This is a genomic window from Nonomuraea sp. NPDC049028 (assembly GCF_043197735.1).
Lineage (GTDB): Bacteria > Actinomycetota > Actinomycetes > Streptosporangiales > Streptosporangiaceae > Nonomuraea.
In genome coordinates this window covers 283,807-340,948 of record NZ_JBICTR010000010.1, presented here as the reverse complement: position 1 = coordinate 340,948, position 57,142 = coordinate 283,807, and the positions used below count along the sequence as shown (strand labels likewise).

Genomic DNA, 57,142 nt, shown 5'->3' with positions numbered 1-57,142 from the left:
CCGCATAGTGCTGCGTCGGGCGGTTGTCCCAGAAGGCCAGTGTGCCCGGACGCCAGCGAAGCCTGAGCTGATACTCCGGCGACCGTATGTGGTCGATCAGCATAGGCAGCAGCGCCTCGTTCTCCCGGTCGGACAGCCCCACCAGCCGGGTCGTGGACGCCCGGTTGACGAACAGCGCCTTGCGGCCGGTCTCGGGGTGTACCCGTACCACGGGGCGTTCGAGCGGCGGCCACTTCGCCTGGACCTCCGCCAGGTCGAACGGATGCCCCTTGGAGATGGCCTTCTTCATCGACATCGTGATGTCGTGCACCGCCGTGAGCTCGTCGCAGAGCCGCTGCAGCGGCGGGGACAGCGTCTCATAGGCCAGGTACGTGTTGGCCCAGCACGTGTCGCCGCCCACGCTCGGCAGCTGGACGCAGCGCAGCAGCGACCCCATCGGCGGCGTCGGCTCGAAGGTGTTGTCGCTGTGCCATTCGTCGCCACCCTCCCCCTTGGGGTCGGTCTGGTCGAGTACGTGGATCGGGCTGGCGCTGTCCTTCTTGAAGGCCGGATGGTTGAGCGTGCCGAAGTTCAGGGCGAACTGCAGGTGCTGCTCGTCGTCGATTTCCGCGTCCCGGAAGAACAGCACGAGGTACTTGAGCCAACCGGCCCGCAGGGTCTCCACCTGTTCCTGGGACAGCGGCTTGCGCAGGTCCACGCCTGTCACCTCGGCGCCGATGTGCTTGGTCACGGGATGGAATTCGATCATGACGCCTCCGGAAGCGAGTCTGCCGCCTTCATTTCCGAACGTAAGCCCCAAGCAATTGCTTGGTCAAGCGCACTATTACGGACCGGCGCGGCCGATGCGTCGCGGGCACTCAACTTTCTTCGGCACAATGTTCGACATGGCCCGACGTACGACTGCACCCCCACCCGAGGACTTCGAGGAGCGGATCGTCGACATCGACGTCTCCTCGGAAATGCGCGCAAGCTATCTCGAGTACGCCTACTCGGTGATCTATCAGCGCGCGCTGCCCGACGCGCGCGACGGTCTCAAGCCCGTGCAGCGGCGCATCCTCTATTCGATGAGCGAGATGGGCCTGCGTCCCGAACGCGGCCACGTCAAGTGCTCGCGGGTGGTCGGCGACGTGATGGGCAAGCTCCACCCGCACGGCGACGGCGCGATCTACGACGCCCTCGTCCGGCTGGCGCAGCCGTTCTCGATGCGCCTGCCCCTGGCCGACGGCCACGGCAACTTCGGCTCCCCCGACGACTCGCCGGCCGCCATGCGTTACACCGAGGCCAGGCTGGCCCCGGCGGCCATGCTGATGGTCGAGTCGCTCGACGAGGACACCGTCGACTTCAAGCCCAACTACGACGGGCAGGAGACCGAGCCCACGGTCATGCCGTCGGCGTTCCCCAACCTGCTGGTCAACGGCACGACCGGCATCGCGGTCGGCATGGCCACCAACATGGCGCCGCACAACCTCGCCGAGATCGTGGCCGCCGCCCGTCACCTGATCAAGAAGCCCGACGCGGGGCTCGACGAGCTCATGCGCTTCGTGCCCGGCCCCGACCTGCCCACGGGCGCCTCGATCATCGGTTTGCAGGGCATCCGCGACGCCTACGAGAGCGGCCGCGGCACCTTCCGCATGCGGGCCAAGTGCAGGGTCGACCAGATCACGCCGCGCCGCAAGGGCCTCGTCGTCACCGAGCTGCCCTACAACGTCGGCCCCGAGCGCGTCGTCGCCAAGATCAAAGAGCTGGTCACCAGCAAGAAGCTGCAGGGCATCGCCGACCTCAAGGACCTCACCGACCGGCACAAGGGCCTGCACCTGGTCATCGAGATCAAGAACGGCTTCATCCCCGAGGCCGTGCTGGAGGAGCTCTACCGGCTGACGCCGATGGAGGAGACCTTCGGCATCAACAACGTGGCGCTAGTCGACGGCGAGCCGCGCACGCTGGGCCTGCGTGAGCTGCTGCGCGTCTACGTGGAGCACCGGCTCGAGGTCGTGCGCCGCCGCTCGGAGTTCCGCCGCCGCAAGCGCGAGGAGCGCCTGCACCTGGTCGACGGCCTCATCATCGCGCTGCTCAACATCGACGAGGTCATCCAGGTCATCCGCACCTCCGACGACTCGGCGCAGGCGCGCGCCCGGTTGATGGAGGTCTTCGACCTGAGCGACATCCAGGCCGCCTACATCCTCGACACACCTCTGCGCCGCCTGACCCGCTTCGACAAGCTGGAGCTCGACCGCGAGAAGCAGACGCTCTCCGACGAGATCGCCGAGCTGACCGGGATCCTGTCCTCGGACGCCCGCCTGCGCCAGGTGGTCTCGGGCGAGCTGGCCGACGTGGCCAAGAAATACGGCACGCCGCGCCGTACGGTCCTGCTGGAGGCGTCGGGCGTGACCCGCACGGCGGCGGTGGACCTGCAGGTGGCCGACGACCCGTGCCTGGCGATGCTCTCCTCCACCGGGCTGCTGGCCCGCACCTCCGACGCCTCGCCGCTGTCGGGCGGCGACGAGCGATCCGCGCACGACGTGCTGGTCTCCGTGGTCCGCACCTCCGCCAGAGGCGAGGTCGGCGTGGTGACGTCGGCGGGCCGGTTGATCCGCGTCGCGGTGGTCGATCTGCCCACGCTGCCGCCCTCCGCCAACCCGCCGTCGCTGTCGGGCGGCCATCCCGTCTCCGAGTTCGTCGCGCTCGAACCGGACGAGACGGTCGTCGGGCTCGGTTCGCTCGACCCCGACGGTCCCGGCCTGGCGGTGGGCACCGCGCAGGGCGTGGTCAAGCGGGTGGTCCCCGACTATCCCGCCAACCGCGACGACTTCGAGGTGATCACCCTCAAGGAGGGCGACACCGTGGTGGGCGCCGTGGAGCTCGAATCCGAGGAGCACGACCTGGTGTTCGTCTCCTCCGACGCGCAACTGCTACGTTTCCCGGCCTCGCAGGTACGCCCGCAGGGACGTCCGGCGGGCGGCATGGCGGGCATCCGGCTCGACGACGCGGCCCGGGTCATCTGGTTCGGCGTGGTCGATCCGTCGCGTCCGTCCCAGGTGGTGACGGTGGCGGGCTCGTCCACCGCCCTGCCGGGGACCCAGGTCGGGGGCGGCAAGGTGTCGGACTACGCGGAGTTCCCCGCCAAGGGGCGGGCCACCGGCGGAGTACGGGCCCAGCGCTTCCTCAAGGGCGAAGACGTGCTGCTGCTGGCCTGGGCGGGGCCCGCGCCGGCCAAGGCGGTGTCCTCGGTGGGCAAGCCGGTGCCGCTGCCGGACGAGATCGGGCGCCGCGACGGCTCGGGCGTCCGCCTCACCAACACCATCGGGGCCGTCGGCGGCGCCCTGGCGGCGGGCCCGGCCGACGACTCGGCCGAACCCGCTCAGCCGGAAGACGACTAACGTGCGGGCCGCCCGGCCTAGGACAGCCGGGCGGCATCACACAGGTTGACGGGGGTTGTTATAAATCGCTCCCGTGACACGATCCCCTCTAGGAGAGAGCGCTCTCTCTGCTCTTGGGAGGATCCATGTTCCGATTAAGGACCCCGCTGTGGGCGGCGGTGGCCCTGGTGGCCGCGCTGGTCACCGCACCCCCGGCTCAGGCCGCCGCGGAGCCGCTGACCGTCACCGACTTCGAGGCCACGACCCTGCCCGCGGGCGTCTCCGCCTGGGGCAACGACGCCGCCTCGACCCCGGCCCTGACCGTCGAGCCCGACGCGACCCGGCCCGGCGCCCCCGCGACCAACCGGGTGCTCAAAGCGGTCTACAACGTGAGCCAGTGGGGCGGCTGGTCCCACGACCTGACGACCGCCCAGGACTGGTCCGCCTACGAAGGGTTCTCCTTCTGGGTCAAGGGCACCGGATCCGGGCAGAAGGTGTTCTTCGAGATCAAGGACGGCGGCGGCGGAGCGGGCAGCTCTGAGCTGTTCGAGTCGTCCTTTACCGATGACACGGCCGGATGGCGGCAGGTGCAGGTGCCGTTCTCCGGCTTCACCCGCCGCGGCGACTACCAGCCGGGCGGCGCCCCCACCGACGGACAGCTCGACCTGGTCGCCATGTGGGGCTACTCGATGCGGCTCCCGGCCGCCTCCGGCACGCTGCTCTGGGACGATGTGCAGGTCTACGGCACGGCCCCGCCCCGGCCCGTACGCCTGGCCACGGACAAGCCGGTCTATCCGGTGAACGAGAAGGGCACGGCCGAGGTACGCGTCTCGGTCACCACCGCCACCGGCGGCCCGCTCCCCGCCGACCTGGCCGTCGGCTACCGCACCGGCACCGGCACGGCCACCCCCGGCCAGGACTACACGCCGCTCGAGGGCACGCTGACCTTCCCCGCGGGCACCGCCTCGGGCTCGGCCAAGGCGTTCACGGTCAAGACGCTGGCCGACGGCGCGGCCGAGGTCGCCGAGACCATCCCGATCGAGCTGTCCGGCACGGGCACCCGGCCCCCGGCCGAGGCTCCGGCCATCGTGATCAACGCGCACGGCCTGCCGTACCTCGACGCTCGTAAGCCCGTCAAGCAGCGGGTCGCCGACCTGCTCGGCCGGATGAGCACCGAGGAGAAGGTCGGCCAGATGACGCAGGCCGAACGCGGCGCGCTCGGCTCGCAGAACGACATCGCCACCTACCTGCTCGGCTCGCTGCTGTCGGGCGGCGGCTCCACCCCGGCGACCAACACGCCGAAGGCGTGGGCCGACATGATCGACGGCTTCCAGCTGCGCGCCCAGCAGACGCGGCTGCAGATCCCGCTGATCTACGGCGTCGACGCGGTTCACGGGCATAACAACGTGGTCGGTGCGACGATCTTCCCGCACAACGTCGGCCTCGGCGCCACGCGCGACGCCGACCTGGTCGAGCAGGCGGGCAAGGTCACGGCGAAGGAGGTCAAGGCCACGGGCATTCCGTGGGACTTCGCGCCGTGCCTGTGCGTATCACGGGACGACCGGTGGGGACGCGCCTACGAGTCGTTCGGCGAGGACCCGGCACTGGTCTCGCGGCTGACCACGATCATCGACGGTCTTCAGGACAACGGGGTGCTGGCCACGGCCAAGCACTACGTCGGCGACGGCGGCACCACGTACGGCTCCTCGACCGGCGACTACAAGATCGACCAGGGCGTCACCCAGCTCACCAGGGAACAGCTGGCGGCCATCCACCTGGCGCCCTTCGCCGAAGCGGTCAAGCGGGGCGTGGGCAGCGTCATGCCGTCGTTCTCCAGCGTCGACTTCGGCCAGGGGCCGCTCAAGATGCACGCGCACAAGGAGCTGATCACCGACGTGCTCAAGGGCCGGCTCGGCTTCAAGGGCTTCGTGATCAGCGACTGGCAGGCCATCGACCAGATCCCCGGCGACTACCCGAGCGACGTGCGCACCTCGATCAACGCCGGGCTCGACATGATCATGGTGCCGTACGCGTATCCGCTGTTCACGAGCACGCTCAAGGCCGAGATCGCGGCCGGAGGGGTGCCCATGGCGCGGATCGACGACGCGGTCTCCAGGATCCTGACGCAGAAGTTCCGGCTCGGCCTGTTCGAGCACCCGTACGCCGACCGTTCCGGCATCGGCGACGTCGGCTCGGCCGCCCACCGCGCGGTGGCCCGCACGGCCGCCGCGAAGTCGCAGGTGCTGCTGAAGAACGAGGACCGGCTGCTGCCGCTGCGCCGCGACGCCAAGGTGTACGTCGCCGGATCCAACGCCGACGACCTCGGCAACCAGAGCGGCGGCTGGACGATCACCTGGCAGGGCTCGTCCGGGCCCATCACGCAGGGCACCACGATCCTGTCAGCGATCCGCGGCCGGGCGGCCTCCGTCACCTACTCGGCCGACGCCTCCGCGCCGCTGACCGGGCATGACGTGGGTGTCGTGGTTGTGGGAGAGAAACCGTACGCCGAGGGCCAGGGCGACGTGGGCGTCAACGGGCACACGCTCGACCTGTCGGCCGCCGACCGGGCCGCGATCGACCGGGTGTGCGGGGCGATGAAGTGCGCCGTGCTGGTCGTCTCCGGCCGCCCGCTGCTGCTGGGCGACCTGTCCAAGGTCAAGGCGCTGGTGGCGTCGTGGCTGCCGGGCACCGAGGGCGCCGGCGTGGCCGACCCACTGTTCGGGGCCGTGCCGTACACGGGGCGGCTGCCCTTCACCTGGTTCCGTACGGCGGAGCAGGTGCCGATCAACGTGGGCGACGCGACCTACGACCCGCTTTACCCGTACGGCTGGGGGCTGCGCACCGACCGGGCCCGCGACCGGCTCAAGGCGGCCTACGACCGGCTCTCCGGCGGTGACGGAGCCTCCAGGGCGGCTTCGGCGGCGCTGCTGGTGGCGCTGCTGGGCAACAACTGGCACGCCGACGGCTCCGTGCGGCAGACCCGCGTCGTGCTGGGGGCGATCGGCACGGCGGCGGCGCTGCTCGACCGTTCGAAGACGGACGCGTACCCGCAGGACGACGCCGTCGTCTCGGTGGCCAGGGACATCGCCCAGGCCACCGGCAGACGGCCCGACCTGCAGGCGTCGGCCGACCATGAGCTGGCGGCCGGCAACGTACACAAGGCGGTGGAACTGCTGACACAGGCGGCCCGCTGACATAAGGCGGTGGGCTGCTGACGCAAGGACCGGCTTCTGGCGCCAGCACGCCAGAAGCCGGTCCACTCGTCTGTCAGACGTCCCTGCAGAGGCAGAACGTGTGGCCTGCCGGGTCGAGGAAGACGCGGAAGGAGTCGTCATCGCTCGGCTGGTGCTCGTGCTTGGTGGCGCCGATCTCCAGCACCTGGGCCTCGGCCTTGTCCATGTCGCTGACCGTCACGTCGATGTGCATCTGCTGGGGATGCTCCGCACTGGGCCAGACCGGCGGCCGGTAGTCGTCGACGGCCTGGAAGGCCACCCGCGCGGGCGGGCCTCCATTGGTGACGACGGCCCACTCCTCGTCGGACCCCTCCAGGATGGGCCAGCCGAGCAACCGCGAATAGAACTGGGCCAGCTCCATCGGATGGGCACAATCGAGGACCGTGGTCCGGAACTCCGCGATGCCGTTCATTACTTACCTCCGAGACTCTCATACCGATGACCACCGACGGTTTCGTCGGGGCCAACAGCGACAATGGATGCCATGGCTGCCAACTCGTTCATGGTCCCACTCGGTTCTCCAGCGCCCGATTTCCATCTGACCGCGATCCACGGCGGCAGCGTCTCGCTCGCGGATCTCAAGGATTCGCCCGCCATCCTCGTGGCGTTCCTGTCGAACCACTGCCCCTACGTACGGCACATCGAGCGCGGCCTCAGCACCCTGGCCACCGACTACGGCCCCAGGCTGTCGATGGTCGCCATCTGCAGCAACGACAGCGTGAACTACCCCGATGACGACCCGACACACCTGGCCGAGCAGGCGGCGCGGGCGGGCTTCCCGTTCCCCTATCTGCTCGACGAGACGCAGGAGACGGCCAAGGCGTATCGGGCGGCGTGCACGCCTGACTTCTTCCTGTACGACGCGTCGTTCCGGCTGGCGTACCGCGGCGAGTTCGACGATGCCCGGCCCGGCAATTCCGTACCGGTGACGGGGGCCTCGTTGCGCGCGGCGATCGACGCCCTGTTGGCGGGCGACCCGGTGAGCGAGGAGCAGAACCCGTCACTCGGCTGCGGCATCAAGTGGAAGCCAGGCAACGCGCCCGCCTGACCACTGCCAGATGTCAGGCGCGGGTGGCGGTGGAAGCCAGGTGAGCACGCCCGCCTGACCCCTGCCGGACGTCGGCGGAAGTGGTGATGGGACGTCAGGCGGAGGTCGCGATGGCGGCCGGCAGGGCGAGCAGGAGTTCGTGGGGCTCGCCCTGCCAGCCCCGGATCAGCCGGAAGCCGGCCTCTCCGGGGTCGAAGTCGTCACAACCCAGCGGCCCGAAGCAGCCTGCCTGGTCGAGCAGCACGATGAGCGGGTCGTCGTCGGGCAGGCCGCCCGCGTAGGCGGCCGCGTCGAGGAGCGCCAGCGCGCACCTCGCGTTGAGGCCGTCGTCTCGGGTCTCCACACGGTCGAGGCGGCGCCAGGCATGGGTACGCAGGTACGCGGCGAGCGATTCGGACCTACTCACGACAACCTTCTTCGATCACACATGGGGCTGTTCATACGTTGGGCTACGACATCATCACGCAAAGTGAGTGTCGCGCGTGGGACCTTGGGCAACTTCCGCCGTGTCGCCACCCCGGGAACCGCTACGAAACGGACGTGAGGAATCATCTGTCACATGAGCCAGTTCGATGACCTGATTTCCGCCAATGCGAAATATGCTGCTAAATTCCGGAATTCCGAACTGACCGGCCGGGCCGCTCGCGGACTCGGCGTCGTGACCTGCATGGACTCCCGCATCGACCCCCTTGGCCTGTTGGGCCTGAAGGCGGGCGACGCCAAGATCCTGCGAAACGCGGGCGCGCGCGTGACGGACGACGTCCTGCGCACCCTCGTCCTGGCCGTCTACCTGCTCGGCGTAGAACGCGTCCTGGTGATGCCCCACACCGACTGCGGCATGTCCAAGGTCACCGACACCGATGTGTACGAGCTCACCCAGCGGCACGGGGTCGACACCCGCAGTCTGGAGTTCCACACCGTCCCCGACCAGGACGCGGCCCTGCGCCATGACCTGACGCGGATCCGCTCCTCGCCCTTCCTGCCGCCGGGCCTGCCGGTGGGCGGCGCGATCTATGACGTGCACACGGGCAAACTGCTGCCGGTCGACCTGGTATGACTCTCCGCCTAACCCGATAACTCTACGTTTTGTGAGAAATATCGCACCAAAGCGATCCCCCACTTTGCCGTGCTGTTACCTGTGATATCCCTGTGACCCGTCGGCGATCTTGTCGCCGCGACAGAAACGGGGATGTCATGTCAACGATCAATCCGGCACCGCCTAACGATCGGTGATCGTCGCCGGGGGTCAGTCCCCCGCTCGACGCCCTGAAGTCAGCGCATTCGCGCGCTACTCCACACCCATCGATCGTTAGGACATTGATTTTGCGCAAGTCTCTCAACCGTTCCATGGGCCGCCTGGCCCTCGGGCTCAGCGCCGTGACCGTGCTCACCGCCGCCACGGCCATCCCGGCTTCGGCCGCTCTGGCCGCCACCGGCCAGAGCGCGGAGGACGTCGCGTCGGCCCAGGCCGCCGCCGACGGCAAGCCCGTACCCGTGCCGAGCCTGTCGGACGAGTCCAGCACCACCGTCGCCAACCCCGACGGCAGCTTCACCGCGACCATCACCTCGGGCCCGTCCCAGGTGCAGCAGAACGGCCAGTGGGTGCCCATCGACACCTCACTCGTCGCCGACGGCGCGGTACTGAAGCCGCGTGCCTCACGTGCCCAGGTCGAGGTCTCCAACGGCGGCGAGGGCACGCTGGCGAAGATGACCGACGACAACGGCCGCGTGTTCTCGCTCAAGTGGCCAACCGCGCTGCCCAAGCCGGTCGTCAAGGCGAACGTCGCCACCTTCACCGACGCGGCGGGCCCGGGGGCCGACCTCGTCGTCACTGTCCTGCCGACGGGATTCCGTCACGACGTCGTTCTGCGCGAGAAGCCCTCCGGTCCGCTGGAGCTCCGCATTCCCGTACAGACCGAAGGCGTCGATCTGTCCGAGTCGGCCGACGGCCGCCTTCTCCTCACCAGTACGGCCGGCGACAAGGTGATCGCCGCCGGGCCGCAGCCGGTCATGTGGGACTCGAAGGGTCACGGCAAGCCCCGCGGCGACTCGCTCTCGAAGATCGACACCACGGTCGAGACGCAGAACGGCACCAAGGTCCTCGTGCTCAAGCCGGACGCCAAGTTCCTGGCGGACCCGGCGCGCGTCTACCCGGTGACCGTCGATCCGGTGATCACGCTGCCGAGCGTGACGGACACCGACGTCGCCACCTCCTGGGCCTCGCACCCCGGTGACCCGATGATCATCGCGGGCACGATGCCCTGGGAGAACGGCCAGGGCGGCGACGTCATGCGCAGCCTGGTCAAGTTCGACACCCACAAGCTGACCGGCAAGCGGGTCATCTTCGCCAACATGGCGATGTGGAACCTGGAGACGAACGCCTGCGGCCTCCGCGTAGGTTCCGGCCTCACCGCCCAGCGGATCACCAGCTCGTGGGACGAAACCGACCTGAACTGGGACAACAAGCCCACCACCACCACAGAGGGCCAGGCGACGAACCGCGCGGGCCGCGGCCGCACCTGGACCGCACCGTGCGCCGGGGGCGCCGGCTACCTGTCGTGGCCGGTGACCACCATGGCCAAGGCGTGGGCCTCGGGCGCCGCCAACTACGGCGTACAGCTGAAGGGCGCCGACGAGACGGAGGCCACCAACTGGCGCGCCTTCGCCGCGTCGGAGAACAAGGACGAGGGCGTCAAGCCCCCGACCCTGACGGTCATCTACTGGCGCTGACCATCACCTGAAACCCCGAAGGGGGCCGGGCTCCCCCCGGCCCCCTTCGGCATGTCCGAACGAACTCGGCGCGTGGGGACACGCTCGGCCTCCGGACGGGCTCAGCGTGCCTGGAGGAGTCGAGGGCGGGGGTGTCAGCTCGTCGGGCCGGAGCGCATCTGCTCGACCTCGTCCTGGAACACGGCCTGCGTCTTGTTCATGAAGTCGGTGATCACCTCAAGCTGCTCATCGCTGTAATCACTCAACGAAGCCCGCCACGCCTTGATCAGCGGTGTGAACACCGGCGCCACATCCACCGCCGCCCGCTCCAGCACGAGCGTCACCACGACCTTCCGCCGATCGGCGTCATCCCGCTCCCGCCGCACATATCCCACTGCTTCGAGCCGATCGATGACCCCGGTGACGGACGCGGTGGTGATCCCGGCCCGCCGCGCCAGTTCGCTGGCCGTCAGGGCTCCTTCACTCAACAGGTTGAGGCAGTGGAGATCGGTGGTGTTGATGCCGATGCGCCCCGCAGCCGCCTGACTCATCGAGACCGAAAGCACGTTGGTCTTGCGCAGCGCTTCGAGCAACGCGGTCACCAAGGTCGCACGTCTTGACATCGCCCACCAAATTCTCTAGCTTTTCAAATATCTAGGAAAACTAGAGATAAGCATCTCTAGCAACTAGCCAATCGGAAGGATATCCCGATGAAGGACGTCGTCATGCGCCTGTACGACGAGGTACTCAACCAGGGCAGGTTGGAGGTAGCCGACGAGATCATCGCCAGCACCCTCTCCACCGCCCCCAACGACCCACCCGGCCCGGAACGCGTCAAGCAGATCTCCACCCACATCCGCTCAGCCCTCCCAGACATGCACTTCGACATCCAGGACATGATCGCAGAAGACAACAAAGTTGCCACCAGATGGACCTTGAGCGGCACCCACACCGGCACGTTCTTCGGCGTCCCACCAACGAACCAGCCCGTGGAGATCAGGGCCTGCGTCATCTTCGAACTCAAGGACAACCAGATCACCAACCTGTGGCCAGTCCTGGACACCAGCACCTTGCGCCCCACCTGACAACAGACCGAACCCCTCCCCGGGCCCCGCCTGCGCCCCAGCCCCGCCCCGGCCTGGTCCTCAGTCCCGGCCCCGGCCCCGGCCCGGCCCCGATCCCGATTCCGATCCGTGACGTCAGCGGGCACCACCCACGAGGACATCTCCCAGCTGACGTGATGTGGTCGAAACGACCGGACCTGGACGGACCGGATGGGAGCGACCGAGCCTAGACGGAGCAGACCCGCGCTGCGGGGCGTGGGCTAGTCCGGGCGCGCTGAGCGGCCCAGGCTGGGGCGCGATGGGACCGGGCGCGCTGGAACCGGGCGCGCTGGCCGGACCGGGGCCGAGAGGCGCGATCGCTCGGCGTGCCTCGACGCTGACCGACTTGTCAGACCTGGGCCTCAGTCCGCTGTGCACGATCAACGGAATGCCGCCAACGCCACCGGCTGCCACTTCCGCCACGTGGCAAGTCGTTCCTCGTACTCGGCCGCGACCGGCTCCAACGACTTGCCGAAGAAGATCCGCGCCGGCGGGTCGTCGGCGTCGGCCAACTCCAGGATCGGCCCGCGGGTCGCCCTGGGGTCACCGAGGTCCCACGCGATTTCGGCGCCGGCGCGGACCTCGGCGTAGTCCGGGTGCTCGGCACTGGTGCGGACGCTGCCGCCGCCGAAGTCGGTCGAGTACGGGCCGGGCTCCAGGCAGATGACGTCGATGCCGAAGTGCTCGACCTCCTGCCGGAGCGATTCCGACAGCCCTTCCACCGCCCACTTCGACGCGTGGTAGCCGCCGATGCCGGGGAACGCCCGGACGCCGCCCTCGCTGGTGACCTGAATGATCCGGCCATGGCCCTGCGCGCGCAGCACAGGCAGAACCGCCTGCGTCACCCACAGCGTGCCGAAGAAGTTGGTCTCCATCTCGGCGCGGATCTCGGCTTCGGTCAGCTCCTCGACCATGCCGAAGTGACCGTAGCCCGCGTTGTTGACCACCACGTCCAGCGCGCCGAAGTGCTCGGCCGCCTGCCGCACGGCGGCGAAGACGGCCGCGCGGTCGGTGATGTCGAGCCGCAGCGGCAGTACGGCCTCGCCGTACTGCTCGGCCAGGGGACGCAGGTGGTCAAGGTCGCGCGCGGTGGCGACGACCCGGTCGCCCCGCTCGAGGGCGGCCTCCGCCCACTCGCGGCCGAAGCCCTTCGACGTGCCGGTGATGAACCACGTCTTGGACAACGCCTTCACCTTCCTCTAGTCGATACGTTTCATGATAACAGTAGCATGGACTGTATTAATTGTGTGTGTAGTATCGTTGCCGCATGGAGGGGCGACGAGATCGGAAGAAGCGGCAGACCCGCGAGCGGATCCAGGCCTCGGCACTGGAGCTGTTCACGTCGCACGGCTACCGCAACACGACCATCGCGGCGATAGCCGAACACGCGGACGTCGCGACGCGGACCGTCACACTGCACTTCGCCACCAAGGAAGACCTGCTGTTCGCGGATGATCCGTTCGCCGCGGAATCGCTGGCAGCGCGCCTGGACACCCGGCCCGGCGCCGCGCTCGACGGCGTCGGTGAGTGGATGCGCGACACAATGCACGCCCTCGACGAACGCGACGCCGACCAGGGCCGCAAGCCGGGCGAGACCTGGTCCCTGCGCATCAAGCGCGCCACCCTGATAGCCGAGGACGAGGATCTCCGCGCCCGTGCCCGCGCGAGCTACTACGAGCTGGAACGTCTGATCGCCGCCGCCATCGGCAAGGACGTGGGCCTGCCGCCCGACGCGCTGGCGCCGCGCCTGACCGCGTACACCGTGGTGGGCGGCCTGCGCGAGCTGTACATGACCCACGAGGCCCGCCACTGCGACACCGCTACCGAAGCGCTACTTCCCCTGGTCGACCGCGTACTCGACGTCGCACGCACGGGCCTGGCCAAGCTCACGGCCGGTGAGCCCAACCCCACGCCGCTCGTCTTGACGGCCCCGGCGCCTGCCCTGAGGGATGGGCGCAGACAGCCGAGAACGCCGCGAGCCGAAACGAGCCTGGGCGAAGAGCCTGAGGACTGAAACGGCCCTGGGCGTGCTGAGCAGGTCCTGGTGCGCTCTGGAACGGGCCTGAGCGGCCCTGGAGCGTGCTAACCAGGTCCAGGCGTGCCTCAAGACGGGCCTGAGGCGCCAAGGCCTGTTAGAGCGGCCTGAAACGCGGGCCCTGGCGGACTCTCGGGCACCACGGGCCCAACCACACGGAAGCCGCGGTCAATCATGCGCACGTCACGGCGCCCGACCCGCTCCACCGGAGGAGCGTGCCCCTGGACAGACCCCAGCCCGCTACGGCGTCTGGGGCTCACCGTGCCTGCCGTAAAAGAAAGCCCGTAAAAGAAGGCCCGTAAAAGAAGAGCCCGCGAAAACGGCGCCGAGCAGGCAAAACCGAGCAGACGAAAAGGGGTGTTCTAGGCGTCGATATGGTCGCGGTCGACTTCGGCGGCGCTGCTGACGATGAACTCGCGGCGCGGAGCCACGTCGCTGCCCATCAGCAGGCTGAAGATCCCCTCCGCCGTCTCCGCGTCCTCGATGCGGACGCGGCGCAGGATGCGGTGGCGCGGGTCCATCGTGGTCTCCGCGAGCTGGTCGGCGTCCATCTCGCCCAGACCCTTGTAGCGCTGCACCGGGTCCTTCCAGCGCCGGCCGCGTCGCTCCAGGTCGCGCAGCACCTTCTGCAGCTCGGCGTCGGAGTAGCAGTAGATGTACTTCTCCTTGCCGCGGCCGGGGTTGGTGAGCTCGATGCGGTGCAGCGGCGGGACCGCGGCGAACACCCTGCCCGCCTCGACCATGGGCCGCATGTAGCGGTGGAAGAGGGTCAGCAGCAGGCAGCGGATGTGGGCGCCGTCGACGTCGGCGTCGGCCATCAGGATGACCTTGCCGTAGCGGGCCGCCTCGATGTCGAAGGAGCGGCCGGAGCCCGCGCCGACCACCTGGATGATCGCGGCGCACTCGGCGTTCTTGAGCATGTCGCTCACGGACGCCTTCTGCACGTTGAGGATCTTGCCGCGGATCGGCAGGAGGGCCTGGAACTCCGAGTCGCGGGCCAGCTTGGCGGTGCCCAGCGCGGAGTCGCCCTCGACGATGAACAGCTCGCTGCGGTCGATGTCGTCGCTGCGGCAGTCGACGAGCTTGGCGGGGAGCGCGGAGTTCTCCAGGGCGCTCTTGCGGCGCTGGTTGTCGCGGTGCTCGCGGGCCGCGATGCGGGCCTTGGCCGCGGCGACGATCTTCTCCAGCACGGCGCGCAGGGGCTGCTTGTAGCCGCGCGGCGGGTTGGCGAACAGCTCCTTGAGCTCGCGGGAGACCACGTGGGAGACGATGCGGGTGGCCGCCGAGGTGCCCAGCACCTCCTTGGTCTGGCCCTCGAACTGCGGCTCCGGCACCCGGACCGTGACAACGCCGGTCAGGCCCTCGGAGATGTCCTCCCCCTTGACCGGGTCGTCGCCGTTCTTCAGCAGGCGGGTCTCGCGCAGCAGCTCGTTGATCGTGCGGACCAGGCCGCGTTCGAAGCCGGTGAGGTGGGTGCCGCCCTTGGGGGTGGCGATGACGTTGACGAACGAGCGGATGGTCGAGTCGTAGCCCTTGCCCCAGCGCACGGCCACGTCGACGGTGAGCTCGCGCTGCACCTCGGTGGCCGTCATGTGGCCCTGGTCGTCGAGCACCGGGACGGTCTCGTGGAAGTGGCCGACCCCCTGCAGGCGCAGCACGTCGCAGACGGCCTCGTCGCGGGCCAGGAACTCGGTGAACTCGGAGATTCCCCCGTCGAAGCGGAACTCCTCCTCGACCCGCTCCTCGTGCCTGCTGTCGATCACGGTCAGGGTCAGGCCGGGCACCAGGAAGGCGGTCTGGCGCAGGCGTACGTGGATCTCGTCGAGCGAGACCTCGGCGTCGGGCAGGAAGATCTGCTTGTCGGCCCAGAACCGAACCCGGGTGCCGGTGGTCCGCTTGGGCAGCTTGCCGCCGTCACGCAGGCCGGACTTCTTCTTGAACTTGGCCTTCGGACCGTCGCCGTCGAAGATGCCGGGCACGCCGCGGCGGAAGCTGATCTCGTGGATCTGGCCGTCACGGTCAACCTCTACGTCGAGGCGCTCGGACAGGGCGTTGACCACGGAGGCGCCCACGCCGTGCAGGCCGCCGGACGCGCCGTAGGAGCCGCCGCCGAACTTTCCGCCCGCGTGGAGCTTGGTGTAAACGAGCTCGACTCCGGCCAGACCGCTCTTGGGCTCGATGTCGACGGGGATGCCGCGGCCGTCGTCGCGCACCTCGATGGAGCCGTCTGGATAGAGCTCCACCTCGATGCGGGTGCAGTGCCCGGCGAGCGCCTCGTCGACGCCGTTGTCGACGATCTCCCAGAGGCAGTGCATGAGCCCGCGGCTGTCGGTTGACCCGATATACATGCCAGGGCGCTTGCGGACCGCTTCCAGCCCCTCAAGCACCGACAGGTGACGAGCCGTGTAACCCGCCTCCACTAGCGTCACTCCGGCTCCCCTGCGTTTAAGCGTCGAACGTCTAAGCGTCGAACTGAGCATCGAACATGTGTGCGTAGCCTATCGTTCTTCCCCTACGCACGCGTACAAGCTTGCCATGACGGCAGGTTTGGTGTTACCAGGCGACGGCTCTCCATCACTTCCGGCCACATTCTGCTCTCGGCGTAGCCGGGCGGTGATTGGGAACGTCCACGTCCGGTTAGATGTTGTCCAAGTGACTGACGCCAGATCCTCGCTTCGGCGGGGGTGACCCGAAAGGCGATACGTGACTGGAGCTCTCGCCCCCGTTAAGCCGCTGACGGCCCTCGACCGTTGCGACCGTTGCGGCGCCCAGGCCTACATTCGCGCGACCCTGCCCGTGGGTGGGGAGCTGCTGTTCTGCGCTCATCACGGGCGTCAGCACATAGCAGCGCTCCGCGATAAGGGCGCCGACATCCTGGACGAGTCTGCTCGGCTCAGCGAAACCCCAACAGTGGCCCCCAACGACGAGCGCTAACCGGCGCTGGTCGTGATGAGATAACAACATATTGCACGGAGCGGAACGGCGATCCCGGCAGGCCCGGGACCGCCGTTTCGTCATGTCTCGGGCCGTCTCATCTCACTCTGTAGTGATAGCGGGCCCGCGCCTCGAAGCCCTCGCTTCGGTACAGGGCCTGAGCCGCCTCGTTCGGCGCGGTGGTCACCAAATAGGCCGTACGCGCCCCGCTACGCCGTACGAGAGCACGCAACACGCTCCTGGCCAGCCCACGGCGGCGAGCCTGGGGCAACGTGGCCATGCAGTAGATCCCGATCGTCTCCCCCTGCGGCACACCCCGGCCCACAGCGACGGCTCGACCGTCCTCCTCGACCGCGGCGTACAAGGCGGGCACCCCTCGGCAGATCCGCTCAGCCACCTCGACACCCTCGGCGTAGCGCCCGTCCACGGCCCACCAGGTCTCCAGCCACCCCGGCCAGGGGCTCTCCTCGACCCGCACCTGACGAACAGGCTCCGGCACGCCGTCCCCCACCATGATCACGGTTGGATCGACGACCCCATATCCCCGGGCGGCCAATTCGTCGTCGAGCCCCGGCATCGCCCCCACCCCAACGGAGAACACGCTCCGCTGCCCCTTCTCGGCGTAGAAGGCCTCGGCCGCCTCGATCGCACCGGCGAGATCGGCGGGCCGTCCCAGGGCGAGCACGGAGTTCGCGCGCTTGGTCACGCCACCGGCGTAGCGAAGGATCCAGCCGTCGTACGTCCGCTGCTCATAGGCAGGCCAGGCTTCATGAACCAGCAAGTCGAAATCCACTCGCGCACCCTACCCAACCAGCGCAGACCTCCCGCGAAGCGGCCAAACCTCGGCGGCGGCACTCCGGCCGGCAGGGCAACCCAGACACAAGCAGTGAGCGGCGAGCGGCAGACTGTGGGCGGTGGGTGGCGAGCATTGACTATGCTGTGGCGTGCTGATTTTGTTGCCGCCCTCGGAGGGGAAGGCCGGTGAAGGCAGCGGTCCTCCTCTAGGGGATCTTTCGTTCCCCGCCCTGGACAGACCGCGCAAACGCGTACTGACCGCGCTCATGAGAGCGTCCAGACGGCGTGACGCCCTCGACGTCCTCGGTCTGTCGCCCGGCCTGGCAGGCGAACTGGCCAAAAACCTGGAGCTCCAAACCGCTCCGGCCCTCCCGGCGGCCGATCTCTATACCGGCGTCCTGTACGAGAAGCTCGGTCTCGGCACCCTGACGGACGAGGCCAGGAAGCGAGCCGAGGAGTCGGTGCTCATCTTCTCCGGCCTCTGGGGCGTGTTGCGGATCACCGACCGCGTACCTCCGTACCGGCTGTCGATGGGAGTGACTCTGCCGGTGCTGGGCGGGCTGGCCGCGTTCTGGCGGCCAACGGTGTCCAAGGAGCTGGAGCGCCTGGACGGGCTGGTGGTCGATCTGCGTTCGGCCACCTACGCGGGAGCCTGGCAGCCCGGGGAGCGGTCTGTGGCGGTACGGGTGTTCCGCGATGGCAAGGTGGTCAGCCACATGGCGAAGGCGACCCGCGGTGAGATCGCCCGCACCCTGCTGGAGACCGGGGCGGATCCCGCCACACCCGGCGAACTGGCCGCGCTCCTCACCGGCCACGGCCACACGGTCCACCTGATCGAGCCCACCCGGCCCAACCGCCCCTGGACCCTCGACGTCAGCCTGTGAAGTCGCCCAGGTGGTCCGCCGCCCAGGCCGCGAACGTACGGCCGGGGCGGCCGATCAACCGCTCGACATCCGTGGTGATCTCGACCGGCACGCCGTCGTTGGACTGCCACCAGTCCAGCAACGGCTCAGCGAACTGCTCGGGGATGTAGTCGGCCATCTCCGCCTTCCACTCCTCCCGCGTGACGTTCCTGATGGGGATGTCCCTGCCGGTCACGTGGCCGAGGATGCGGATCTGCTCGGCGAAGGTGATCGATTCGGGCCCGGTCAGCAGGTACGGCCGGCCGCCCAGGGCCGGGTCGGCGAGCACAGCGGCGACCGCCTCGGCGATGTCGGCCTCGTGGATACTGTCGTTGTGCGAGTTGGGGTACGGCAGGCTCACCGGCTCGCCGGCCTTGACGGGCCAGGACCAGGCCAGCGCGTTGCCGGCGAACGAGCCCGGACGCAGCAGCGTGCTGCGGACGGGCGCGGCGGTCAGGGCGCGCTCCACGTCCAGGTGGGACTTGGCCAGGGGGCTGGCCTCGGGGTTCGGGCCGAGCACGGAGGAGGACGACAGCAGCACGATGTGCTCGACTCCGGCCTCGGTCGCCTCCTTGACGAAGGCGTCGATGTGCGACGGTTCGGCGTACAGGAAGACCGAGGTGACGCCGGCCAGCGCGGCGGGGAACGTCGCGGGGTCGCTGAGGTCGCACGTGATGATCGACGAGTCACCGGGCTGGCGGGAGGCCGGGCGGACGGGCAGGCCGCGTCGGCGCAGGATGGCGATGAGCTCAGCGGCGACGGCGCCACGAGCGCCGGTAACAAGGGTGGTCATATCGGGAAATGCCTTTCTGGGTGATGATTTTGGGCTATGTATGCAGGCCGCTAGGGTCATGCTGCGGCTGAGCTCTGTATGGCGTTCTCAGTGGCGGCGCGGCTGGGCCTTGCGCGGTAGGAGCCACACCAGGCCGCAGCAGGCGATCACGGCGACGACCACGACGAGCAGGCTGCCGGTCGCGGCCTCCATCTGATCGCCGGTACGGAAGTAGACGGTGGTCACGGCCGCGGCGCCGATGGCGTTGGCCAGCTGCTGGACCGCGGAGAGCGACCCGCTGGCGCTGCCGGCCTCGCGCGGGTCGATGTCACCCAGGGTGACGTCATAGATGGTGCCGAAGCAGGTGCCCATGCCCAGCCCGATGACCAGCGCCCCCAGGACGAGCGCCCAGGCGCCGTCCACGACTCCGGAGACGACGGCCAGCAGCCAGCTGGTGCCGATCAGCGCGATGGTCAGGCCGATGGTGATCAGCGTGCGGCCGAGCCGGTCGATGAGCCGGTGGCAGGCCACCGAGGCGATGACGATGCCCACCGCCACCGGGGCCAGGCCGAGCGCCGCCCGTACGGGCGTGAAGCGCAGGCCGTACTGCATGAACAGCACGAGCACGTACAGCAGGCCAGACACGGCCGCGAAGAAGACCATGCCCAGGACCAGGCCGGCGGTGAAGCCGCGGTTGCGCAGGAGCGACGGCTCGATCAGCGGGTTGGTGGCGGTGCGCTGGCGTACGCAGAACAGGCCGAAGAACACCAGCCCACCGGCCAGGCACAGGATCGGGACGAGCGTCCACCCATGGGCCGAGCCGTCGATCAGGCCGTACAGGAGACCCACCATGGTCACCGCCAGCACCCCGGCACCAACGCCGTCCACCCCGGATCCGCTGGAGCGATCACCGGGAGCATCGGCGGGCAGGAGCCGGGTGGCGGCGACGAGCGCGGCGCCCCCGAGCACGATGTTGATCAGGAACATCGCCCGCCACCCCAGCCCGAACAGATCGGCCTCGATCAGAAAGCCCGCCACCACCGGCCCTGCGACCGACGAGACGCCAAGCGCGGGGGCGAACACGCTGAAGGCCCTGCCAAGCTGATCACGGGGAAAGACGGCCCCCAGAATCCCGAAGCCCTGGGGGATCATCAGCGCCCCGAACCCGCCCTGCACCAGCCGGGCACCGATGAGCACACCGGGACTGACCGCGAGCCCGCAGGCGACGGACGCGAGCGTGAATCCGGTGATGCCGAGAAGGAAGAGGCGGCGGCGGCCGTAGCGGTCGCCGAGCCGCCCGCCGACCACCAGCAGGACCCCGAGCGCCAGCGCGTACGCGGCGCCGAGCCACTGGATGAGGGCCGCTCCCCCGCCGAGATCGGCCGCGATGGTGGGGGCGGCGACGTTGGTGATCGTCGCGTCGAGCAGGTCCAGGACGGCGGCGGCGATGATGACGCCCAGGACGGCCCACCGCCGGTCAACCTGGACGGGTGAGGCGCGGATGAGTGCGGACATGCGGATCCCCTCGATAGAATGCGTACGTGACACAAAGAGTGCGTCACACAAAGATTGTGTGACGCGCATAAATATGAGGTACGGAGCAACCTGGTGTCAAACCGAGCGGAAACGCTGAAGCGGATCATCGATGAGAGCCAGCGGCACTATGCGGCATATGTGCTGTTCAATCAGGCGCTGGCCGACCATCTGGGCATTCACCCGACAGACCTGCAGTGCGTGGCGCTGCTGGACCTGGAGACCGGACCGGTGAGCACCGGGGAGATCGCCCGGCTGACGGGGCTGACGCCCGGCTCCGCCACCCGCCTGGTGGACCGGCTGGAGAAGGCCGGTCTCGTCGTACGGCACACCGATCCGGCGGACCGCAGGCGGGCGCTGGTCGCCCTCGCGCCCTCGGCCGAGGCCAGGATCGGGGATGCCTGGGAGACGCCGGGCAAGGCGTTCGCCGAGATGATGGAGACGTTCACAGACGCGGAGCTGGCCGTGATCGCCGACTACCTGCGCCGGGCCAGCGCGGTCGGCCGCGCCCAGGCGGAACGCCTCAACAAAGGGGCATGAACGCCCCTGGCCCCGCACAGCCGGAGCTGTGCGGGGCCAGGGGTGAAACGATCTTCCGTTAGTCCAGGTAGTCGCGCAGCACCTGGGACCGGGACGGGTGACGCAGCTTGGACATCGTCTTCGACTCGATCTGCCGGATGCGCTCACGCGTCACCCCGTAGACCTTGCCGATCTCGTCGAGTGTCTTCGGCTGCCCGTCCGTGAGGCCGAACCGCATCGACACGACGCCCGCTTCCCGCTCCGACAACGTGTCGAGAACGGAGTGCAGCTGCTCCTGGAGCAGCGTGAAGCTGACGGCGTCGGCCGGCACGATGGCCTCGGAGTCCTCGATGAGGTCACCGAACTCGCTGTCGCCCTCCTCACCGAGGGGGGTGTGCAGCGAGATGGGCTCGCGACCGTATTTCTGGACCTCGACCACCTTCTCGGGGGTCATGTCCAGCTCGCGGGCCAGCTCTTCCGGCGTGGGCTCCCGGCCGAGGTCCTGCAGCATCTGCCGCTGAACCCGGGCCAGCTTGTTGATCACTTCGACCATGTGGACCGGGATGCGGATGGTCCGCGCCTGGTCGGCCATGGCGCGGGTGATCGCCTGCCGGATCCACCACGTGGCGTAGGTGGAGAACTTGTAGCCCTTGGTGTAGTCGAACTTCTCGACCGCGCGGATCAGGCCGAGGTTGCCCTCCTGGATCAGGTCCAGGAACAGCATGCCGCGTCCGGTGTAGCGCTTGGCCAGCGAGACCACCAGACGGAGGTTGGCCTCCAGCAGGTGGTTCTTGGCCCGGCGGCCGTCCTCGGCGATCCACTCGAGCTCGGCCCGGACGTCGACCGGCAGACCCTCGGTCTCGCCGCCGCCCAGCTGCTCCTCGGCGAACAGTCCCGCCTCGATGCGCTTGGCCAGCTCGACCTCCTGCTCGGCGTTGAGCAGGGGGACCTTGCCGATCTGCTTGAGGTAGTCCTTGACCGGGTCGGCGGTGGCGCCGGCGGCGGCCACCTGCGCGACCGGCGCGTCATCGTCGTCGTCGGAGAGGATGAGGACTTCGTCCTCGGTCTTCTCGGTGGCGGCGACGGCTGCCACGTCGGCGGCCTTGGGCTCGTCCTCGGTGTCGTCGTCGGAGTCGCCCTCGGAGTCGGAGTCGTCCGCGGCGACGATCTCCTCGTCCTCGACCTCGATGTCTTCGAGGTCCTCGAGCTCGACGTCTCCCTCGAGCTCGATGTCCTCGTCGTCGTCGACGCCCTCAGGGCTCTTCGGCTTGGTCTCGGCAGGCCCAGCGCTCTTCGGCTCGGCCTTCTTGGCGGGCACGGCCGCCTTCTTCGCCGCCGGAGCGGCCTTCTTGGCGGGAGCCGCCTTCTTGGGGGCGGGCTCGGCTTCAACGGCGCCCACGACCGCGGTCACGGTCTCAGGCTGCTGCTCTTTGGCGGCCGCTGCGGCCTTGGTCTTGACGGGGGCAGCGGTACGGCGCTTTGCTGGACCACGAGACTTTTTCGGCGCAGCCGAATCCGCGGCGGTCACCACCACGGTCACGCCCTCTTTACTGAGGTTCCGCAAAAATGCGGCGGCGTGCGACATGGGGATGTCCGCCTCCTCGAAGGCCTGACGGACATCCTCAGACTCGAGGAAACCCTGCGAGCGCCCACGCTCGAGCAGTCGCTGAATGACGGGCTCGTTCAGCTCTTGTGGCTTCGAGCGAGTCGAACTTGCAGGCGACACGAACACCTCTCGAACGAACGCGTGGCGACTATGGACCCAGATACCCGCTGGGGGGCTGTTGCCTCTCTCGGAGAACGGTGCGGCCGTGCGGATCGCGACGGACCTGTCCAGCATTCTGGCACGACCACGCACTCCATACGGCCACCTCCCGGCGGTTGACCTCCACCCTAGGCCGACCCAGACAGTAGTGCGTACGTAAGCGCGGCACTGATACCCGAAAGCAACCCTTATGACTGATTCATTCAGTCACTCTTCGTGGCGGGCGGCACATGGATAGCCAGGGCGGTAACGTCATCATCCTGTTCATATCCAGACAACATCCGGTCAACCAGGAAATCCAGCAACATGTGCGGACTACTGACCACCTCAGGCGGCGCTTCGGTCACAACACTGCAAAGCTCTGCGAGTCCTGCGTCCAAACCGCGTTTCCGGTTCTCCACCAAGCCGTCTGAGTAGAGCACGGCGGTGTGTCCCGGCGGCACCACGAACCGGAACTGCCGGCGGCTGGTCGGCCAGCCCAGCGGCGTGCCCGGCTCCACGTCGCCCAGGACCGCGGTGCCCTGCGGGGAGACCAGGACGGGCGGCGGATGGCCCGCCAGGGCCAGCGTGCCCTCGCCGGTGACGGGCTCGACCACCATGTAGGCGAGGGTCGTGACCTGCTCTTCTTCCTCGGTGGCGTCGAAGACCCGGTCGAGGCCGGTGAGCACGGCCGCGGGCGGCGGGTTGGTCAGCGCCAGGGCGCGCATGGCGTTGCGGATGCGGCCCATGCCCGCCGCGGCCTTGACGCCCTTGCCCATGACGTCGCCCACGACCGCCGCGACCCGGCCGTCCTGCAGCACGAACGCGTCGTACCAGTCGCCGCCGACCTGCACGTGACGGCTGCCCGAGCGGAACCGCTGGGCCAGCACCAGGCCCTTGACCACCGGCAGGCGGTCGGGCAGCAGGCTGCGCTGGAGCGTCTCGGCGGTGCGGTGCTCGCGTTCGAACAGCGTGGCCCGCTCCACGGCGAGCGCGCACTGCCCGGCGAGCGCCTCCAGGAAGACGCCGTCCTCCTGGGAGATCTTCTGCGGCCTGGTGAAGGAGAAGCGCAGCGCGCCCAGCGCCCGCCCGGCCGCCAGCAGCGGCAGGCCGACCCAGGCCCGCTCGTCACTGTGCGTGAGATAATTGGTCAGCACCTGCTCGTCGCCACCGGCTTCGAGAAGCTGGGATTTCAGCCTGTCGGGCGACTCGGCGAAGACCGGACGGCGGCTGTTGACCGCCATCGTCATCACGCTGGAGGAGGAGAGCGGGATCTCCTCGCCGAGCGTGTCGGACGCCTCGGGGACGCCCTCGCCGTTGATCAGCTTGAGCGCGGCACGGTCGGGGTCGAGCAGCGCGACCGCGGAACGGTCGGCGGCCAGGGCGGTGCGGCCGACGTCGATGATGACCTGCACCACCTGCTCGACGGTGAGCGCCTCGGCCAGCTGGGCGGTGGCGCCCTGCAGCCGCGCGGTGCGCAGGGCCGCGGCGCCGAGCTGGTCGGTCAGCCTGCCGCGCATCTCCTCGGCCTCGCGCTGCGGCGTCACGTCGGTGTTGGCGCCGACCCACTCCACGACCCTGCCGTGCCTGATGATGGGCACGGCCCGCACCTCGAAGTGGCGGTAACCGCTGGCCCGGGTGCGCACGCGGTAGTTCCACTCGAACATGGTGCGGCCGCGCAGCGCCTCCTTCCAGGCTTCCTCGGTCTGCTGGCGCTCCTCCGGATGCACGGCCTCCAGCCAGCCCAGGGCGAGGTATTCCTCCAGCCCCTGGCCAGTGATGGCGCGCCACTGCGGCGCGTCCTCCACCACCGTGCCGGTCGGCGAGGTGATCCAGACGAGCTGCGACTGCGCCTCGACCAGCGAGCGGTAGCGCTCCTCGCTGCGGCGCAGGTCCTCTTCGACCTGGCGGCTCTCGGTCACGTCGAGGCCGATGAGCGCGATCGCCCGCAACTCGCCCGCGTCGTCGTGGACCGGCGAGAACGACAGCGACCAGTGCCTGGTCTCCCCCTCGGACGAGCGCACGCGTACGCGGCTCTCGGTGACCGGAGAGTCGCTCTCGGTGACGGCCTGGACCGCATGGGTGATGAGCTGGCTGAGGTCGGCCGTCAGCGTCTCGGCGGGCGCGCGGCCGACCAGCCGCTCGGCGGGTACGCCGACGACCTCGGTGAACACGTCGTTGACCAGTTGTACGTGGCCGGCGGCGTCGAAGAACGCGAAGGCGAACTCCGCCTCCGACAGCATGCCCTTGAAGAGGGCGGAGTCTGAGATGTCCACATCCGACTCCCGGGGACGGGGAACGGAGGTCTCGGCGCTCATGGTCGGCACCTCCGTCGCGTGCCAGGGTCTCCCACGCGGCACATCTCCATAACTGTGTATCGGCGTAGCGCAGCTCCGGGCGACCGGATTCTGCAGTACATCATCGGCGATGGGCAGGCGCGGACGGAAGCCCCGGCCGCCATACGGTCAACGCATCCTGTCAAAATCGCTCCACGTTGCGCAGCAAGATCAGGCTACTTGGCCTTGGCCGCGCGCTTGGCCTCCTGCTTGGCGGCCCGAACGCGACCCAGTGTGTCGGCGTCGACCACATCCGCTACCGAACGCAACGACCCCTCCTCGCCATAGGGTCCAGCCGCCTCGCGCCATCCTGGCGGTTGAACCCCCATTTGCTTGCCGAGCAATGCCAAAAATATCTGAGCCTTCTGCTTGCCGAAGCCGGGAAGTCCCAGGAGCCGGTTGAGCAACTCTTTGCCGTCGGCGACGTCACTCCAGACCCGCTCGGGATTGCCGTCGTAGTGCTCCACAAGGTAGGCGGCCAGCTGCTGGACCCGGTCCGCCATCGCCTTGGGGTAGCGGTGCACGGCCGGCTTGGCGGCCAGCAGCGCGGCGAACTCCTCGGGATCGCGAGCCGCGATCTCCTCCGCGGTGAGGTCGTGCCCGAGGCGTTCGGAGATGGTGTGAGGCCCCATGAACGCCCATTCCATCGGGATCTGCTGATCGAGCAGCATGCCGACGAGCAGGGCGAGCGGACTTCGGCCGAGGAGATCGTCGGCCTCCGTCCGCTGGGCGAGCTGGATGCGCATGGGAACAGCTTCGCACGAATGCGGTTCCGAAGAAGCGAACACAAGCGTTGTGGAGGCTTGACACTCAGCCGAGAAAAGATGAAATGGGAGCGCAAGTCGCCCTGCATCCATTCCCTGGGGGTTTGCCCCGGGGGCTCCAGAGGAATCTCACATCTATGCTCGCTCTGGCCACACGCTTCCTACGGGAGCCGGTCAGTCTCAGGCTGGCCGAAGAGTTCCTGACCATACCCGTGGACACCATCGACCGTTGCGTGTCCGACGTCTGCGCCTGCGCGCAGCACCTCGGCATCTCCCCGACGCCCGATGTCATCGAACGCATCGCCCGCGAACATCTACTGGCGATCGTGAACTCCGCACCGCCGCCCCGGACTCCCCGATAACATCGGGGTCACCAGGCCGCGTTCTACGCACCGTTTCGGCCTGGAATGCGAGAGAGTGAGGGCGTGCGCCGACACCGACGAGATCCCCGGGAGAGCACCCCACCAGACGATGTGTTCAAGGAGATGGTGCAGGCGGCTCGCGAGCTTCTGGCCGTGCGCAGCCCTCTTGACGCGGAGCTGATGGTCTCCGACATGATCGGAGCCTGGTGGGGCAGGCGCGTCAGGGGTGGTGATGTCGAACAGGTACTCGGCGAGGGTCTGGTCGACTACGCCGCCAAGGCCGGCACTCCGGCGTCGCTGACGCTGCTCATCTGCCTGGCCTATCTCGGCACGGCCCGCCAGGGTGCCAAGGCGGAGGGCGCGGCGCTGGCGATGATGGAATCGGGCGTGGCCCGGCCCGGCTGGGCCGACCGGGTGGGCGCGGTCAAGCCGACCGGCTGCTACGTCTCCCGCGACGCCTACGGCGACCAGGACACCGTGATCTGCACGTTCGGCTACCGCTGGAGCGAGGGCCCCCGCGACGAGCAGGCGGGCGGCGAGACGCCGGTGACCTTCGAGCGCGAGCAGGACCGGCACGCGCTGGTCATGGTCGTCGACCACAACATGTCGGGCATGGCGCGCGACGCCTGGGTCTCCTCCCAGGTCGACACACTGCTGGACAAGGCACGGGTCGAGGCGGCCGGCAACCCGATGCTGCTGTTCGAGGAGATCGAGCCCCAGCAGGCCAGGGCGCTGCTGGAGTCGGCCATGAAGGCCACCAGGGAGCCGAAGACCCCGCCGCCGGTCAGCGACAGCTACAGCGCCTACCACGCCTTCGCCCGCGCCCGGCTCAAGGCCCTTCCGCCGGGCCGCAAGCGCCCCGCCCCCCTGCACATCGAGGCTCCCTACAGCCGCGAGCGGCGGGCGATGCTGGCCGCGGAGTTCCTCGCCTCCGACGCGGCCGAGCACCTGTCCGACCCGTCGGCGGCCTCGCGGTGCGCCGACCACATCATCGACTACGGCTGCGAGCAGGACTTCAACCGGCCGCTGCGGGTGAGCCCGACCAAGTGCGAGACGTTCCTGCTCGACTGGCTGCCGCGCAAGGTGATGTTAAGCGTGGCCGAACAGGAGGCCATGCCGCACGTACTGTCGGCGTGGATCCGCTTCGCCGCCCGCCGCACCGGCCTGCCCGACACGGGGCTCAAGGACACGCTGGACGCCGTGTGGGAGGCGACCGGCAAGTTCCCGGAGGCGTACCGGGATCCGACCTCGTTCGGCCTGGACCGGCCGCTGCTGGAGCGGCTGCTGCCGGACGGCGACCTGTCGGCGCTGGCCAGGCGGGCCTTCGCGTTCCCGTTCCTGCAGGGCGTGCACGGCGGCATCGACCTGGACGCGCTCAACCCGGCCGACGAGGCCGACCGGCGCACGCTCCTGGAGATCGACCACGTCGGCGCCATCGACGAGGAGCACCTGGCCTGGCACGAGGAGATCGCCGCGCGGCTGTGGGACGGGGACCCGCCGCAGCTGTGGGAGGCGGCTCAGCGGCTGCTCGACCTCGGCCACGACCGCCATGACGTGCTGCACGTGCTCATCGAGATCGCCGAGCGAATCGGCGGCGACCCGGACGAACTCGCCTCCGCCCTCGACGACATCGCCGACATCCCTGACGAGATCTAGCGCGATGTACGCCCGCCGCGCCCGCTCCGCCCTCTAGCCCGGTGTACGCCCATCTCGCCGCGGGTCGGCGTCCGTGACCCCGTCGTCGCGCTGAGGTGGCCGCTACCGCCATGATGGGAGCATGGTGATCGACCTCAACGCGGATCTGGGCGAGGGCTTCGGCGTCTGGCGGCTGGGCGACGACCTGGCGCTGCTCGACATCGTCACGAGCGCGAACGTCGCCTGCGGGTTCCACGCCGGCGACCCGGTGACGATCAGGCGCACCTGCGCGGCCGCCGTGGACCGGGGTGTGGCGATCGGGGCCCAGGTGTCCTATCGCGACCTGGCCCACTTCGGGCGCAGGGAGATGGACGTCGAGCCGGAGGAGCTCTGCGCCGAGGTGCTCTACCAGCTCGCGGCCGTCGACGGCATCGCGCGGACCATGGGCGGCCGGGTCTCCTACGTCAAGCCGCACGGCGCGCTCTACAACCGCATCTGCCGCGACGAGGAGCAGGCCGCCGCGGTGATCGAGGCCGTGGCCGACTACGACACCTCCCTGCCGGTGCTCACGCTGCCCGGCTCGGTGGTGCACGGAGCGGCCGCCGCCGAGGGCGTGCCGACGATCACCGAGGCGTTCGCCGACCGTGCCTACACGGCCGCCGGGACGCTGGTCTCCCGGCGCGAGCCCGGAGCGGTGATCCACGATGTCGCCACGGTCTCGGCCCGCGCCGTGCGGATGGCTGTCGAGGGCCGGGTGACCGCCGTGGACGGCAGCCCGGTGTCGGTCTCCGCCCGGTCCATCTGCGTGCACGGGGACACACCTGACGCGGTACGACTGGCGCAGGCCGTACGCGATGGGCTGCTGGAGGCGGGAGTGGTCCTGCAGGCCTTCGCATGATCCGGATGGCCGGGGAGCACGGGCTGCTCGTGGAGACGGGGTCGCTGGCCGTGTCGCACCGGCTCGACGCGGTGCTGCGTGCCGCGCGGCCCGCTGGGGTGGTGGAGATCGTACCGGGGCCCGAGACGGTGCTGGTGGTGGCGCCGGGGGCGGACCAGGGCCTGCTGCGGTCGCGGCTCGACGAACTGCTCGGCGAGGCGCTCAAGCCCGGAGAGCCTGGCGAGGCGCTTGAGTCCCGGGAGCCTGGCGGGGCCCTGTCCGGGACCGGGCAGGGGGTCGTAGCCATTCCCGTTGTCTATGACGGGGAGGACCTCGATTCCGTGGCCGAGTTGGCCGGGATGTCGGCGGACGATGTGATCGCGCGGCACACCGGGCGGGAGCTGGTGGTGGGCTGGCTGGGTTTCGCGCCGGGGTTCGCGTATCTGATCGGGCTGGATCCGGCGCTCCATCTGCCACGGCTGGCGACGCCGCGCACGTCGGTGCCCGCCGGTTCGGTGGCGATCGCCGGTCCCTACTCCGCGATCTACCCCACCGCCTCGCCGGGCGGGTGGCGGCTGCTGGGCCGTACGACGACGCGGATCTGGGACGTCGACGCCGAGCCGCCGTCACTGTTCCGGCCCGGAACCCGCGTACGGTTCGAGCCGGCATGATCGAAGTGCTCACGCCGGGCCCGTACGCGACCATCCAGGACCTGGGCCGCCCCGGCTACGCGCACCTGGGCGTGCCCCGCTCCGGCGCGGCCGACGAGGCGAGCCTGCGGCTGGGCAACCGGCTCGTCGGCAACCCCGAGGACGCGGCGGGGATCGAGCTGACGTACGGAGGGGCGCGGCTGGCGTTCCACTCGGGCGCCTGGGTCGCGGTCACGGGCGCCCCCTGCCCGCTATCCGGGCCTTCCCCTATCCCCGTGGGAGCCGGAGCTTCACCGGCCGCCGTGGGGTCCGAGCCTCCGCCGGACGCCGTGGGATCCGGGCCTTCACCCGGTCCCGTCGAGCCTGAGCGAAGGCCCTTTCCCGTCGAGCCTGAGCGAAGGCCCGTTCCCGTCGAGCCTGAGCGAAGGCCCGTTCCCGTCGAGGCTAGGCGAAGGCCCGGCCCAGTGGAGGCCGGGCGGTCGCCCATCACCGGTGAGGCCGGGCGCGCGTCTGTTCCCGAGGAGGCCCGGCGCTCGCCCACCCTCGGGGCCGGGATGAATGTGCCGTTCTGGGTTCCGGCCGGGAGTGAGTTGCGGTTCGGGGCGCCCGAATGGGGGTTGCGGACCTACCTGGCTGTGCGGGGCGGGATCGCCGTAGAGCCGGTGCTCGGCAGCCGTTCCACGGATTCGCTGTCGGGGCTCGGCCCGGCGCCGCTGCGCCAGGGGACCGTACTCCCGGTGGGCGGCTCCGGGGACCTGATGGAGATCTCGGTGGATCTGGCGCCCGCCGGGGAGCCGCCGCCCGCCGTACTGCGGATCGTGCCGGGGCCGCGCGACGACTGGTTCGCGCCGGACGCGCTCGCCGAGCTCTGCGCCGAGCCGTACGAGGTGAGCCAGGACAGCAACCGCGTGGGAGTACGCCTGCGCGGCCGAGAGCTGTCGCGGGCGCGTGAGGGCGAGTTGCCCAGTGAGGGCATGGTGACGGGGGCGGTGCAAGTGCCGCCGAGCGGGCAGCCGATCGTCTTCCTCACCGACCACCCACCGACCGGCGGCTACCCGGTGATCGGCGTGGTGCGGTCGGCGGACCTGCCGATCGCCGCCCAGCTCCGGCCGGGTGACAGCGTACGGTTCACAGTTCGACCTGGCCGACGACGCACGTGACGCTGGAGCCGCCCACCCACACCACGGGCTCCTGACCGTCCTCGGGGCTCTGGCCGGTGGTGATGTGGACGCGTCCGGCGCGGCCCAGCATGGTGCCCTGGCCGGCCACGTAGGGGGCCGTGAGGCGGCCGGTGCGCAGCAGCCACTGGGCGACCGAGGCGTTCAGGCTGCCGGTCACCGGATCCTCGACCGTACTGCCGTTGACCGGGAAGAACGCCCGCAGCTCGATCGCGAGCGGCGACCCCGTCGGATAGGGGCCCACCACGCCCAGGTCGATGTCGATCGGGCCGGGGCGCAGTGCGAGCACCTCGTCCGCGCTCCGCAGCAGCACCGCCACCCAGCCTGGCCCATTGTCGGCCCACTCGGCGTCGACGATCTCGTCGCGGCCGATGCCCAGCATGCCCGCGATGCGCTCGACGAGCGGCTCGTCCACCGGCCCCGACCGCAGCAGCGCGGGCGCGGCGAACGCCAGCCCGCCGTCCGTCCTGCGCAGCGTCACCAGCCCGGCACCGCACTCCTGCACGACCGTCTCCGGCTCCTTCGGCGTTCCTCGGTTCTCCAGCCAGGCGTGACAGGTGCCCAGCGTGGGGTGTCCGGCGAAGGGCAGCTCGCTCGTCGGGGTGAAGATCCGCACCCGGTAGTCGGCACCGGGAACGGTGGGGGGCAGGACGAAGGTGGTTTCGGACAGGTTCGTCCAGTGGGCGAACCGCTGCATCTCCTCGGTGCTCAGGCCGTCGCCGTCGAGGACCACCGCGAGCGGGTTTCCCTGGTACGGCGTGGCGGTGAAGACGTCGACTTGGCGGAAGGTGCGCAACATGCGTCAAGTATCCCCTCAAGACACCGAACGTCCTGATCACGCAGTATTCGCCGCCTACCGCCTACCGCCTACCCGGCCCAGGCGGTGCGGCTCGACGGCCAGCGATCCCAACCCGCACTCACGAACGGCCGGTGTTCCCGGCCCACATCCGCCATTAGTCCTCGGGCGGGTGGTGGTGAAGAGGAGGGGGCGGGCGAGGGAGATCGCTCCCACATCCGCCATCAGTCCTCAGGCGGGGCGGTGGCGAGGAGGGAACGGACGTGGGAGATCGCGTCGTCGAGCAGGCTCTCGGGGACGGGCTCGAACAGGTCGGTCGTGATTCGCCCGTTTTTGGCCTCCCACACCCCGGTTACTCGCCCCCGGTGGACGATGACCGGCGAGATCCAGCCCGCCTGGCGGCTGACCTTGGGTTTGGCGGCGGTGGGCAGCAGCGGTGTGAGGGTGCGGGGGGCAGCCAGGATGTACTGGTCGAAGCCCGGCAACAGGTGCACATCCTCGGACGGCTTGGTGGCGGCGAGCTCGTCCAGCTGCTCGGTCACGGCGAGCAGCGTGTGCCCGTCATCGGTCTCGACCTTGGTCAGCTCCGGAGCCAGGTCGCGGAACCAGCCCTTGAGCACCGCCTTCCTGGCCACGCCCCCGAACAGCCACGTGTCGAACATTTCCGGCGTCGCCGGTCCATGCGCGCCGAGGAAGGCCCGGGCCAGCCGCACGCCTGCCTCCTCGTACGGCGGGAGCTCCGACGGCCAGCCGGGCAGCCAGGCGCGCGGGGCGGTGAAGGTCACCCTGCCGTCGCGGGGCGGGCCGTAGCAGAGCTCGCCGAGGCGGGCGAGCGGCTTGAGCAGGGCGCCCCAGCCCGAGGTGAGCGCCGCACGCAGGTGCTCGTCACCGGTGACCTCGACGACGGCCTCGACCAGCTCCTCCCGAGTCAGCGCCGAGCTTGGGGATGCGTCCTGGGGCAGCGGGGGCCTTGGAGATGCGTCTCGAATCAGCACCGGGGAGGCGTCCCGGGTCAGGGCCGGGGACGCGGGACGGGACGTTCGCAGCGCTTCGGGGACCGCCTCGATGATCGCGGCGATCTCCGCCGCCGTGACGCCGTGGCCGCGTTGCCAGGAGCCTTTCTCCCAGGTCCGCAGCGTGGCCAGCGCCGCGCAGTAGTCGGCCAGCTCGTCGGCGGGCAGCAGGTGCAGGGTGCCGCGCATGATCCACGTCTTGACCAGCGTGCGCTCCTCCCACAGCGCCCGGCCGATCCCGCCCGGGTCGGGCCGCGCGCTCCGCACCGCCACGGCCAGCTGCGCCGAGGAGGCCACCTGGGTCTGCACGCCGCACAGTCGGCGCGTGATCGCCACCGCGTCGCTCCCGTCGGCAGCGCTGACGAACTGCCTGCGCAGGCGCCAGGCGAGGATCTTCGGCCAGGTCAGCTGGATCGTCACGGCATCACTTCTACACCGGAGCTACGACAGTTCCCCCAAGCCCCCCAGAGAGGCCACCGGGTGCGGCGGAAACGGTCCGGGCATAATCTGATTGATGACGGCTAAGACCTGACGGCAGTGAAAGCCTGAGCCGCTGGAGCAGTCATGACTGAGGTGGCATCGCACGTCGGCGAGCGTCAGCACGCCTCGGACGACCAGAACGCATCATGATCCAGGCAGCGCGCGGTCGTACGATCCGGGCCCGTCCTCGCGTGGAAGGGTCCAGCTTCGTCGGGCGCAGGCACGAGCTGGCCGCGGCCAGGAGGGGGCTGTCTCAGGCCCGCTTGCTGACCCTGACCGGCACCGGCGGGGTCGGCAAGACCCGGCTCGCGCACCGGGTCGCGGAAACCCTTCAGGGCACCTACAAGGACGGCGTGGAGGTCGTCGAGCTGGCCACGCTGGAGGCCGGCCACCTGCTGGAGCCGGTCGTCGCCGGGGCGCTGGGACTGCGCGAGGCGGGACCCGACCCCATGACCGCGCTGGTGGACCACCTGTCGGACAAGCGGATGCTGCTGGTCCTGGACAACTGCGAGCACCTGCTCGACGACTGCGCCCGCTTCGTGGCCCGGCTGCTGCGGGGCGCTCCCCGGCTGCGGATCCTGGCGACCAGCAGGCAGACGCTGAGTGTGTACGGCGAGCAGGTGCTGCAGATCTCGTCCCTGTCCGTGCCGGGCTCCAGCCGCCCCCTCAGCCACATCGCCCGGCAGGATTCGGTGCGCCTCTTCGTGGAGCGGGCGGCGAGTGCGGCGCCCGGCTTCTCCCTGGACACGGGCAACGCGGCGACCGTGGCACGGCTGGCCCGGCGTCTGGAGGGGATCCCGCTGGCGATCGAGCTGGCCGCGGTGCAACTGCGCGCCTTGCCCCTGGAACAGCTGGCGCGCGAGCTGGACGAGCGCTTCGAGGTGCTGGCGACGGGGAGCCCCGCCGCGCTGCCCCGCCATCAGACGCTGCGCGCGACCATGGACTGGAGCTTCCGCCTGTGCTCACCGGCGGAGCGGCGGTTGTGGACCCGGCTGTCGATGTTCCCGGGCGGGGTCGACCTGGATGCGGCCGAGGCGGTGTGCTCGGGTGAGGGGATCTCCCCCGCCGAGGTGATCGATCTGGTGGCCGGGTTGGTGGACAAGTCGATCCTGGTCTGCGAGCGGTGGGAGGCCGGGCTCAGGTATCGCATGCTGGAGAGCATCCGCGCGTACGGGTGCGAGCAGTTGTCGCCCGCGGAGAAGCGCGTACTGTGCCGACGCTACATCGACCACTACCGGGATCTGGTCGACCGGCACCAGATCGACGAGATCGTCCCGGACCAGGCCGAGCGATACCTGCTCCTGCGGCAGGAGCTGCCCAACGTGCGCGTCGCACTCGAGCTCTGCCTCAGTGAGCCGCGCCTGGCTCACGTGGGACTCGAGACGGCGTCGAGGCTGTGGTGCTTCTGGCTCCTGGCCGGCGCCCTCACCGAGGGCCGCTACTGGCTGGAGCGCGCCCTGGAGCTGACGCGTACGCCCGACAGCGCGCGGGCGACGGCGCTCTGGGTGGACAGCATGCTCGCCCTGCGCCAGGGCGACCTGGCGGCGGCGGTGCCGAGACTGCGGGAATGCCATCTCATCGCCCGGCAGCCGGGGAACGAGGCTGTCCTGCCGTTCGCCATCCGGACCTCCGGCGTCGCCGCGTTCTCCACGGGTGACACCCAGCGTGGCCTCGCGCTCCTGGAGGAGTCGCTCGCCCTCTTCAGGGCCGCCGGAGACGTTCACGGCGTCGTGCTCAACCTGTACTACGCGGCGGCGTACGGCTCGATCGAGAACCCGGAGCGAGCCGTCCGGCTGGGCGAGGAGCTCTTGGCGCTGTGCGAGACCCATCACATGGTGGTGTCCCGCGGGTACGCCCAGCTGGCACTCGGCATCGCCGTGTGGAACCTGGGTGACTACCCACGAGCCGACGCGCTGGTGAGGGCGGCCGCCGAGTTGACCGAAGAGGTCAACGACCGCTGGTGCCTCACGCAGTGCCTGGAGGTGCTGGCGTGGATCGCCGGTGCGCGTGGGGAGCATGAACGGGCCGCCCGGATGCTGGGGGCGGCGCACTCGCTGTGGCAGGCGGCGGACGCCTCACCCACCCGGCTGTGGTACCACGCGAGATGGCACGAGCGCTGCGTGGAGCAGGCCCGCGAGACGCTGGGGAACCGAGCGTTCGCGGCGAGCTTCCGAGACGGGACGCGACTCGGCGTGGAAGGCGTGCTCACCTGTGATATGCCGACTTGTGCGGTGAAGGACTGAACCCGTCCGACTTCGCGGCGCAGGCGGCGGAGAGTTCGAACCAGACTGTCTTCCCCCTGGATGTCGACTCACTGCCCCAGCAGCAGGCCAGCAGGTCGATCAGGTCCAGTCCGCGGCCGTGCTCGTCGCCCGGTGTGGCCTGCTGGAGACAGAGCGGCGCGGTGCCCGCGTCCTCGACCTCGCCGCGCAGCAGGCCGTCGCTGCTGTAGAGGGTGAGCCGGTGCGGTCCCGGCGCGTGGCGCAACGCGTTGGTGACGAGCTCGCTGACCAGGAGCTCGGCGACCTCGGCCAGCTCATCGAGCCCCCATGCGGCGAGACGGGCACGGGTGAGACGTCGCGCCTCCGGCACCGAGGACATGCCCGGGGAAAGCGACCAGGAGGCGACCTCCATACCGCGGAGGTGGCCGGAGCCGGTGACCAGCTCCCCGAGGCGCCGGATGCCCGCCTTGAGGCGGTCCCAGAGCGGCGTGTGGCCGTCCCAGGGCATGGCCCTGTCCCCCGGGTCGTCCTGCCGGAGTGTGCTCTCGGCCATGAGCGCGGATCCGGAGTACTGGTTCATGCCGCCCGTCCGAGGTGGCTGTGGTGGGCGGGAACGCTACGCCCGTCGGGCAGGATCTCACCGTTGTCCTCGAAGACCACCACGCCGTTGCACAGCAGACCCCACCCCTGCTCGGGATGGAAGGCCACCAGGCGCGCGGCCTCGCGGTCGCCGGCGTATGCGGATGGGCACCGAGGCTGGTGCTGACACATGATCATTCCTTGGTTCGGTCGCTGCTGTCACGACGTTCTTGGCTGACCACACCAGCATGCGCATGCGGACCGTGGAAGTAGGACGGGATAAATGCCCGGATAATTACCTGTTCCTACCTACGTAGGTAAGGAGCACGTAGCTACGGGGCGGCTATCATCGCAGGTCAGGACGCCATCAGCTGAGTGACCGCTCACACCCGGGCGCACCGGACTCGCGCGGCAGAGATGAGTTAGCCTGAAATTGTCATGGGGACGATGACACGGCGGCAAGCGGGGAACCTGCCAGCCGAATTGACGAGTTTCGTTGGTCGTCGGCATGAGCTAACCGAGACCAAGCGTCTGCTTTCCGCTGGCCGGATGGTGACGTTGACCGGCGTCGGCGGAGTGGGCAAGACGCGGCTGGCGCTGAGGGTCGCCGCGGAGATGTCACGGGCCTTCCCCGACGGGGCGTGGTTCATCGACCTGGCGCCGCTGGTGGCCGAAGAGCTGCTCGCGGAGACCATCGCCGACACGGTCGGCTGCCGCCAGCCGACCGTGGCCGCGTTGTCCGAGCATCTGCTCAACAAGCGTTTGCTGTTGGTGCTGGACAACTGCGAGCACGTGCTGAACGAATGCGCCATCCTGTCCGGCAAGCTGCTCTCCGCGACGACTGAGCTGCACATTCTCGCGACCAGCCGGCAGTCGCTCCAGGTGCCGAGTGAGCACCTCCTGGAAGTGCCGCCGTTGACCGTATACGGGACGGGCGAGGCGATGGTCGCGACCGCCGACGCGCGCTACGAGGCGGTGAGACTGTTCGAGGACCGTGCGGCGGCCGTCGTGCCCGGTTTCACCGTCGATGCCGCCAACAGCGTGGCGGTGACGCGGCTGTGCCAGCGGCTCGACGGGATTCCGCTGGCCATCGAGCTCGCGGCGGTACGCATGCGGGCATTGTCCGTCGACCAGATCCTCGAACGGCTGAACAACCGGTTCCGGTTGCTGGCGACGGAACGCTCGGTCGCGGTGCCCCGCCAGAAGACGCTGCGGGCGCTGGTGGACTGGAGTCATGACCTGTGCTCGCCCGAGGAACGACTGCTGTGGGAACGCTTGTCGGTCTTCTCCGGCGGCTGCGATCTGGAAGCGGTCGAAGAGGTGTGCTCGGGCGACGGGATCGCCCGGGAAGACATCCCCAGTCTCCTGATAGAGCTGGTCGACAAGTCGATCCTGCTGCGGAGGACGCAGGACACCGGCGTACGTTTCGAGATGCTGGAGACGCTGCGCCAGTACGGATGGGAACGGCTCACCGATTCCCGCCAGGAGACGACGCTTCGGCTGCGTCATCGCGACTGGTGCCGCGAGCTGGCCGCGCGGGCGGAGGCCGAGTGGTTCGGCGAGAGCCAGATGGAATGGCTCGTCCGGATCCGTCAGGAGCAGGCCAACGTACGGGGGGCGCTGGAATTCTGCTTGACCGAGCCGAGTCAGGCCTGGGCCGCCCTCGAGATCGCCGCCGCGATGTGGAGCCACCGGCTTTCGTGGAGCTCCCCCAGCGAAGGACACCACTGGCTGGAGCAGGCGCTGGCCCAGGAGCCCGGCCCCATCGCCGCGCGGGCCAAGGCCCTGTGGGTCGACGCGTGGCTCCTGCTGCTGCAGGGCGACCTCTTGGCCGCACAGCCCCTGTTGCTGGAGTGCCGCGCTCTGGCCGAGCGGCTGGGTGATGAGGCGCAACTCGCCGGCGCACTGCACATCACCGGATTTTCCGCGCTGCTGGCCGGAGACTTCGCCCGATCGTTCGCTCTCCTGGAAGAGGCCCTGGTCCGCCGCCGCGCCCTCGGCCACCGGGGTCATTCGTGGGTCGCCCTCTTCCAGCTGAGCATGGTCGCCGTGGTCATGAACGATCCCCGCTCGACGGCGCTCTGCCAGGAGGCCTTGGAGGCATCCCAGAAGGCGCACGCGGACTGGTCCGTGTCCTACGCGTTGTGGATCACGGCCCTGGACCGGTGGCGGCACGGTGATCCGGGCACCGCCGTCGCCATGATGCGCGACGCGCTGCGGTTCAAGCTGCGGTGCAACGACCATTTCGGCATCGCCGAAGGCCTGGAAGGACTCGCCTGGATCATCGCCGACCAGCATCAGGACGGCCGCGCCGCTCAACTGCTGGGCGCCGCGCACATGGTCTGGCGGTCGATCGGGACGTCGCTCTCCGGACTCGGACATCTGGCGGGTCTCCACAGCCGATGCGAGGCCCGGCTACGACGGAGCCTCAAGAACGAAGGGTTCACCGCGGCCTTCACGCGCGGCTCGGATTTCACGCTCGACCAGGCCGTCGCCTATGCGCTGGAGGAGAAGCCGGCCAGCGACACCGCGAGCCCCCCGCCCGAATCCGATGTCGCGTCCGTCCTGACCCGCAGAGAGCGGGAGATCGCCGAACTGGTCGCACAAGGGCTGAGCAACAAGGAGATCGCGGAGACCCTGGTGATCGCCCAGCGCACCGCCGAAGGCCATGTCGAGAACATCCTGCGCAAGCTGAGCTTCACCTCCAGGTCGCAGGTGGCCAAAGCCTGGAGCTCGCGGCAGCAGGCCGGTAGACCGTGACCGTTCTCGCGGATCCGGCGTCACGGACCGCCTCGGAGCCACTCATCCGCATCCGTGGAGTGAGCAAGCGATTCGGCGGCACCACCGCACTGGAAAGGGTGGATCTCGACCTCCACCACGGCGACATTCTCGCCCTGCTCGGACAGAACGGCGCCGGAAAGTCGACGCTGATCAAGATCCTGGCCGGGGTCTATCGCGCCGACGAAGGGGAGGTTGAGGTGGCCGGCCATCCGCTGGGCAGCCAGGCCGCCTCCCGCGGCATGTCGTTCGTCCACCAGGACCTCGGCCTCGTCGATTGGATGTCCGTCGCCGAGAACATCGCCCTGGGCACCGGCTATCGCCGGCGCGGCGGTCTCATCTCCTGGCGCGGGGTGCGCGAGCGCTGCGTGGCGGCCCTCCGATCCGTCGCGATCCACCTCGACCCCGATGAGCGGATGGCCGACCTCACCCGCGCCGAGCGGTCGCTCGTCGCCATCGCCCGCGCGCTGGCCGCCGAAACCGAGATCGTCGTCCTCGACGAGCCGACCGCGAGCCTGCCCGCGCCCGACCGCGCCCGCCTGTTCGGCGCTTTGCGCGCGCTGCGTGACCGAGGTCACGGGATCGTCTACGTGAGCCACCGGCTCGACGAGGTGCGTGAGATCGCCGACAGGGTCGCGGTCCTGCGCAACGGGCGCCTCGTCAGCCAGGGGACCCTCACCGGCGGCCATTCCACCACCCTCGTACGTGACATCGTCGGGCGCGAACCGACGTCCCACCGGCGCCCGAACCGCGCCCTCGGAGAGGTGGTGCTGAGCCTCACCGGCGTACGCACCGGGCAGGCCGGCCCGATCAGCCTCGACCTGCGGGCCGGTGAGGCCATCGGTCTCGTCGGCCTCACCGGTGCCGGGCACGTGGATCTCGGCCGCGCTCTGGCCGGCGCGCATCCCATCCTCGCCGGCCACATGCTGCTCGACGGGCGGCCCTATGGTCCACGGTCGGTGTCGGCGGCCGTCGACGCGGGTGTCGGCCTGGTGGCGAGCGACCGGCAGGAGGAAGGCGCCGCCCCGGGCCTCAGCGTCCGCGAGAACTTCCTGGCGAACCCCAGGGCACACGGCCGATCACCACTGAGCTGGATCCGGCCCCGTGTGGAGCGCGCCGAGGCGGCGGCGCTCGTCGCCTGCTTCGGCGTCCACCCCGCCGATGCCGAGGCGCCTCTTGCCACCCTGTCCGGCGGAAACCAGCAGAAGGTCATGATCGGCCGTTGGCTCGGTACGAACCGCCACCTCCTGATCCTCGAGGAGCCGACGGCCAGTGTCGATGTCGGCGCCAAACCCGAGATCTACCGGCTCCTCGACGAAGCCCTCGCCGGCGGGCTGGCGGTCATCCTCGTCTCCGCCGACTTCGAGGAAGTCGTGAACGTATGTGATCGCGCCCTCATGTTCGTCCGGGGGACGGTGACCACCGAGGTGGCCGGTGCGGCCCTCACGGTCACCGCCCTCACCCACGCCGCGTCGGTCGCGCCCGCTGTCACAGGTGCGAATCCCCGATGACCACGAGAGCCCCGCGCCGGCGGCGCACCGCCGGCCACTTCGTCGGCAGCTATGGACTGCTCGCTCTGACGGTCGTCCTGTTCGTGGTGTTCACACTCGCCCTGCCGGACACCTTTCCCACGATGGCCAACCTGACGTCGATCCTCTCGGCTCATTCGATCACCGCGATCCTGGCGCTGGGCGCGATGATCCCCATCGTCACGGGGAAGTTCGACCTGTCCATCGGCTATGGCCTCGGGCTCGGACACGTCGTGACCTTGCAACTCATCATCGCCGGCGGCTGGCCATGGCCCCTGGCCTGTCTCGGCGTGCTCATCGGCGGCGCGCTCGTCGGCGTGATCAACGGTCTCCTCGTCGAGTTCGCCAGGATCGACTCGTTCATCGCCACCCTGGGCACCGGCAGCGTGCTGTACGCCATCACGGGCTGGACGACCAAGGGCGCCAGGATCGTGCCCGGCCCGCAAGGTCTTCCGCCCGCCTTCACCGGCATATCCGACTCGACGTTCCTGGGCCTGCCCGTCCCCGCGTTCTACGTGCTCGTCCTCGCCGCGGTGCTCTGGCTCGTGCTCGAACGCCTCCCCGTCGGCCGCTACCTGTACGTCATCGGCTCGAACCCGCGGGCCGCCGACCTGATCGGCATCCCGACCCACCGGTACGTCGTCTACGCCTTCGTGGGCTCCGGACTGGTCACCGGCTTCGCGGGCGTCCTGCTCGCCGCTCAGCAGCAGATCGGCAATCCGAGCGTCGGGATCGACTATCTGCTGCCGGCGTTCGTCTCGGCCCTGCTCGGCTCCACCGCGATCAGACCCGGACGGGCCAACCCTCTGGGTACCGTCGTCGCCGTCGCCGTGCTCGCGATCGGCCTGTCGGGCATCGGCCAGCTGGGGGCGGACTTCTGGGTGACGCCGCTGTTCAACGGGGTCACCCTGCTCATCGCGGTCGGGCTCGTCGGCTACGCGGCCCGGCGCCGGCTGCGCGCGGGACCGGCCGCGGCACGCCGCACGCCACCGCCCGCGCCTCCATACGAGTCCGCCGCCACACCGTCCCGTGACCCGTCGCCACCGCGAACCGTCCCACCTGCGGGGTAAGGATCCGAGCGTGAACCGCTTCTCACGCATCGCGACGGCGCTGGCGGTGGCCTGCGCGCTCGCCTGCGGCTGCTCCCGGGGCTCCGCCGGTTCGGCTCCCGGCCCCGCACCGGGCCCGTCGGCGAGCTCGTGTCCCGGTGTCCTGTCCGTGGCCGGGCCGGCCGTCGCGCGGGCCGAGGGGATCGTCCCCTGGAACGGTCCCACGAGCGGTCCGCGAGCGGTCCGCGGCAAGAACCTCGTGTTCGTCGCGGCGACCATGACCAACCCCGGCGTCGCGGGCACGGCCAACGCGGTGCGGGAGGCCGGGGAGTCCATCGGCTGGAACGTCCGGGTGATCGACGGGCAGGGCACTCCGGCCGGGGTACGGGAGGCCCTCGGCCAGGCCGTCGCCCTGCGCCCGTCGGGGATCGTCATCGGCGGTTTCGACCCGAACTCCGCCACCGAGCAGATCGAGCGGGCCGGTGACATGCGCATCCCGCTCGTCGGGTGGCACGCGGCGAGCCGGCCCGGGCCCGGCGCGAACCCGAGGCTCTTCACCAACATCACCACCCGGGTGGAGGAGGTCGCGAGAATCAGCGCGTTCTGGATCATCGCCAGGTCGAAGGGGCACGCGGGAGTCGTCATCTTCACCGACTCGTCGATCCCCTTCGCGGAGAACAAGGCACAGCTGATCAAGAAAACGCTGCTGAGCTGCTCCGGTGTCACGCTGCTGTCGTACCAGAACATCCCGCTTCCCGACACGGGCAGCCGCACGCCTCAGGCGGTCTCCTCGCTCCTGTCGCGCTTCGGCGATCGATGGACCTACTCGGTCGCCATCAACGACCTCTACTTCGCCGACGCGGCGGCGCCCCTGCGCGCCGCGGGCAAGGCCGGCGATGGGCCCCCGTACGCGATCGGCGCGGGTGACGGCGACCCGTCGGCGTTCCAGCGCGTCCGGGACCGCCAGTTCCAGCAGGCCACCGTTCCCGAGCCGTTGAACGCGCAGGGCAGCCAGATCGTCGACGAGTTCAACCGCGCGTTCGCCGGGCGGCCCCCGAGCGGGTACGTCGCGCCGGTGCATCTGACCACGCAACGCAACGTCGACGACGCCACCTCGTGGGACCCGCCGGGCTATCGCGCGGCCTACGAGCGGATCTGGCACGGCTGACCGAGTGGGGTTCAGGCGAGCGCCGACCTCAGCGGGTGAAGCCGATGTCCTGGTAGCGGAGGTCGTAGAAGCCGCGGGCCCCCACGTTGGCCAGCGTCTCGCTGACCGCCACGTTCTGCGGCCTCTGGTACAGCGGCAGCACGTTGACCTCCTGCCAGATCAGCTTGTCGGCCGCGTTGGTGTCCGCGTGCGCCTGCTTCAGGTCGAGGCTCTGGCCGGCCTGGTTCATCGCCGCGTCGATCTCGGGCGAGCCCACGCGACCGAAGTTGGCGTTCCACGTCTGCCCGTTCGGCGAATTGGCGTAGATCCCAAAACTGCTCGAAACCGGAAAAGGCGTGCCAATGTACGCGAACGGCGTCATATCAAAGTTGCCGGGGATGACGTACTTGGTGAAGAAGTCATCGCTGGGCACGGCCTGGATGGTGAGCTTGACCCCGATCTGCGCGAGCATGCTCTGTGCGAGCTCGCCCTCCGACTTGCCGGTCTGCACGCCCGACGGCACCACGAAGCGCAGGTCGAGCGACTTGCCGTCCTTCTGGCGGACGCCACCGCCGCCCAGCGGCCAGCCCGCCGCGTCGAGCAGGCGCCTGGCCTGGGCCGGGTCGTAGACGCCCAGGGCGCCGGCGTTGTCCTGGTAGCCCTCCTGGGTGTTCATGAAGAAGTGGTTGTTCAGCAGCGCGATCGGCCAGTCGAGGCCCTGCAGGTCGGACTGGGCGATCGCCTGGCGGTTGATGCCGAGCTGGATGGCCTGCCGGACCCGCTGGTCCTTCAGCAGGTCGCTGGAGCCGTTGAAGGTGATGTGGCGGAAGTCGGGGCCCGCCGCCTGACGTACGGTCGCGCCCGGGGTGGTCTTGGCGCGCGCGTAGTCGGGCGCCGACGGGCCGACGTCGGTGATGTCGAGTTCGCCGTTGCTGAACGCGCCGATCAGGGAGTCCTGCTCGGAGGCGCGGTAGATGATCTGGTCGAGCTTGGCCCGGTCGCCCCACCAGGTGTCGTCGCGGACGAGCGTGATCGTCTTCGCCGTCTGGTCGAAGCCCTTGAACTTGAACGGCCCGGCCGTCACCGGGATCTTGTTCAGCCAGGCGGTGTTGTAGGCCTCGGGGGTGCTGTTGGTGGAGGCCGGCATCAAGGGACTGAACAGCGACTTCCAGTCGCCGAAGGGCCGGGCGAACGTCACGACGACCGTGTAGTCGTCGCGCCCCCGCCGTACGTCGGAGATGTCCTGGTAACCGGTGGACGAGACGATGTGGAAGGCGGGGTTGGTGCCGTTGAGCGCCTTCCACTGGGCCTGGTAGTCGGCCCAGTCGATCGGCTTGCCGTCGGACCACTTGGCCTTGGGGTTGAGCGTGTAGGTGACGACCTGGTGCGGGTCGCGGGAGGTGACCTCGGCGCTGATCAGGTAGTCGGGGTTCGCGGTGATGTCCGCCTTCTCGTCGGATCTGAACGGCGCGGGCAGCAGCGCGTTGCTGACCACCGCGGCCACGGCGAGGTTGCCGTCGACGTGGTTCCTGTTCCACTGGGTGGGGAACTCGTTGATGCCCCAGCGCAGCGTGCCGCCGTCCTTGACCTTCTCACGCGGCTGCGGGTTGATGTCGTACGCCTTGACGTTCCGCTCGTCCCCCCGCGGGCCGCCCGCGAGGCCATCGCTGCCGCCAGGGCCCCGGCCGCAACCCGCCAGGCACAGCGAGCCGGCCAGGGCGACCACGATCAGGCGTGATGCTTTCATCGAGCGAATCCTCCCGCTTAGCTTAGGTGACTTCGAGCTTCTCGGCGTAGTGACAGGCGGCGCCCTGGTCCTTGTCGAGCAGGTGCACCGAAGGCTCGACGGCCACGCACACGGCGCGTTCGTCATCGGTCAGCTCGGCCCTGAACTTCGGGCACCGGGTACGGAAGCGGCAGCCCGACGGGGGGTCGGCCGGACTGGGGAGATCGCCTTCGAGCAGGATCCGCCGGCGCGAGCGCTCGCGGACCGGGTCGGGCAGCGGGATCGCGGACAGCAACGCCTGTGTGTACGGGTGCGCGGGAGCGTCATAGACGGCGTCCACCTGCCCGATCTCGGCGATCCTGCCCAGATACATGACGGCCACCCGGTCGGCGATGTAGCGCACCACGGCCAGGTCGTGCGCGACGAACAGGTAGGACAGCCCGAGCTCGGCCTTCAGCGCGTCGAGCAGGTTGATCACACCGGCCTGGATCGACACGTCCAGCGCGGAGACCGGCTCGTCGAGCGCCAGGAACCTGGGTTCGAGCGCCAGCGCGCGGGCGATGCCGATGCGCTGCCGCTGTCCGCCGGAGAAGTCCTGCGGGTAGCGGGCCGCGTGGGAGGGGTCGAGCCCGACCAGGTCGAGCAGCTCGGCCACCCGGCCGCCCGGATCGCCCTTGCCGTGGGTGCGCAGCGGCTCGGCCAGGATGTCGTAGACGGTCATGCGCGGGTCGAGGGAGGCGAGCGGGTCCTGGAAGACGACCTGCATGTCGCGCCTGATCGCCATCCGTTCGGCGCCGCCGAGGCGGGCGGTGTCGTGCCCGAGCACGACGATGCGGCCCTCCTGCGGCTCGGCCAGCTCCAGGATCTCCATCAGCGTCGTGGTCTTGCCGCAGCCCGACTCGCCGACGAGGCCGAGCGTCTCGCCCTCGCGTACGTCGAAGCTGACCCCCTCCACCGCGTGCACGGTGCCGACCCTGTGCTTGAACACCGATCCGCGCAGCAGCGGATATCGCTTAACCAGCCCGTCGACCTTCAGCACCGGCTGCCGGGCCTGGCGCGGCCGTGCCTCGCGCGGCTCGACGGGGACCGCGTGCTTGGCCGCCACGCGGGGGCGTACGTCCGCCCAGCGGATGCACGCGGCCTGGTGCGCCGGGCCGACGTCGACCAGCGGCGGCTCGGCGGCCTCGCAGGCGTCGATGCGCATCGGGCAGCGCGGCGCGAACGGGCAGCCCGGCGGCAGCGCCGCGGGCGACGGCGGCGCGCCCTCGATGGGCACGAGCGGGTGCCGTCCGTCGGTGTCGACGCGCGGGATGGAGCTGAGCAGCCCGACGGTGTAGGGCATGCGCGGCCCGTAGTAGATGTCGTCCACGCTGCCCACCTCGACGGGCCGGCCCGCGTACATCACCAGCACCCGATCGGCGAACCCGGCCACCACCCCGAGATCGTGCGTGATCATGACGATCGCGGCGCCCGTCTCCCGCTGGGCCTTCTTCAGCACTTCGAGCACCTGCGCCTGGATGGTGACGTCGAGCGCGGTGGTCGGCTCGTCGCAGATGATCACGTCGGGGTCGTTGGCGATGGCCATCGCGATCACCGCGCGCTGTCGCATCCCGCCGGAGAACTCGTGGGGGAAGGCCAGGGCCCGCTCGGCGGGGTTGGGGATGCCGACCAGGTCGAGCAGCTCGACGGCCATGGCCGCGGCCTGCTTCTTGGTCACCTTCTGGTGGACGCGCACGGCCTCGGCGATCTGGTCGCCGACGCGGTAGACGGGGGTCAGCGCGGACAGGGGGTCCTGGAAGACCATCGACATGGTCTTGCCGCGGAAGGCGGTCAGTTCGCGCTGCCGGGCGCCGATCAGCTCCTTGCCGTGCAGCCGCACCGAGCCGGTGACCGTGGCGCCCGGCGGCAGCAGGCCCATGACCGCGGCCGAGGTGACGGACTTGCCGGAGCCCGATTCGCCGACGATGCCGAGCACCTCGCCCTGGCGTACGGCATAGCTGACGCCGCGTACGGCCGCCACGTCGCCGAAGGAGACGTTGAGGTCGGTGACCTCAAGGACGGGGGTCACCGTGGCCTCCGGGAGGCGGGATCGAAGGCGTCGCGCAGCGCGTCGCCGATGAGGTTGACCGCGAGCACGGTGACCACCAGCAGCCCGGCGACGAACCAGAACGTCCACGGCGCGTAGAGGGCGGTCCGGGAGCCGTCGGCGATGAGCGTGCCGAAGGAGACGTCGGGCGGCTGGATGCCGAAACCGAAGTAGGACAGCGAGGTCTCGGTGAGGATGGCCGCGCTGACGTTGAGGGTGGCGTCGACGATCAGCAGCGACGACAGGTTGGGGATGATGTGCCGGAAGATGATGCGCACCGGCGAGACGCCCATGAACCGGGCGGCCTGGATGAACTCCCGCTGCTTCAGCGAGATCGTCATCCCCCTGACGATCTTCGAGGTGACCATCCAGAGGAACAACGCCAGCATGATCACGAACAGCACCCACTGCCCCGCCCCGAACAGCGGCGACATGACGGCCAGGATCAGGAACGCGGGCAGCACCAGGAGCAGGTCGGCGCCCCAGGTGAGCGTCCGGTCGGTCCAGCCGGGGAAGTAGCCGGCGAACGCCCCGACGACGGCGGCCAGCGCGGTGGACACCAGCGCGGCCAGCAGCCCGACGATCAGCGACTTGCGCATGCCGCGCAGCGTCACCGCGTAGACGTCGGCGCCGGTCTGCAGCGTGCCGAACCAGTGCTCGGCCGACGGCGGGCTGAGGAAGGCGGCGAAGTCCTTGTCGGTGTAGGACCACGGGCTGAGTGCCGGCCCGGCGAAGGCCAGCAGGAACAGCAGCACGAGCACGCCGAAGCCGATCCGCCCTTGCGTGGACTGGAAGAACCTCCAGGCGACCACCCGCAGCCGCGAGGGAGCCCGTCTACCGACGAGCAGCGCCGTCATCCGGCCCTCACCCGGGGGTCGAGGGCGGCGTGCAGCAGATCGGCCGCCAGGGACGCGCACAGCACCGCGATCGCGGCGATGAAGGCGATGGCCGCCACGGTGTTGACGTCGTTGGTGAAGATGGAGTTGATCAGTTGTTCGCCCAGCCCGTGCCAGCCGAAGATCTTCTCGGTGAACGTCGCGCCGGTCAGCAGGGCGCCGAAGGTGAACGCGAAGTAGGTCGCGACGGGGATCAGGGCGGTGCGCAGGGCGTGGTGGATGAGCGCCTGGCTCCTGCTCAGCCCCTTGGCCATGGCGGTGCGGACGAAGTCGGCGCCGAGCACGTCGAGCATGGTGTTGCGCTGGTAGCGGCTGAAGACCGCGGTCAGCCCCAGCGACAGCGAGATCGTCGGCAGGATCAGGTGCCGCAGCCGGTCGCTCACGGTCCCCCAGAAGCCGGTGTCGAGCCCGTCGCTGTATTCGCCGCTGACCAGGAAGAGCCGGTGCCCGAAGAGCCGATCGTTGGCCAGGGTGCCGAGCAGGATCAGCATGTTGGCCAGCACGACCACCGGCATCGCGAGCACCAGGAACGACATCCCTGTCGACAACCGGTCGAACCACCCGTACTGCTTGACCGCGGCGGCGGCCCCGACGACCACCCCCAGCAGGCTGCCGAAGATCAGCCCGAGCATGACCAGCCGGAAGGTGACACCCATGCGTCGTTTGAGGTCCTCGTTGACCGGCGAGCCGGTGACCGTACGGCCGAAGTCGCCCTGCACCACGCCGCCCGCCCACGTCGCGTAGCGCTGGAGCAGCGGCGTGTGGTCGTTGAGGTTGAGCGCGGTGAGCTGGGCGTCCACGACGGCCGGCGGCGGCTTGGGGGTCCGGTCGGCGTAGTTGGAGCGCGGATCGAGGGCGCTGGCCGCGAGCATGTAGGCGAGGCTGGCTGCGACGGCCACGAGCACCAGATAGTTGAGCAGCCTGCGGGCCAGGAACCCCGCCATCGCCCTCCCCTTCGGCGCGCACGATGTGTAGTCATATTGCTACACCATGCGAGCATCGGGGCGCACGGAACTACCAAACTGCAGTCTGCTTAACGTCCGGAAAGTTCGCTGTCTAACGTCCGGAAAGTTCGTCCACGGCCATGCGGACATCGTCGCTGGTGATGGTCGTCAGCTCCGCCGAGCTGGCCGACCCGCCACCCCCCGCCAGAGCGGCGAGCCGTACGTCGCGGCGCATGGCCGCGCGCTCGAACAGCGACCTGGCGAAGCGCCCGTTGCCGAGCCCGTCGATCAGCCGCTCGTCGCAGACCCAGGCGAAGACCTCGTCGAGGTCGCGCAGCGCCGCCTCGTCGAAGCGGTCGCCCGATTTGTCGGCCAGCAGCACGGCGATCTCGGACAGTTCCCGGGCGGAGTAGCTGGGGAAGGCGACCCGCTGGTTGAACCGGCTGGCCAGGCCGGGGTTGGTGGCCAGGAAGGTGTCCATCTCGCGCTGGTAGCCGGCCAGCACGATGACGAGCCGGTCGCGGTCGTCCTCGGCCCGCTTGAGCAGCGTCTGCACGGCCTCGGCGCCGAACGCGTCGCCGCCGGAGTAGCCCGGGTTGACCAGGCTGTAGGCCTCGTCGATGAACAGCACGCCGCCCAGCGCCCGGTCGACCAGCTCGTTGGTCTTGATCGCGGTGGCGCCGAGGTGCTGGCCGACCAGGTCGGCCCGCTGTGCCTCGACCACGTCGGGCCTGGCCAGCAGCCCGAGCGCGGCGAAGATGCGGCCGATGACCCTGGCCACTGTGGTCTTGCCGGTGCCCGGCGGGCCCGCGAACACGAAGTGGCGCGTCTGCGGCGGCGTGGGCAGCCCGCGCTCCTGGCGCATCCGGGCGACCTGGAGCTGGGCGGCGATGGCGTGCACCTGCCGCTTGACCGGCTCGAGCCCGGCCATCCGGTCGAGGTCGGCCAGCGCTTCCTCGATGGTGGGGGTGTCCTCGTAGCCGCGGAAGCGGGCGGTCAGCTCGTCGAACGCCTTGGTGACGTCGGCGGTCGTGGTGGTGACGAGGTCCTCGGTGGTCGGCGTCCCGCCCGCGCCCACGACGCGCACGTCACGGGCCGTCGCGGCGGCCTCGACGAGGCTGCGGACGAACCTGGCGTTGCCCAGCTCGTCGACCAGCCCGCGCCGCTGGACGTCCTCGAACAGGCCGAGCAGCGCGGCGCGCGCGTCGGGCGCCATCGTGTCGCCCCGGTGCCGCTGGAGCAGCTCGGTGATCTCCGCCAGCTCACCGGGCGAGTAGCTCGGAAAGCGCACCCGGGTGGCGAACCTGCTGGCCAGGCCGGGGTTGCTGGACAGGAACGAGGTCATCTCCTGCTCGTAGCCGGCCAGGATGATGATCAGCCGGTCGCGGTCGTCCTCGGCCCGCTTGAGCAGCGTCTGCACGGCCTCGGCGCCGAACCTGTCGGGCTGGCCGTCGGAGGAGTTGATCAGTCCGTACGCCTCGTCGATGAACAGCACGCCGCCCAGTGCCCGGTCGACCAGCTCGTTGGTCTTGATCGCGGTCGCGCCCAGAAACTCCCCCACCAGGTCGGCCCGCTGCGCCTCGACCACGAAGGGCGTCTCGAGCAGGCCGAACGCGTAGAAGATCTTCGCCACCGTGCGGGCCACGCTGGTCTTGCCCGTGCCGGGCGGGCCGAGGAAGACCAGGTGCCTGGTCGGGCGGCCGGCCTTGTAGCCGGCCTCGGCCCGCAGGCGGGACGCCTCGATGGAGGCGGCGATCGAGCGGACCTGCTCCTTGACCGGAGCGAGCCCGATCATGCCCTCCAGCTCGGCCAGCGCCTCCTCCACCGAGATGTCGGGCAGCCCGCCGGCCTTCTCGGGCGGCGCCTCCGGCCGGCCGTCGCGGGCCCTGACCCGGACCTGCTCCTCGGCGCTGAGCGCGTTCCTGGCCCGGCGGGCGGCGATGAAGCGCTGGACGAGGACGGCGGTGGCCGCGCCGTAGGCGACCCAGACCGCGGCGGCGTCGGAGACGAAGGAAATGGCCGCGGCGAGCGCCCCGGCGGGGACGAGCGCCATCAGCACGCTCAGCCACGGCGTCACCCAGCGGATCAGGTGCGCGGCGGCGGCGACGGGCACGGCCAGCATCATCAACAGCGTGGGGGCCAGTGAGGGCGGCGGGAGGAGCGCGTAGAACACCGGCAGCAGCGCGCACCAGCCGATGAGCACCAGCACGGTCGCGGCGGCGCGCGGGAAGCGCAGCGTCAGCGCGAGGAACGCGAGCACCAGCAGGGTGATGAGAAAGGTCTTGAACAGGTCCCAGCCGAGCGCGGCGGCCACGCCGACGGTGGCGATGAGCACGACCACGTGCATCACCCGGCGCATGGCCGGGGGAAGATGGAAATAGCGCAGCCGCACCTGTTCAAACAGATCCCGCGCCGCGGTCCGCCCTGCGGTCTGGGCCCTGCCGGACTCACGCATCACGCCTCCCCGGTCCGCCCCTGGTTATACCGCACCAGACCGACGATTGGGCGGACCTGACACGCTAGGTGCCGGTGACGAATCGTGCGATGTGGCGGCCGAGTTCGCCGCCCGCGTCCTCCTGGAGGAAGTGTCCGGCGCCCGTGATCACCGGATGAGCGCGTCCCGCCGCGCCCGCCATCGACTTCATGAGGATCGGCGCCATACCCCCCGTTATCGGATCTCCGTCGGAGAAGGCCACCAAAAAGGGGCGATCGAGCGTGGTGAGGACCTGCCAGGCGGCGCGGTTGGCGGGCGCGGCGGGGTCGTCGGGGGTGATCGGCACGAGCCCCGGCATGGCCTTCGCGGCGGCTTTGTACGACTCGTCAGGGAAGGGGGCGTCGTAGGCGGCGCGCACGGCCGCGGAAAGTTCGGTCTTGCAGCCCGACTGGACGAATCTGGCGATGTCCAGCGCGGGAGCGTTCATCACCGCGTCTTTGAAGCGATGCCACAACTCGGGCATGGGAATGTCACCCGTCGGCAAGCCCGTGTTGGCCGCGACGATCCTGGCGATGCGCTCCGGATGCTCACCGGCGATCCGCAGCCCGATCAGGCCGCCCCAGTCCTGCCCGACCATGGTGACGCCGGTCAGCCCGAGCGCGTCGAACAGCAGCGCGCGGGTCCACTCGACGTGCCTGGTGTAGGTGTGGTCGGCCCGTTCGGCCGGCTTGTCGGAGCGGCCGAAGCCCACCAGGTCGACGGCGATGGCCCGCAGCCCGGCCGCCGCCAGCTCGCGCATGACGTGCCGGTAGAGGAAGGACCAGGTCGGCTCGCCGTGCAGCAGCACCACCGGCGCCCCGTCGGCGCGGCCCGTCTCGACGTAGGCCATGCGCAGGCCGTCGGCCACCTCGGCGTAGCGCGGCTCGTAGGGGAAGTCGGGCAGGTCGGCGAAACGCTCTTCGGGGGTACGGAGGGTCCGCATAGAACGATATTCTAGCTAGCGCCGCTGGTGCCGCCCGGGAAACTCCCCCATGAGCACCTGCTTGGGAGTGACCCGCAGCAGGTCCGAATCGGCCACGGCGATGCCGCGCACCTCCACCCAATACCTGCGCTGCAGCGGGTCGGCGGCGAAGACCGCCACCCGTGGATCCGCCTCGACGGCCGCCCGCGCCTGCGTCTCGGCGACCAGTCTGAGCTCTCCCGACGGGGTGACGGTCGCCGCCGTGCCCACGACGCGCGGGCCGAGGGAGTCGCCGAAGGACAGCACGACGCTCCTGGCGTACGTGAACGCCTGGCGTACCTCCGGAGTGAGCGCGACGGACGGGGCGTCGCCGGTGGGCAGGTCGCACATGATCAGTGACGCGCGCCACGGCCCCGGCCCGCCGCGCCACCAGGCGCGCGCGGCGCGCAGCGCGAACACCGCCACCGCCGCGCAGAGCGCGCCGAGCCCGGCCCGCCAGGCCCAGACCAGTCCCAGCAGGCCGCCCGCCGCGCAGGCCACGGACGCCAGCACGACCAGGCCGGTCGCGACCGGCAGCCATCTGTCCTCGCGATGGCGGACCCGCCGGTAGGAGACCAGCAGCGGGTACGGCACCGCCACCGCGAGCACGGCGGCCCGTGGCTCCACTGCCAGCGCCCCGCACACCAGGGGCACCAGCACCGACCACGTCCTGCCGAGCATGATCCAGAGCGTGACCCCCGTGTTCCGCCTGGCCGTGCGCTCGGCGGGCACCCGGGCGAACTGGGCCAGGGCCCGCATCGGGCTGCCGCGCCAGAGCTCGGCCAGCGCGCGCATGCCCGCCGTCACCGGCCAGCCGAGCACCACCACGCCCGCCAGAGCAGCCCAGACCGGGTCGAACGCCGTCGGCAGGTCCGGCAGCGCGCCCATCGTCAGCCAGCCCGCGAACGCGGCCACCGACGCGACGGCCGAGGCCAGGGCGGCGCCCAGCCAGGGGTCACGGCCGAGCATGGCGGGGACGTAGGACCACACCCCTACTCTGCGCACCTGCCTGAGCGTGATCGGGACGAGCAGGACCAGCACCAGGAGGCCGCCGAGCCGGCCCTCGCCGCCTCGGTCGAAGCCCAGGGCGGCCACGACGATGGCGATCGTCGCGAGCGCGACCAGCAGGCGGGACTGGCGCGACCAGACCTCCAGCGCCCGTCTGGCCCGGCCGCTCTCGCGCGGGTCGATCGGCCAGGCGGGGTCGCGGTGGGCGGGGAGGCGGTCCCAGCGCAGCAGCGTCAATCCGAGGTTGACGCGGGCCTGCGGATGGGCGGGATCCCGGTCGAGCGCGGTCAGGTAGGCGCGCCGGGCGGGCGCGTGCTCGGCGCGGAGCAGCGCCTGGTCGCCGCGCAGCACGTGAGGGGCGGCCTCCTCGGGGGCGTACGCGCGGGCCAGCGCCGCCTGCTCGACGGACTCGTCCCAGTGGCCGGGGACGCGGCGCAGCGCGGTGCCCAGCCGCAGCCGGGCCGGCCAGGAGCCCAGAGCGAGGCGCACCGCCTGCTCCGCGGGCGCGACCGCGTCGGCGTCGCGGCCCTGGCGTTCCAGCGCGAGGCTGATCAGGCGGTAGGCCCACTCGTTGGCCGGGTCCATGTCGGCGGCCGTGCGAGCGGCCTCCAGCGCGGCCTCGGGGCGGCCCGCCTGGAGTCTGGTGACCGCCTCTTCACACCATTCGCGGGGGGATCTGTCGGTCCTGTCGGCACTTTCGGCGGTCCCCACGGACCCCATGATCGGCTGACCGGACAGAGATGGATAGGCCGGGACATATGGCTGTGTCTCTCTAGAGAGGTGCCTCAGGCCGTGGATCGGCCGATACCGCTGTCCCGAGTGGATGGCATGGCCTAAGCTGCCACGCAAGTTCATGTGGGCCTTGCGTGAGATCGGATCGGCCTGCAAGGAGGCCCCATGACCGTCACTCAGGCCGCCCCGGTCCTCCGGCGCGCGGTTCAGCAAAATCGGGACAACCGCTGGTCCATCCTGGTGCTGCTCTGCCTGAGTCTGCTCCTGATCACCGTGGACGCGACCGTCCTGCACATCGCCGTGCCCACTCTCACCGCGGCGCTGGAGCCGACGGCGGTGCAACTGCTCTGGATCATCGACATCTACTCGCTGGTCGTGGCGCCACTGCTGCTCCTGTTCGGCACGCTCGGCGACCGCTACGGGCGCAAGCGGCTGGTGCTGGCGGGTTACGTGCTGTTCGGCGTGGCCTCGGCCGTCGCCGCCTTCTCTCCCACGCCGCTGGTCCTGATCCTGGCCAGGGCGCTGCTCGGGGTGGGCGGCGCAATGATCATGCCGGCCACGCTGTCGCTGATCCGCCAGGTCTTCCCCGACCGGCGTGAGCGGGCCATCGCGCTGGGCGTCTGGAGCGCGGTCGCCGCGGCGGGAGCCGCCGTGGGGCCGCTGATCGGCGGGGTGCTCGTCGGCATCTGGTGGGGCGCGGTCTTCCTGATCAACGTGCCCATCCTGCTCGTGCTGCTGCCCGCCGCCGCCCGGCTGCTGCCGGAGTCGCGGCACCGTGGCGGGCAGCCGTGGGACCGTCTCAGCGCCGCGCTGTCCGTGTTCGGCATCCTGGCGGTGGCGTTCGGGCTGAAGGAGGCGGGAGCGGGCAGCCTGATCCCGTTCGGGGCCTCCGTCCTGGTCTTCCTCGCCGGGGTGGGGCTGCTCGTCTGGTTCGTCCGGCGGCAGCTGCGGCTGGCCTCGCCGCTGCTGGAGGTCGGGCTGTTCCGGCGGCGTGAGTTCGGCACCGGGGTCGCCGGGGTGCTGCTGGGTGTGTTCGCGCTGGTGGGGCTGCAGCTGATGCTGGCGCAATACCTGCAGCTCGTGCTCGGCGACACTCCGCTGCTGGCCGCCGTACGGATGCTGCCGCTGGTGATCTCGGCGATCTGCGGCGGGCTGGCCGCGGCGCACCTGCTGCCCCGGATCGGCCTGCGCGCCACCATGAGCGGCGGGCTCGGCCTCGTCGCGCTCGCCCTCACCCCCACGCTCACCTGGGGCGTCGAGGCGCATCCCGTGATGCTCTCGGTCTGCTTCGTGGGCGTCGGGTTCGGCGTACAGGTGGCGCTGCTCGCCGCCTCTGACACGATCATGTCCTCGGCCCCCGAGGCCCAGGCGGGCGGGGCGGCGGCCATCGAGGAGACCGCCTACGAGCTCGGCGCCGGGCTCGGGGTCGCCGTGCTCGGCACGATCACCACGATCGCCTACGCGCCCGCGTTGCCCGCCGTTCCCGGAGTGTCCGGCGGTGGCATGGACGAGGCCAGGCAGTCTCTCGCCAGCGCCGCGCACGTCGCCGACAAGGTCGGCGGTGGCGCCGGCGGTGCGCTGCTCGACGCCGCCCGGTGGGCCTTCGTCAATGCCCTGCACACGACCGTCGTCGTGAGCGTCGTTCTGCTCAGCCTGACCGCCATCGCCGTGGCCACGCTGCTGCGCCGTGATTGAGGTGTGTGATGTCCCGCTTAGGGCAGACAACAACCGTGAGACAGTCCCTCCATGATCTCGCTTCCCTGGTCGCCCGCATCGGCGTGGGCGGCATCTGCTTCGCCAACGGCTGGACCAAGCTCGAAGACGGCCTGAACGCCACGGGGGCGAAATTCCTCGCGCAGGGCGCGCCCGCGCCGCGCGCCTGGGCCACGGTCACCATGCTCACCGAGCTGATCGGCGGGGCACTGCTGATCGCCGGACTGATCGTGTCGGTGATGGGGCTGATCCTCTTCGCCGAGTCCCTGGCCGTCTTCCTGATCGCGCCGCCGCTCAACCCGATCACCACGAACGAGCTGATCCTGCTGGGCGTGGCCGCGCTGCTGCTGGCCGTGGTGGGGGCCGGGCGGGTCTCCGTGGACCACCTGGTGGTGATCCGGCGCAGGGAATCGGCGGCGGCGAACGAGTTCGCCGCCGAGACGGAGGCCGACGAGGTCATCGCGGCGCTGCGCGACCCGGACGCTCCCGGGTTCCGCCCGCCCGCCCGGCCCAAGTCCTCAGGGTCCTCAGGGTCCTCGAGTTCTGGTGGCTCGTCGAGCGGCAAGTCGTCAGGAACGCGGTCGTCGTCGAGTTCACGCTCCGAGAGCGAGCCGGAGAGCTCCGCGCAGGAGGACACGGCACCGCACGCCCGGCCGCGCCGGCCGTCGAGCGAGCCCGGGGACGAGCCCACTCCCTCGCCCGCGTCGGGCGACACGCTCGTGGCCGGGCGCAAGAAGCCCCCGGCCCGCGGCCGCCGCACGACCACCGACGAGTGACCCCCGCCGGGAGGCGGTCACCGGGTCACAGCTCGGCCGTCAGCCGGGCGATCACCCGCATCTTGTTCATCGCGTCCAGGGCGGCGACCTTGTAGGACTCGGCGAGCGTCGGATAGTTGAACACGGCGTTGACCAGGTAGTCGACCGTGCCGCCGCAGCCCATGACGGTCTGCCCGATGTGGACGAGCTCAGTGGCGCCCGTGCCGAACACGTGGACGCCCAGCAGCCGCCGGTCCTCGGAGGAGACCAGCAGCTTGAGCATGCCGTAGGAGTCGCCGATGATCTGCCCGCGAGCCAGCTCCCGGTAGCGCGAGATGCCCACCTCGAAGGGGATCTTGTCCCGGGTCAGGTCGTCCTCGGACTTCCCGACGAAACTGATCTCCGGGATGGTGTAGATGCCGATCGGCGGCAGCTCGTTCGTCTCCTCGACCGGCTCGCCGCAGGCGTGCTGCGCGGCCAGCCGGCCCTGCTCCATCGAGGTGGCGGCCAGCGCGGGGAAGCCGATGACGTCGCCGACGGCGTAGATGTGCGGGACGGGCGTGGCGTAGTTCTCGTCCACCTTGATCCGGCCCCGGTCGTCGGCGGCGAGCCCGGCCGCCTCCAGGCACAGCTCCTCGGTCTTTCCCTGACGGCCGGCCGAGTACATGACGCAGTCGGCGGGGATCTTCTTCCCGCTCTCCAGTACGGTCAGCGCCCCACGGGGCCGCCGCTCGACCGCGGCGACGTTCTCCCCGAACCTGAAGGTGACGGCCAGGTCCCGCAGGTGGTACTTCAGCGCCTCCACGATCTCCAGATCGCAGAACTCCAGCATCCGGTCGCGCCGCTCGACCACGGTCACCTTGGTGCCCAGCGCCGCGAACATCGAGGCGTACTCGATGCCGATGACCCCCGCCCCGACGACGACCAGAGTCTCGGGCACCCGGTCGAGGTGCAGGATCGCGTCGGAGTCGATGACCGTCTTGTCGTCGAACTCCACACTGGACGGACGGGCCGGCGAGGTGCCCGTGGCGATCACGATCTTGTCGGCCGTGACCTTCTTCTCCTCCTCGTCGCCGGTGATCCCGATGGTGTGCGGGTCGAGGAACCGGCCGGTGCCCTGCAGCATCGTCACGTGGTTGCGGCCGAGCTGGCTGCGGATCACCTGGATCTCGCGGCCGATCACATGCTGGGTGCGCATGCCGAGGTCGGCGACCGTGATCTCTTCCTTCACCCGGTAGCTCGCCCCGTACAGCTCCCGCTGGTTGAGGCCCGTGAGGTAGAGGACCGCTTCACGCAGGGTTTTGGAGGGGATCGTCCCGGTGTTGATGCACACGCCGCCGAGCATGTGCGTCTTCTCTACGACCGCGACCCGCTTGCCGAGCTTCGCCGCGGCGATCGCTGCCTTCTGCCCGCCGGGGCCGGTCCCGAGTACGAGGACATCAAAATCAAAAGGGGCCACACATCAAGTGTCCACCTATCAGGACATCCCCGCCATGACACGATCGACGATTCCCTGGGTGCCCTCCTGGCGGGCGCAGTGGGCACAGCAGTACCAGTGATCGCCCGACTGGACTCCGTGCCCGATCACCCGGGTGCCGCAGTGCTCGCAGATGGGCGCCATGGACTGGATGGCGCATTGGAAGGAGTCGAACGTGTGCACCGCCCCCTGGGCGTGCACCTCGAAGGACATGTCGTAATCGTTGCCACACGCTTCGCAGACGGCCATGGCCGGGGAATACCCGCTTCCCCCTCCTCATTGCCTCAACGGAC

48 protein-coding genes (2 of these 48 running past the window's edge) are annotated in these 57,142 nt (G+C 70.0%); 22 read left to right on the top strand and 26 right to left on the bottom strand.

Features of this window, described 5'->3' with window-relative positions; translation table 11 throughout:
• Positions 1-748: the 5' portion of a TauD/TfdA family dioxygenase gene (locus ACGFJ2_RS38135; protein WP_357940329.1), read on the bottom strand. The gene continues 68 nt to the left of window position 1, outside the view; only the first 748 of its 816 coding nucleotides appear in the window; the start codon lies at positions 746-748; its stop codon lies beyond the left edge, outside the window.
• A 136-nt stretch (positions 749-884) separates the two neighbouring features.
• Between ACGFJ2_RS38135 and ACGFJ2_RS38130 the strand changes: the two genes are divergently transcribed.
• Positions 885-3,377, top strand: coding sequence for a DNA topoisomerase (ATP-hydrolyzing) subunit A (locus tag ACGFJ2_RS38130; protein WP_393476840.1), 2,493 nt, complete (start codon positions 885-887; stop codon positions 3,375-3,377).
• A gap of 125 nt (positions 3,378-3,502) precedes the next feature.
• A complete protein-coding gene (locus ACGFJ2_RS38125) occupies positions 3,503-6,550 on the top strand; it encodes a glycoside hydrolase family 3 N-terminal domain-containing protein (protein ID WP_393476837.1) in 3,048 nt (1,015 codons plus the stop codon).
• A gap of 73 nt (positions 6,551-6,623) precedes the next feature.
• Here ACGFJ2_RS38125 and ACGFJ2_RS38120 read toward each other — a convergent pair whose 3' ends face one another.
• Complete coding sequence (locus ACGFJ2_RS38120; protein WP_357940323.1) at positions 6,624-7,001, bottom strand: VOC family protein; 378 nt, start codon at positions 6,999-7,001, stop codon at positions 6,624-6,626.
• A gap of 72 nt (positions 7,002-7,073) precedes the next feature.
• On the opposite strand from ACGFJ2_RS38120, the gene ACGFJ2_RS38115 reads away from it, so the two are divergent.
• A complete protein-coding gene (locus tag ACGFJ2_RS38115) occupies positions 7,074-7,637 on the top strand; it encodes a thioredoxin family protein (protein ID WP_357940321.1) in 564 nt (187 codons plus the stop codon).
• Positions 7,638-7,731: 94 nt separating this feature from the next.
• Here ACGFJ2_RS38115 and ACGFJ2_RS38110 read toward each other — a convergent pair whose 3' ends face one another.
• On the bottom strand, positions 7,732-8,043 hold the full coding sequence (locus ACGFJ2_RS38110) for a hypothetical protein (protein ID WP_357940319.1): 312 nt from the start codon (positions 8,041-8,043) through the stop codon (positions 7,732-7,734).
• Between the two features lie 153 nt (positions 8,044-8,196).
• Here ACGFJ2_RS38110 and ACGFJ2_RS38105 point away from each other — a divergent pair, with 153 nt between their 5' ends.
• A complete protein-coding gene (locus tag ACGFJ2_RS38105; protein ID WP_393476832.1) occupies positions 8,197-8,694 on the top strand; it encodes a beta-class carbonic anhydrase in 498 nt (165 codons plus the stop codon).
• Between the two features lie 266 nt (positions 8,695-8,960).
• A complete protein-coding gene (locus tag ACGFJ2_RS38100; RefSeq protein ID WP_358174821.1) occupies positions 8,961-10,367 on the top strand; it encodes a DNRLRE domain-containing protein in 1,407 nt (468 codons plus the stop codon).
• Positions 10,368-10,501: 134 nt separating this feature from the next.
• On the opposite strand, the gene ACGFJ2_RS38095 is transcribed toward ACGFJ2_RS38100, so the two are convergent.
• Complete coding sequence (locus tag ACGFJ2_RS38095; protein ID WP_357940313.1) at positions 10,502-10,948, bottom strand: MarR family transcriptional regulator; 447 nt, start codon at positions 10,946-10,948, stop codon at positions 10,502-10,504.
• A 108-nt stretch (positions 10,949-11,056) separates the two neighbouring features.
• Between ACGFJ2_RS38095 and ACGFJ2_RS38090 the strand changes: the two genes are divergently transcribed.
• On the top strand, positions 11,057-11,431 hold the full coding sequence (locus ACGFJ2_RS38090) for an ester cyclase (protein ID WP_393476827.1): 375 nt from the start codon (positions 11,057-11,059) through the stop codon (positions 11,429-11,431).
• Between the two features lie 398 nt (positions 11,432-11,829).
• Here the strand turns inward: ACGFJ2_RS38090 and ACGFJ2_RS38085 are convergent, their stop codons facing one another.
• A complete protein-coding gene (locus tag ACGFJ2_RS38085) occupies positions 11,830-12,633 on the bottom strand; it encodes an SDR family NAD(P)-dependent oxidoreductase (RefSeq protein WP_393476824.1) in 804 nt (267 codons plus the stop codon).
• Between the two features lie 83 nt (positions 12,634-12,716).
• Between ACGFJ2_RS38085 and ACGFJ2_RS38080 the strand changes: the two genes are divergently transcribed.
• Positions 12,717-13,463, top strand: a complete 747-nt coding sequence (locus tag ACGFJ2_RS38080) for a TetR/AcrR family transcriptional regulator (RefSeq protein ID WP_393476821.1) — start codon at positions 12,717-12,719, stop codon at positions 13,461-13,463.
• A 383-nt stretch (positions 13,464-13,846) separates the two neighbouring features.
• On the opposite strand, the gene ACGFJ2_RS38075 is transcribed toward ACGFJ2_RS38080, so the two are convergent.
• Entirely contained in the window at positions 13,847-15,913 is a 2,067-nt protein-coding gene (locus tag ACGFJ2_RS38075; protein ID WP_393476818.1) for a type IIA DNA topoisomerase subunit B, read from the bottom strand.
• A 274-nt stretch (positions 15,914-16,187) separates the two neighbouring features.
• Here ACGFJ2_RS38075 and ACGFJ2_RS38070 point away from each other — a divergent pair, with 274 nt between their 5' ends.
• A complete protein-coding gene (locus ACGFJ2_RS38070) occupies positions 16,188-16,418 on the top strand; it encodes a hypothetical protein (RefSeq protein WP_357940303.1) in 231 nt (76 codons plus the stop codon).
• A 97-nt stretch (positions 16,419-16,515) separates the two neighbouring features.
• On the opposite strand, the gene ACGFJ2_RS38065 is transcribed toward ACGFJ2_RS38070, so the two are convergent.
• Positions 16,516-17,211 (bottom strand): GNAT family N-acetyltransferase, encoded by a 696-nt coding sequence (locus ACGFJ2_RS38065; protein ID WP_357940300.1) that lies wholly within the window; start codon positions 17,209-17,211, stop codon positions 16,516-16,518.
• A gap of 151 nt (positions 17,212-17,362) precedes the next feature.
• Here ACGFJ2_RS38065 and ACGFJ2_RS38060 point away from each other — a divergent pair, with 151 nt between their 5' ends.
• The gene (locus tag ACGFJ2_RS38060) at positions 17,363-18,097 is read left to right on the top strand and encodes a peroxide stress protein YaaA (RefSeq protein WP_357940298.1); all 735 of its coding nucleotides are present in this window, start codon (positions 17,363-17,365) and stop codon (positions 18,095-18,097) included.
• Here ACGFJ2_RS38060 and ACGFJ2_RS38055 read toward each other — a convergent pair.
• Together ACGFJ2_RS38055 and ACGFJ2_RS38050 are read right to left on the bottom strand one after the other, a co-directional pair.
• Entirely contained in the window at positions 18,087-18,908 is an 822-nt protein-coding gene (locus tag ACGFJ2_RS38055; RefSeq protein ID WP_393476813.1) for an NAD(P)H-binding protein, read from the bottom strand. The two genes, ACGFJ2_RS38060 and ACGFJ2_RS38055, sit on opposite strands and share 11 nt — an antisense overlap.
• An 87-nt stretch (positions 18,909-18,995) precedes the next feature.
• On the bottom strand, positions 18,996-20,402 hold the full coding sequence (locus ACGFJ2_RS38050; RefSeq protein ID WP_393476810.1) for an MFS transporter: 1,407 nt from the start codon (positions 20,400-20,402) through the stop codon (positions 18,996-18,998).
• Between the two features lie 93 nt (positions 20,403-20,495).
• Here ACGFJ2_RS38050 and ACGFJ2_RS38045 point away from each other — a divergent pair, with 93 nt between their 5' ends.
• Positions 20,496-20,960: a MarR family transcriptional regulator gene (locus ACGFJ2_RS38045; protein ID WP_357940292.1), complete on the top strand. Its 465-nt coding sequence runs from the start codon at positions 20,496-20,498 to the stop codon at positions 20,958-20,960.
• A 58-nt stretch (positions 20,961-21,018) separates the two neighbouring features.
• Here ACGFJ2_RS38045 and ACGFJ2_RS38040 read toward each other — a convergent pair whose 3' ends face one another.
• The 3 genes from ACGFJ2_RS38040 to ACGFJ2_RS38030 all read right to left on the bottom strand — a co-directional run bounded on the left by ACGFJ2_RS38040 (position 21,019) and on the right by ACGFJ2_RS38030 (position 25,765).
• Positions 21,019-22,665, bottom strand: a complete 1,647-nt coding sequence (locus ACGFJ2_RS38040; protein ID WP_357940290.1) for an RNA polymerase sigma factor — start codon at positions 22,663-22,665, stop codon at positions 21,019-21,021.
• Between the two features lie 242 nt (positions 22,666-22,907).
• The gene (locus tag ACGFJ2_RS38035; protein ID WP_357940288.1) at positions 22,908-25,001 is read right to left on the bottom strand and encodes a SpoIIE family protein phosphatase; all 2,094 of its coding nucleotides are present in this window, start codon (positions 24,999-25,001) and stop codon (positions 22,908-22,910) included.
• A gap of 194 nt (positions 25,002-25,195) precedes the next feature.
• On the bottom strand, positions 25,196-25,765 hold the full coding sequence (locus tag ACGFJ2_RS38030; RefSeq protein ID WP_393476805.1) for an HhH-GPD-type base excision DNA repair protein: 570 nt from the start codon (positions 25,763-25,765) through the stop codon (positions 25,196-25,198).
• Between the two features lie 155 nt (positions 25,766-25,920).
• Here ACGFJ2_RS38030 and ACGFJ2_RS38025 point away from each other — a divergent pair, with 155 nt between their 5' ends.
• The 5 genes from ACGFJ2_RS38025 (at position 25,921) to ACGFJ2_RS38005 (ending at position 30,467) form a co-directional block, all read left to right on the top strand.
• Positions 25,921-26,145, top strand: a complete 225-nt coding sequence (locus ACGFJ2_RS38025) for a hypothetical protein (RefSeq protein ID WP_225288959.1) — start codon at positions 25,921-25,923, stop codon at positions 26,143-26,145.
• Between the two features lie 123 nt (positions 26,146-26,268).
• The gene (locus tag ACGFJ2_RS38020; RefSeq protein WP_357941466.1) at positions 26,269-27,801 is read left to right on the top strand and encodes a hypothetical protein; all 1,533 of its coding nucleotides are present in this window, start codon (positions 26,269-26,271) and stop codon (positions 27,799-27,801) included.
• Between the two features lie 121 nt (positions 27,802-27,922).
• Positions 27,923-28,678: a 5-oxoprolinase subunit PxpA gene (locus ACGFJ2_RS38015; RefSeq protein WP_357940284.1), complete on the top strand. Its 756-nt coding sequence runs from the start codon at positions 27,923-27,925 to the stop codon at positions 28,676-28,678.
• Between the two features lie 5 nt (positions 28,679-28,683).
• On the top strand, positions 28,684-29,328 hold the full coding sequence (locus tag ACGFJ2_RS38010; RefSeq protein WP_393476801.1) for an allophanate hydrolase subunit 1: 645 nt from the start codon (positions 28,684-28,686) through the stop codon (positions 29,326-29,328).
• Positions 29,325-30,467, top strand: a complete 1,143-nt coding sequence (locus ACGFJ2_RS38005; protein WP_393476798.1) for an allophanate hydrolase subunit 2 family protein — start codon at positions 29,325-29,327, stop codon at positions 30,465-30,467. The genes ACGFJ2_RS38010 and ACGFJ2_RS38005 overlap by 4 nt, the downstream gene beginning before the upstream one ends.
• On the opposite strand, the gene ACGFJ2_RS38000 is transcribed toward ACGFJ2_RS38005, so the two are convergent.
• Positions 30,436-31,284 carry a PhzF family phenazine biosynthesis protein gene (locus ACGFJ2_RS38000; protein ID WP_393476795.1) on the bottom strand — a complete coding sequence of 283 codons (849 nt, stop codon included), beginning with the start codon at positions 31,282-31,284 and terminating at the stop codon, positions 30,436-30,438. The two genes, ACGFJ2_RS38005 and ACGFJ2_RS38000, sit on opposite strands and share 32 nt — an antisense overlap.
• A gap of 221 nt (positions 31,285-31,505) precedes the next feature.
• On the bottom strand, positions 31,506-32,714 hold the full coding sequence (locus ACGFJ2_RS37995; protein ID WP_393476792.1) for a DNA glycosylase AlkZ-like family protein: 1,209 nt from the start codon (positions 32,712-32,714) through the stop codon (positions 31,506-31,508).
• Positions 32,715-32,965: 251 nt separating this feature from the next.
• Between ACGFJ2_RS37995 and ACGFJ2_RS37990 the strand changes: the two genes are divergently transcribed.
• The gene (locus ACGFJ2_RS37990) at positions 32,966-35,017 is read left to right on the top strand and encodes an ATP-binding protein (protein ID WP_393476789.1); all 2,052 of its coding nucleotides are present in this window, start codon (positions 32,966-32,968) and stop codon (positions 35,015-35,017) included.
• Here the strand turns inward: ACGFJ2_RS37990 and ACGFJ2_RS37985 are convergent.
• Together ACGFJ2_RS37985 and ACGFJ2_RS37980 are read right to left on the bottom strand one after the other, a co-directional pair.
• The gene (locus ACGFJ2_RS37985; RefSeq protein WP_357940272.1) at positions 34,980-35,576 is read right to left on the bottom strand and encodes an ATP-binding protein; all 597 of its coding nucleotides are present in this window, start codon (positions 35,574-35,576) and stop codon (positions 34,980-34,982) included. The genes ACGFJ2_RS37990 and ACGFJ2_RS37985 overlap by 38 nt on opposite strands.
• Positions 35,573-35,767, bottom strand: coding sequence for a DUF5999 family protein (locus tag ACGFJ2_RS37980; RefSeq protein ID WP_357940270.1), 195 nt, complete (start codon positions 35,765-35,767; stop codon positions 35,573-35,575). The genes ACGFJ2_RS37985 and ACGFJ2_RS37980 overlap by 4 nt, the downstream gene beginning before the upstream one ends.
• A gap of 357 nt (positions 35,768-36,124) precedes the next feature.
• Between ACGFJ2_RS37980 and ACGFJ2_RS37975 the strand changes: the two genes are divergently transcribed.
• Genes ACGFJ2_RS37975 through ACGFJ2_RS37960 form a run of 4 tightly spaced genes read left to right on the top strand, consistent with a single transcriptional unit; the run spans position 36,125 to position 42,099 of the window.
• Positions 36,125-38,335 carry a LuxR C-terminal-related transcriptional regulator gene (locus ACGFJ2_RS37975; RefSeq protein ID WP_357940268.1) on the top strand — a complete coding sequence of 737 codons (2,211 nt, stop codon included), beginning with the start codon at positions 36,125-36,127 and terminating at the stop codon, positions 38,333-38,335.
• A 59-nt stretch (positions 38,336-38,394) separates the two neighbouring features.
• Positions 38,395-39,864 (top strand): sugar ABC transporter ATP-binding protein, encoded by a 1,470-nt coding sequence (locus ACGFJ2_RS37970; protein WP_393476784.1) that lies wholly within the window; start codon positions 38,395-38,397, stop codon positions 39,862-39,864.
• Positions 39,861-40,952, top strand: a complete 1,092-nt coding sequence (locus ACGFJ2_RS37965) for an ABC transporter permease (RefSeq protein ID WP_393476781.1) — start codon at positions 39,861-39,863, stop codon at positions 40,950-40,952. The genes ACGFJ2_RS37970 and ACGFJ2_RS37965 overlap by 4 nt, the downstream gene beginning before the upstream one ends.
• A 10-nt stretch (positions 40,953-40,962) precedes the next feature.
• Positions 40,963-42,099 carry a substrate-binding domain-containing protein gene (locus ACGFJ2_RS37960; RefSeq protein WP_393476778.1) on the top strand — a complete coding sequence of 379 codons (1,137 nt, stop codon included), beginning with the start codon at positions 40,963-40,965 and terminating at the stop codon, positions 42,097-42,099.
• Between the two features lie 28 nt (positions 42,100-42,127).
• On the opposite strand, the gene ACGFJ2_RS37955 is transcribed toward ACGFJ2_RS37960, so the two are convergent.
• The 7 genes from ACGFJ2_RS37955 to ACGFJ2_RS37925 form a co-directional block, all read right to left on the bottom strand.
• Positions 42,128-43,825: an ABC transporter family substrate-binding protein gene (locus ACGFJ2_RS37955; protein ID WP_357940260.1), complete on the bottom strand. Its 1,698-nt coding sequence runs from the start codon at positions 43,823-43,825 to the stop codon at positions 42,128-42,130.
• 22 nt (positions 43,826-43,847) lie between these two features.
• Positions 43,848-45,872, bottom strand: coding sequence for a dipeptide ABC transporter ATP-binding protein (locus tag ACGFJ2_RS37950; protein WP_393476775.1), 2,025 nt, complete (start codon positions 45,870-45,872; stop codon positions 43,848-43,850).
• Positions 45,869-46,747 carry an ABC transporter permease gene (locus ACGFJ2_RS37945; protein ID WP_357940255.1) on the bottom strand — a complete coding sequence of 293 codons (879 nt, stop codon included), beginning with the start codon at positions 46,745-46,747 and terminating at the stop codon, positions 45,869-45,871. The genes ACGFJ2_RS37950 and ACGFJ2_RS37945 overlap by 4 nt, the downstream gene beginning before the upstream one ends.
• Positions 46,744-47,730, bottom strand: a complete 987-nt coding sequence (locus tag ACGFJ2_RS37940) for an ABC transporter permease (RefSeq protein ID WP_357940253.1) — start codon at positions 47,728-47,730, stop codon at positions 46,744-46,746. Before ACGFJ2_RS37940 ends, ACGFJ2_RS37945 begins: the two co-directional genes overlap by 4 nt.
• A 112-nt stretch (positions 47,731-47,842) precedes the next feature.
• A complete protein-coding gene (locus tag ACGFJ2_RS37935) occupies positions 47,843-50,185 on the bottom strand; it encodes an AAA family ATPase (RefSeq protein ID WP_393476771.1) in 2,343 nt (780 codons plus the stop codon).
• Between the two features lie 64 nt (positions 50,186-50,249).
• Positions 50,250-51,146 carry a haloalkane dehalogenase gene (locus ACGFJ2_RS37930; RefSeq protein ID WP_393476768.1) on the bottom strand — a complete coding sequence of 299 codons (897 nt, stop codon included), beginning with the start codon at positions 51,144-51,146 and terminating at the stop codon, positions 50,250-50,252.
• A gap of 15 nt (positions 51,147-51,161) precedes the next feature.
• Positions 51,162-52,883 carry a BTAD domain-containing putative transcriptional regulator gene (locus tag ACGFJ2_RS37925; RefSeq protein ID WP_393476765.1) on the bottom strand — a complete coding sequence of 574 codons (1,722 nt, stop codon included), beginning with the start codon at positions 52,881-52,883 and terminating at the stop codon, positions 51,162-51,164.
• A gap of 186 nt (positions 52,884-53,069) precedes the next feature.
• Here ACGFJ2_RS37925 and ACGFJ2_RS37920 point away from each other — a divergent pair, with 186 nt between their 5' ends.
• On the top strand, positions 53,070-54,599 hold the full coding sequence (locus tag ACGFJ2_RS37920; protein WP_358198340.1) for an MFS transporter: 1,530 nt from the start codon (positions 53,070-53,072) through the stop codon (positions 54,597-54,599).
• A 35-nt stretch (positions 54,600-54,634) separates the two neighbouring features.
• A complete protein-coding gene (locus ACGFJ2_RS37915) occupies positions 54,635-55,393 on the top strand; it encodes a DoxX family protein (RefSeq protein ID WP_358198347.1) in 759 nt (252 codons plus the stop codon).
• A gap of 25 nt (positions 55,394-55,418) precedes the next feature.
• Here ACGFJ2_RS37915 and sthA read toward each other — a convergent pair whose 3' ends face one another.
• The 3 genes in view from sthA to ACGFJ2_RS37900 are tightly spaced (at most 27 nt apart) and all read right to left on the bottom strand, a layout consistent with a single transcriptional unit that may run on beyond the window.
• Positions 55,419-56,831 (bottom strand): Si-specific NAD(P)(+) transhydrogenase, encoded by a 1,413-nt coding sequence (sthA, locus tag ACGFJ2_RS37910; protein WP_357940241.1) that lies wholly within the window; start codon positions 56,829-56,831, stop codon positions 55,419-55,421.
• A gap of 18 nt (positions 56,832-56,849) precedes the next feature.
• On the bottom strand, positions 56,850-57,098 hold the full coding sequence (locus ACGFJ2_RS37905; protein WP_357940239.1) for a hypothetical protein: 249 nt from the start codon (positions 57,096-57,098) through the stop codon (positions 56,850-56,852).
• Positions 57,099-57,125: 27 nt separating this feature from the next.
• Positions 57,126-57,142, bottom strand: partial view of an MFS transporter gene (locus ACGFJ2_RS37900; RefSeq protein ID WP_357940237.1) — the 3' portion only. 1,114 nt of this gene lie beyond the right edge of the window; only the last 17 of its 1,131 coding nucleotides appear in the window; its start codon lies off the right edge, out of view — the gene reads right to left on this strand; the stop codon is at positions 57,126-57,128.

What these genes read in the sequence shown, in the direction of transcription:
- ACGFJ2_RS38130 (WP_393476840.1), top strand. Translation starts at nt 885, where the DNA reads ATGGCCCGACGTACGACTGCACCCCCACCCGAGGACTTCGAGGAGCGG.
- ACGFJ2_RS38125 (WP_393476837.1), top strand. Translation starts at nt 3,503, where the DNA reads ATGTTCCGATTAAGGACCCCGCTGTGGGCGGCGGTGGCCCTGGTGGCC.
- ACGFJ2_RS38120 (WP_357940323.1), bottom strand. Translation starts at nt 7,001, where the DNA reads ATGAACGGCATCGCGGAGTTCCGGACCACGGTCCTCGATTGTGCCCAT.
- ACGFJ2_RS38115 (WP_357940321.1), top strand. Translation starts at nt 7,074, where the DNA reads ATGGCTGCCAACTCGTTCATGGTCCCACTCGGTTCTCCAGCGCCCGAT.
- ACGFJ2_RS38105 (WP_393476832.1), top strand. Translation starts at nt 8,197, where the DNA reads ATGAGCCAGTTCGATGACCTGATTTCCGCCAATGCGAAATATGCTGCT.
- ACGFJ2_RS38090 (WP_393476827.1), top strand. Translation starts at nt 11,057, where the DNA reads ATGAAGGACGTCGTCATGCGCCTGTACGACGAGGTACTCAACCAGGGC.
- ACGFJ2_RS38080 (WP_393476821.1), top strand. Translation starts at nt 12,717, where the DNA reads ATGGAGGGGCGACGAGATCGGAAGAAGCGGCAGACCCGCGAGCGGATC.
- ACGFJ2_RS38055 (WP_393476813.1), bottom strand. Translation starts at nt 18,908, where the DNA reads ATGACCACCCTTGTTACCGGCGCTCGTGGCGCCGTCGCCGCTGAGCTC.
- ACGFJ2_RS38050 (WP_393476810.1), bottom strand. Translation starts at nt 20,402, where the DNA reads ATGTCCGCACTCATCCGCGCCTCACCCGTCCAGGTTGACCGGCGGTGG.
- ACGFJ2_RS38035 (WP_357940288.1), bottom strand. Translation starts at nt 25,001, where the DNA reads ATGAGCGCCGAGACCTCCGTTCCCCGTCCCCGGGAGTCGGATGTGGAC.
- ACGFJ2_RS38030 (WP_393476805.1), bottom strand. Translation starts at nt 25,765, where the DNA reads ATGCGCATCCAGCTCGCCCAGCGGACGGAGGCCGACGATCTCCTCGGC.
- ACGFJ2_RS38025 (WP_225288959.1), top strand. Translation starts at nt 25,921, where the DNA reads ATGCTCGCTCTGGCCACACGCTTCCTACGGGAGCCGGTCAGTCTCAGG.
- ACGFJ2_RS38020 (WP_357941466.1), top strand. Translation starts at nt 26,269, where the DNA reads ATGGTGCAGGCGGCTCGCGAGCTTCTGGCCGTGCGCAGCCCTCTTGAC.
- ACGFJ2_RS38015 (WP_357940284.1), top strand. Translation starts at nt 27,923, where the DNA reads ATGGTGATCGACCTCAACGCGGATCTGGGCGAGGGCTTCGGCGTCTGG.
- ACGFJ2_RS38010 (WP_393476801.1), top strand. Translation starts at nt 28,684, where the DNA reads ATGGCCGGGGAGCACGGGCTGCTCGTGGAGACGGGGTCGCTGGCCGTG.
- ACGFJ2_RS38005 (WP_393476798.1), top strand. Translation starts at nt 29,325, where the DNA reads ATGATCGAAGTGCTCACGCCGGGCCCGTACGCGACCATCCAGGACCTG.
- ACGFJ2_RS38000 (WP_393476795.1), bottom strand. Translation starts at nt 31,284, where the DNA reads ATGTTGCGCACCTTCCGCCAAGTCGACGTCTTCACCGCCACGCCGTAC.
- ACGFJ2_RS37985 (WP_357940272.1), bottom strand. Translation starts at nt 35,576, where the DNA reads ATGAACCAGTACTCCGGATCCGCGCTCATGGCCGAGAGCACACTCCGG.
- ACGFJ2_RS37980 (WP_357940270.1), bottom strand. Translation starts at nt 35,767, where the DNA reads ATGTGTCAGCACCAGCCTCGGTGCCCATCCGCATACGCCGGCGACCGC.
- ACGFJ2_RS37975 (WP_357940268.1), top strand. Translation starts at nt 36,125, where the DNA reads ATGGTGACGTTGACCGGCGTCGGCGGAGTGGGCAAGACGCGGCTGGCG.
- ACGFJ2_RS37965 (WP_393476781.1), top strand. Translation starts at nt 39,861, where the DNA reads ATGACCACGAGAGCCCCGCGCCGGCGGCGCACCGCCGGCCACTTCGTC.
- ACGFJ2_RS37955 (WP_357940260.1), bottom strand. Translation starts at nt 43,825, where the DNA reads ATGAAAGCATCACGCCTGATCGTGGTCGCCCTGGCCGGCTCGCTGTGC.
- ACGFJ2_RS37945 (WP_357940255.1), bottom strand. Translation starts at nt 46,747, where the DNA reads ATGACGGCGCTGCTCGTCGGTAGACGGGCTCCCTCGCGGCTGCGGGTG.
- ACGFJ2_RS37940 (WP_357940253.1), bottom strand. Translation starts at nt 47,730, where the DNA reads ATGGCGGGGTTCCTGGCCCGCAGGCTGCTCAACTATCTGGTGCTCGTG.
- ACGFJ2_RS37935 (WP_393476771.1), bottom strand. Translation starts at nt 50,185, where the DNA reads ATGCGTGAGTCCGGCAGGGCCCAGACCGCAGGGCGGACCGCGGCGCGG.
- ACGFJ2_RS37930 (WP_393476768.1), bottom strand. Translation starts at nt 51,146, where the DNA reads ATGCGGACCCTCCGTACCCCCGAAGAGCGTTTCGCCGACCTGCCCGAC.
- ACGFJ2_RS37920 (WP_358198340.1), top strand. Translation starts at nt 53,070, where the DNA reads ATGACCGTCACTCAGGCCGCCCCGGTCCTCCGGCGCGCGGTTCAGCAA.
- ACGFJ2_RS37905 (WP_357940239.1), bottom strand. Translation starts at nt 57,098, where the DNA reads ATGGCCGTCTGCGAAGCGTGTGGCAACGATTACGACATGTCCTTCGAG.